Below are 57,671 nucleotides of genomic sequence, written 5' to 3'. Positions count from 1 at the left end.
ACAGCGTAAGATTTCGGCCAACTTGACTCTGTAGAAGGCTGGTTGGGATCACCGGTCGTCACCGTGCCGGAACCACGCCCGGGTGCCGGGCGGGTCCAGGGAGCCCTCGGTGACGCCCGCTTACCCGTAAGTAGCCGTCGATCAGCGGATCCGGCACCAAATCTTGAGCACAAATTCCACACATCCCCCTCTTCATACCGGGCTTGATGGTCTAGATTGACCGTGCTTCAGCTGTTCGGACACGAGGCGACCAATAACGATCTATAGGTCCGGCGCCACGGGATGCAAGCATGAGCATCCCCGGCGCCAGACGTGGGGGATCGCTTCCGGACGTCTTGATGGTTCGGCAGACAGGCAACTCGGCTGCGGCCGGGGCGAGTTGTTCACCTCGCTCTGGAACAGTGGGGTGCCGAAGGCGGGAGGCGGTGCCTCCCGGGGGGATGAACGGCGCGGCGCGGGAGGCGGGGGCCTCCCGGGGGAGGAACAGCGCGGCGCGGCCAGGGGGGCGGGGGTGCCTCCCGGTGCGAGGAACAGTGTTAGGCGAACACGTCGAACCACTGGAACCTGGGGGGTTCTGTGCGGCAAGGGGGACTAGTACGTCCGTTTCCGTCTGCGCGCGAGCGTCTGACGGACGAGGCGATCAACCAGCCTGCGACCGACTGGGAGCAGCGGTACCGCCGCAGGGTGATCACCAGCGACATGGTGGCCACCGCCTTCGTGGTGGCGTCGATAGGCAACTTCTTCGGTGCCCGGGACGCGGCCAACTGGCATGAGAAGTGGGGAATTCTCGCGTTCGGCACCGAACTGCTGGTCCTGGGGGCGCTCGCGGTGAGCCGTTCGTGGGCTCCGGCCGTGCTCGGTCAGGGCGCCGAGGAGTTCCGCCGGCTCGGACGCTCGCTGTTCGCGGCGACCGTGGTCCTGGCGCTCGGCGGGATCGCCCTCACCTCACGCAACATCAAACTCTGGATCTTCGTCGCGATCCCCGCGATCGCGATCGTCACGATGACCGTGCGGTATCTGCTGCGCCTGTGGCTGCACAAGCAGCGCAAGCAGGGAAGATGCCTGCGGCCGGTGCTCGCCGCCGGAAGCCCGGCCACCGTGCGCGACCTGGTCACGCGCACCCGCAAGTTCCCGCACCTCGGCTGGCGCGTGGAGGCGGTGTGCACGACCGACGGTCACGGGCTCGAAGGTGACCAGCTGGACGGTGTGCCGGTGGTCGGCCGGCTGGCGGACGTCGCCGGCCATGTCCACCGCGACGGCTACCGTGTCGTCGCGGTCACACCGGACCCGCACTGGTCACCGGACAAGCTCCAGCGGCTGGCCTGGAACCTCGAGGGCAGCGACGCCGAGATGGTCGTGGCCCCGGTGCTGATGGAGGTGGCCGGCCCGCGGCTGCATGTCGACGCGGTGCTCGGGATCCCGCTGCTGCGGGTCAGCATGCCGACCTTCACCGGAGGCCGGCGCGCGGTGAAGGTGGTCGTCGACCGCCTGGGCGCGACGGTCCTGTTGCTGCTGTTCGCTCCGCTGATGGTGTTCGTCGCGCTGCTCGTGCTGCTGGACAGCCGGGGCGGGGCGTTCTACCAGCAGCGCAGAGTCGGCAAGAACGGCCGCGAGTTCACCATTCTCAAGTTCCGCACCATGGTCTCCGGGGCGCACGGGGCACGGGCCGAGCTGGCCGGCCTCGACGAAGGCGCCGGGCTGTTGTTCAAGGTCCGCAGGGATCCGCGGGTGACCCGGGTGGGAACGGTGCTGCGCCGGTACTCGATCGACGAGCTCCCGCAGCTCTTCAACGTACTGACCGGATCGATGTCGCTCGTCGGTCCGCGGCCGCCGTTACCGGAGGAGTCCGCCGCGTACGGCCCGGACATCCGGCGGCGGCTGCTGGTCAAGCCCGGGCTAACCGGCCTGTGGCAGATCAGCGGACGCAGCGACCTGTCGTGGGAGGAGGCGGTCCGGCTGGACCTGCGGTACGTGGAGGACTGGTCGCTCGCCCTGGACACGGTGATCTTGTGGAAGACGCTGCGTGCGGTGCTCTACGGGCAGGGGGCCTACTGATGCGCGAAGGGCGTCGTCGGGCAGGGGCGCGAACGGCAGGCCGCAAGGGCCTGACCGGGGGGAGGAACGGGTCATGAAGGTCAGCGTTTTCGGGCTCGGCTACGTGGGCTGTGTGTCGGCCGCGTGCCTGGCCAGCATGGGTCACGAGGTCATCGGGGTGGACGTCAACCAGGTCAAGGTCGACCTGGTCAACGACGGCAAGGCCCCGGTGGTCGAGGAGGGGATCGGCGAGCTCGTCGCCGACGTCGTGGGGAGCGGGGCCTTACGCGCCACCGACGACGTCCGTGAGGCGATCATGGGCAGCGAGGTGTCGCTGATCTGCGTGGGTACGCCCTCGGAGCCCAACGGCAGCCTGTGCACCACGTACTTGGAGCGGGTCACCGAGCAGATCGGCGCCGCGCTCGCCGAACGCGGCGGCCGGCACACCGTCGTGTTCCGCAGCACGATGCTTCCGGGCACCTGTCTGAACCTGCTGGTGCCGATCCTGGAGAAGTACGTCGGCGGCACGGCCGGGGTGGACGTCGGGGTCGCGGTCAACCCGGAGTTCCTGCGCGAGGGCACGAGCGTGCGGGACTTCTTCGACCCGCCCAAGACCGTCATCGGCGAGCTCGACCCGGCGAGCGGCGACGTGGTGCTGGCGCTGTACGACGGCGTGCCCGGCGAGGTGTTCCGGGTGCCGATCCCGACGGCCGAGGCCATCAAGTACGCGGACAACGCGTTCCACGGCCTCAAGATCGGCTTCGCGAACGAGCTGGGCGCGGTGTGCCAGGCACTCGGGGTGGACTCGCACCAGGTGATCGACGTGTTCCTGGCCGACCGCAAGCTGAACATCAGCCCCGCCTACCTTCGGCCCGGCTTCGCCTTCGGTGGCTCCTGCCTCCCCAAGGATCTGCGCAGCCTGGTCCACGCGGCACAGCGGGCCGATGTCTCGGTACCCATCCTGTCCCATGTGCTGCCCTCCAACTCCGACCATCTGCAAAGGGCGGTGGAGCTGGTCGAACGCACCGGCAAGCGCAAGGTGGGCCTGTTCGGGCTCTCCTTCAAACCCGGGACCGACGACCTCCGCGAGAGCCCGCTCGTCGAACTGGCGGAGAGGCTCTTCGGCAAGGGCTACGACCTGCGGATCCACGACGCCAACGTGAGCCTCTCCCGGCTGCTCGGCGCGAACCGCGAATACATCGAGAACCGGCTGCCGCACCTCGCGCAGCTGCTCGCCGACTCCGTCGACGAGGTGCTCGAACACGCCGAGGTGTGCCTGGTCGGGACCAAGGATCCGGCCGTTCTGTCGGCGCTGCCCCGCGGCAGCGGCCCGATGATCATCGACCTCGTCCGCCTTCCCGACGCCGACGCGCGCCGGACCGAACCGGGATACATGGGCCTTGCCTGGTAAATCGACCAGCGGTGACCGGCCTGACCGGCGCGCGCTGATCCTCGTGGAGAACCTGTCGGTGCCCTTCGACCGACGGGTGTGGCAGGAGTGCACGACCCTGCGCGACGCGGGCTGGACCGTCCACGTCATCTGTCCGCAGGGCAGCAAGCGGGACACGGAGCCGGAGGCGGTGATCGACGGGGTGCGGATCCACCGCTACCCGTTGCGCGCGGCCACCGGAGGACCGGCCGGCTATCTGCGGGAGTACGGAACGGCGCTGTGGCACACCCTCCGGCTGGCCCGGAAGGTCGGCCCGGTCGACGTGGTCCACGCGTGCAACCCGCCGGACCTGCTGTTCGTGCCCGCGCTGTGGATGAAGCGGCGCGGGGCGCGGTTCGTCTTCGACCAGCACGATCTGGTGCCGGAGCTGTACCTCTCCCGGTTCGACCGCGGCGAGGATCTGCTCTACCGCGCCGTGTGCGCGCTGGAACGGCGGACCTACCGGGCCGCGGACGTCGTGCTCGCCACGAACGAGAGCTACCGGGACGTCGCGGTGAGCCGTGGCGGCAAGCGGCCGGAGGACGTCTTCGTCGTGCGCAGCGCGCCCGACGTCGACCGGTTCCACCCCGTGCCCGCGGAGCCGGAGCTGAAGCGCGGCAAGCCCCATCTGCTGTGCTACCTCGGCGTCATGGGCCCGCAGGACGGTGTCGACTACGCCTTGCGGTCCCTCGCGAAGCTGCGCGACGAGGTCGGGCGGAGCGACTGGCACGCGGTGTTCGTCGGCGGCGGTGACACCTTCGACGCGATGGTGGAGCTGTCCCGGGAACTCGGGCTCTCGGAGCAGGTGCAGTTCACCGGGCGCATACCGGACGCCGATCTGGTGCGGTACCTGTCCACCGCGGACGTGTGCCTCTCCCCCGACCCGCACAATCCGCTCAACGACGTGTCGACCATGAACAAGGTCCTGGAGTACATGGTGATGGGCCGGCCGCTCGTCTCGTTCGAGCTCCGGGAGGCACGCGTCTCCGCCGGTGACGCCGCCGTCTACGCGCCCGCCAACGACGAGTCCGAGTTCGCGAGGCTCATCGCCCTGCTGCTGGACGATCCCGAGAAGCGGGAACTGATGGGCAAGATCGGCCAGGAGCGGATCAGCGGGCCGCTCTCCTGGCGGAACTCGCAGGCGTCGCTGCTCGCCGCCTACGCCGCCGCCTGCCGTACCGACGCCCCGGCGTCGGCGGGCGACCCGGACCGTGCACAGGGCGGAGGCCGCACCGTTGAACGATGACACGATACGCCTGGTCACCATCGGGCGGATTATCCGTCGGCGCTGGCGGCTTCTCACCATCCTCGCCCTGGTGGGTGCGCTCGTCGGGTACGGCACTTCCCTGCTGTTCCCCGCGCAGTACACGACGTCGGCGTCGGTACTGCTGCCTGGAGCATGGGAGGAACGCGAGCTGCTGACCCAGGAGCAGGTCGCCACCAGTTCGGTGGTGGTCGACCAGGCGGCCGACACGCTGCACTGGGCCGGGGTCAGCAAGAGCGAGCTGCGCAGTCGGGTGAGCGCCAAGGCCGCGGACGGGAACATCATAAAGATCTCGGGCACGGCCGAAACTCCGGAGCGCGCGCAACAGCTCTCCGACCAGGTCGCCCAGCAGTTCGTCACGTTCGCCGCGCGCGTGGTGGACGACAACACCGACCCCGAGGCGGCGGCACAGCGCGAGGCGCTTCAGCAGTCGGTGACGCAGACCAGCCGCCGCATCACCCAGCTGGCCGACGCTGCCGATCCGCAGACCGTGGAGGGCGTGCAGGCCCGTACCGAGCTGGAGAAGCTGCGTACGACGCTCCAGGAAGCCATCACCAAGCTGAACCAGTCCGACCCGGCCGCCAAAAAGGCCAACATGGTCGTCATGGGGGCGGCGGCCCGGCCGACCAGCGAGACACCGCCGACGAGGACGCAGTTCATCGCCGCCGGGGCGCTGCTGTTCCTCCTGCTCGGGGTCATCGGCCATCTCACCGCGGCACGGATGAGCCGCCGGCTGCGCACCCAGTCCGAGATCGCGGCGGCACTGGGCTCGACTCTGCTGGGCACCGTCGACGTGGCCGATGAGCGGTCCACGCACCGGCCGGAAGTGCGTGGCCCGCGGGCCGCGGGCCGCCGGCTGCTGGGTGTCGACGTCCGCTGGGACGTACCGGCCCCGCGGACGTACGGCGACGAGAGCGGCAGACAGATCCGCTACCGCCGGGTGTGCAACCGGCTGCCCGCCGCCCGGCGGTTGCTGGTCGTCGTCCCCGACGGCGACGGGATCGCCCTCCGGGCCGCCGGAGAGCTCGTCTCCGTGGCCGGGAACGATCCTTCCCCGAACTCCTCGAACGGGGGCCATCCCGTGCTGCGGACGGTGGGGGTGTCGGTGTCACAGCCCCTGGTCCCGGACCGCGGCGACGAGTCCGGTGCCCTGGTCGTGCTGAGCTCGGGCAACTGGACCGCGGCGGAACTCTCCGGCATCGCCGAGGCGTGTGCGGACGCCGGGCACGAGATCGTCGGCATCGTCCTCGCCGGCATGGTCCGCGCACTTCCGGCGCGGGCCGCCGGCCACCCCCGGGATGCCGCCACACCGGTGCTCGCGGTCGGCCACGACGTGAAGGGAAGTTCAGGGTGACGACGAGTACGAGTCCGGAGTCGTCGGCCGCCGCTCCGCTGGTCGACCTACAGGCACTGGTGGTGGCGGTGCGCAGACGGCGCCGCTTCTGGCTCTCCGCGGGGCTGCTGGGGATGATCGTGGGCGCCGCGCTGGCGATCCTGATGCCGGCGCCGCCGACCGCGGTGACCAAGGTGCTGGTCGCGCACCAGGAGGACCAGCCGAACGACCCGGGAACGCTGATCCGCACCGACGTGGCACTGCTTCAGACCACGCGGATCGCCGACGCGGCGCTGAAGTCCCTCCACGCTCCGGACAGGCCGGAGGACTTCATGAAGGACTACTCGGGTGTCGGCCTGACCAACAACCTGCTTCAGATCACGGTCACCGGTGACAGCGACGCGGACGCGAAGGCCCGCGCCAAGGCGCTGGCCGACGCGTTCGTCACGGACCATGTGAAGCGGATCCAGGATGCGGCGAGCGCCGAGGCCAAGGCGCTGCTCGACCAGCGGGACCGCATGCAGAGCGAGCTCGCCAAGGTCAACAAGGCGATCGGGGACGGATCGGCGCAGAGCGGGCCGACGGCGTCGGCGGATCTGGAGTCGCTCTTCGCCCGCCGGGCCGAACTCACCTCGCGCATCACCGATTTCAGCCAGCGAGCCGCTGACGCGCGCATCGGCACGCCCCAGCTCGTCGCGAGAACGCAGATCGTGGACGCCCCGAACGTGGTGCGCAGTTCCGTGCCCAGGACCGCGGCCACCGACGCCGCGGTCGGGCTCGTCCTCGGCCTCGTCGTCGGCCTCTCGGTGGCCGCGGTCGGCTCGGTGGTGGCGGACCGCCCCGTGCTGCGCCGCGACATCGCGTCGAACCTCGGCGCCTCGGTCATCACGGAGCTGCCCGGCCGCAGGGGCGGGGTGTGGCGGCGCCGCCGGATCCGGGCGGCGCGCGAACGGCTCACCGCGTCCCTGGCCCGCACCGCGCGCGGTGCGGCGGAACCCGTGTCGCTGCTCGAACTCGGCTGTGCGCGCAGCACGAGCGTGATCGCCCTCGACCTGGCCAGGGCGCTGGCGGCGGACGGGCCGGTGGTCGTCGTCGACGGTCTGCCGGGACCGCAGCTGTCCAGGCACCGGCCGAAGCCGGGAGAGCCGGCCGTGGTCAGCGGCGAGCGTGCCGCGGCCGTACCGCAGCAGGAGCGCCGGGTCGGCGTCGGTTCGGTGGCGCCGGGAACGGCGTGGACCGACCTCCAGTACCTCGGCACCCGGACCGTGCTCGTCGTACGTGCCGGGCACGGCAGCGCCGCGTGGCTGCACACCGTGGCGCGGCAGCTCGCCGACCAGCGCATCGCGGTGATCGGTGTGGTGCTGATCGACCCCGATCCGCGTGACCGGAGCGACGGCACGCTGTGGGACGGGCTGAACACCGCGCTGCGCGGCCAGGACGAGCGTGCGGCGCGGCAGAGCGGGCCGGGCCCGCGGCGGACGGAGCGGCTGCCGATGTGGGCGGCGCGAGTCCCGGACAGCGACCAGGAGGCACGGTAGGACATGTGTGGCATCGCGGGTACTTACCGATGGCCGGACGGGAAGGCGGTGGCCGACCGGCTCACCGAGACCCTCGCCCACCGCGGGCCGGACGGGGCGGGGCGGTACAGCCACCCCGTCGGTGACGGCGAGGTGCACCTCGGGCACCGCCGGCTGGCCATCATCGACCTGTCCGAGACCGGCGCCCAGCCGATGGTCTCGGGCGGCCTGGTCCTCACGTACAACGGCGAGTTGTACAACGCGCCCGAGCTGCGTGCCGAGCTGGCGGCCTCCGGGGTGCGCTTTCGCGGTACCTCCGACACCGAGGTACTGCTGGAGGCCTGGCGGCGCTGGGGCACCGACTGTCTGCCCCGGCTGCGCGGCATGTTCGCGTTCGGGATATTCGACGAGCGGACCGGTGAACTGGTCCTCGCCCGGGACCAGTTGGGCATCAAACCGCTGTTCCTGCTGCGGCGCGGCGAGGGCCTGGTGTTCGCCTCCGAGCTCAAGTCGCTGGCCGCCGTGACCGGCGGTTCGCTTCAGGTGGACCACGCGGCGCTGGTCGCGTCGCTGCTGTACTACTGGGTGCCGGACTCGCGGTGCGCGTTCCGCGAGGCGGAGAAGCTGCCGCCGGGGAGCTGGCTCCGGTTGCGGCCCGACGGCGGGGTGGAGCGCGGGCAGTACTGGAACCTCCGGGACGTCGCGGCCGAGGGCCGGGAGCGGGCCCTCAGCGGCGAACTGCCGGACATCGCCGCCGTCGTCGAGGAGTCGACCCGGCGTCACCTGCTCTCCGACGTACCCGTGGCGACCTTCCTCTCCGGCGGTCTCGACTCCAGCTATCTGACCGCGCTGGCGGCCCGCGACCGGCCCGGGATCTCCGCCTACACGATCGGGTTCCGGCCCGAGGACGCCAAGTTCGAGGCGATGCCGGACGATCTGCGCTACGCCCGGCAGGTGGCCGAGAAGTTCGGCGTCGACCTGCACGAGATCGAGATCGCCCCGAACGTGCTCGACCTGCTGCCGCAGATGACGTACCACCTGGACGAGCCGATCGGCGACCCCGCCGCGATCAACACGTTCCTGATCTGCCAGGCCGCCCGGGAGGCGGGGGTCAAGGTGATGCTCTCGGGGATGGGTGCCGACGAACTGTTCGCCGGCTACCGCAAACACCTGGCCAACCTGATCGCGCTGCGCTATCAGCGCGTCCCACGGCCACTGCGGCGCGGCCTGTCCAGGACGGTGGACCGGCTGCCGGTCGCCTCGGCCCGCCGGGGGTACCGGTCGGTGCGGTTCGCGAAGCGGTTCCTGTCCTTCGCCGATCTGCCGGAGGAGACCGCGTTCCGGCGCAGCTACACCATGTACGACCAGGACGAACTGCTCGCCCTGATCGATCCGGACCTGGCCGGGACGGTCGAGGACGTGCTGACCGAGCACGCGGACGTCTACGAGGACAACGACCTCGACGACTTCGTCAACCGCATGTGCCTGGGTGACGCCCGGATGTTCCTGCCGGGCCTGAACCTCGCCTACACGGACCGGTCGAGCATGGCCGCGTCGACCGAGGTGCGGGTCCCGTACGTGGACGTCGAGGTGGTCAAGGCCGCGTTCGCCGTTCCCGGTGACCGCAAGATCGTCGGACGGCAGGGCAAGGCGGTCCTCAAGGAGGCGGCGACCTCGATCCTGCCCCGGGAGATCGTGTACCGGCCCAAGGGCCTGTTCAGCGCCCCGCTGCGGGCCTGGATGAGCCGGGACCTGGCACCGCTGGTGCGCGAGGTGGTGAACGACGGCGAGCTCGTCCGTTCAGGGCTCCTGCGCCGCGACGCCCTGGCGCGCATGGTCGCCGAGGACGCCGCCGGGCAGCGGGACTTCTCCAAGCACCTGTGGCATGTGCTGACCCTCGAGTACTGGTATCGCGGCGCGACCTCCGGAGCCGGCCGGAGCTCGCCGGTGTCGGCGTAGCAGCCAGAACTCTCCCGTGACGGCGTAGAGACAGTAGAGACAAGAGGACTTCGGTGAAACAGGTCGTACAGAACTACAAGAGCGGCGAACTGGCGCTGCTCGACGTGCCGGTGCCGGGGTGCAAGCCCGACGGCGTGCTGGTGCGGACCGCCTACTCGCTGATCTCCACCGGCACCGAGCTCATGAAGGTGTCCGAGGCCGGCATGTCGATGCTGGGCAAGGCCCGCTCCAGGCCGGACCAGGTGGCCAAGGTCGTACAGAGCATGGCCACCAACGGGGTGCCCGCCACCTACCGCAAGGTGATGGGCAAGCTGGACTCCTACACCCCGCTCGGCTACTCGCTGTGCGGGGTGGTCGAGCAGGTCGGCGCCGGGATCGACGATGTGAAGGCCGGCGACCTCGTGGCCTGCGCCGGCAACGAGCACGCGCTGCACGCCGAGCTGAACTGGGTGCCGAAGAACCTCTACGCCCCGGTGCCGGACGGCCTCGCGCCGCGGCACGCGGCCTTCGGCACCGTCGGGTCGATCGCGATGCAGGGCGTCCGCCAGGGCGAGTCACGGCTCGGCGAGGTGGCGCTGGTCATCGGGCTCGGGCTGATCGGGCAGTTGGTGGTGCAGCTGCTGGCAGCCTCGGGAGTCCGCGTCGTCGGGGTCGACCCCGACCCGGCGCGCTGCGAGCTCGCCGAGCGCCTGGGCGCGACGGCCTGCGGCGATCCCGCCTCCGCGGCCGTGGAGGCCTCCGTCGCCGAACTCACCGGCGGTCACGGCGTGGACCAGGTGTACCTGGCCGCGGGCGGCGGCAGCAACCAGCCCGTCGAGCTGGCCGCGCGGCTGAGCCGGGACCGCGGCCGGGTGATCGACATCGGCAAGTGCCGTCTGGACCTGCCGTGGAACGCGTACTACGAGAAGGAACTCGACGTCCGGTTCTCCCGCAGTTACGGCCCCGGGCGCTACGACCCGGCGTACGAGCTCGAGGGCCGGGACTACCCGATCGGCTACGTCCGCTGGACCGAGCGCCGCAATCTGGCGTGCTTCCTCGATCTGGTCGCCCGCGGCCGCGTGGACGTGGAGCCGCTGGTCTCCCACGTCGCCGACTTCGACGACGCCGTCGAGACGTACCAGAGCCTGAAGGACGGCGGACTGAAGGCCGTGGCCGTGCTGTTCAAGTACGCCGACCACGCGGTCGAGGCGGAGGCACAGGCCCCGGAGGTGGCCGTGCCCGCGGTGAAGCGGGGCGGCGGCGAGGTGTCCGCCCCGGCCAGGGCCGCCAGGACCCCGGTGCGGCTGGCGTTCGTCGGTGCGGGGAACTACGCGACGTCGATGCTGCTGCCGCATCTGGCGCGGCGCGAGGGCGTCGAGCTGTCCACGGTCGTCACGACGACGGCGCTGTCCGCGGCCAACGCGCAGCGGAAGTTCGGCTTCGCCGAGGCGACCACCGATCTCGACGCCGTGCTCGGCGACAAGTCGGTCGACGCGGTGTTCGTGGTCACCCGGCACAGCTCGCACGCCGAACTGACCCGCAAGGCGCTGCTGGCCGGCAAGACGGTGTTCGTGGAGAAGCCGTTGGCACTCACCGAGGACGAACTGGCGGGCGTTCTGGCCGCGGTGGAGGAGTCCGGCAACGACCGGCTCCAGGTGGGCTTCAACCGCCGGTTCGCGCCGCTGCTCCAGGAGGCGAAGACGCGGTTCGGCGCCAGAACGGGCCCGGCGAGCCTGCGCTACCTCGTCAACGCGGGGCAGCTGACCCACGGCAGCTGGTACCTCCAGCAGGGCACCGAGGGCTCACGGTTCGCCGGCGAGGGCGGGCACTTCATCGACACGGCGAGCTGGCTGCTCGACGCCGATCCCGTCTCGGTGTACGCGGTCGCCCCGTCCGGCAACGAGGATCTCCAGGTCGTCCTGCGCTACCCGGACGGCTCCACCGCCACCATCAGCTACGTCACCACCGGCGCCCCCGGCTTCCCCAAGGAGACGCTGGACCTGGTCGCGGACGGCAAGGTGCTGCGGCTCGACGACTTCGTCCGCGCCTCGGTCTACGGCCGCAAGCGGTGGGTCAGTTCGCGGCTGCCCAAGGCCCGGGACAAGGGCCAGTCCGCCGAGCTGGCCGCGTTCGTCAAGGCCGTGCGGACCGGCGGTCCGATGCCGGTGCCGCTGGAGTCCCTGGTGGCCACCACGGCTGCCACCCTCGCCGTGCGGGCCGGCCTTTCGGGCGGCGCGCCGGTGACGCTGGCGAGGACGACATGACCATGAGCGCGGGCTGGTACCTGCGGCGGCTGTCCCGGATGGGGCCGCGGGAGGTCGGCGGCCGGGTCGGCGACACGGTGCGCAGGCGGCGGTGGCGGTCGGCGCTGCCCGACTGCCCGGGCGTGAGGGGCGCCCGGTTCACAGCGGTACTGCCCTCGGGAACGATGGACGCGGTGCCCCCGGACGCCGCGAAACGTCTTCTCGCCGAGGCGGACCGGCTGATGGACGGGCACGGCGAGTTCTTCGGGGTGGACCGCGCCGACCTGGCCGACCCGGACTGGTCCTACGACCCGAAGACCGGGCGCCGGGCTCCGGACGGCTACGCCTTCGACGTGCCGTACCGCGACGAGAACGCGGTCGGGGACATCAAGCAGATCTGGGAGCCGTCCCGGCACCAGTACCTCACCGTGCTCGCCGCCGCCTACGCGGTCACCGGGGACGAGCGGTACGCCGAGCGGGTGGCCGAGCAGCTGCGGTCGTGGTGGGCGGCCAACGCGCCGCTGCGCGGCGTGCACTGGACCAGTGGCATCGAGCTGGGGATCCGGCTGCTGTCCTGGGTGTGGATCCGCCGGCTGCTCGACGGCTGGACGGGGGCGGCCGCCCTGTTCGAGGACAACCCGGTGGCGCTGAACCAGATCTGGCACCACCAGCGCTGGCTGGCCGCCTTCCCCAGCCGGGGTTCCTCGGCGAACAACCACGTCATCGCCGAGGCCGCCGGGCAGTTCGCCGCGGCCTGCGCGTTCGGCTGGTTCCCCTCCTCGGCGCGCTGGCGGACCGACGCGATGCGGTCGCTCGACCGGCAGCTGCGCGGCAACACATTCGGCTCCGGGCTCAACCGCGAGCTGGCCACCGAGTACCACGGGCTGGTGCTGGAGCTCGGCCTGGCCGCGGTGGCCGAGGCGGATGCCGCGGACGTGCCGGTCCCGGCGCCGGTGAGGCTGGTGCTGCTGCGGATGACCGACGCGCTCGCGGCCGTCGTGGACAACCGGCTGCGGCCCCCGCGCCAGGGCGACGCGGACGACGGGCACGGTCTGATCGTGGACGGCGCGGGCACCGACCGCTGGGGCTCGCTGCTGGCCACCGGCGACGCCGTGTTCGGCCGGCTCGACTGGTGGCCGGCGGTGACCGGCACCGATGTACGCACCACCCTGCTGGCCGCGCTCCTGCGCCCGTACGGGAAGGACGGGACGGCACCCGCCGTGTCCCGCCCGGCGAGCAGGCCGGCCCATTTCGCCGACGCGGGCATGACCATCCTGCGTGGTCCGGCGGAGATCTGGGCCCGCTGCGACGGCGGTCCGCACGGATTCCTGTCCATCGCCGCCCACGCCCACGCGGACGCGCTGTCGGTGGAGGTCAGGCACGACGGGGTCGACGTGCTCGCCGATCCGGGGACGTACTGCTACCACGGGCAGCCCGAGTGGCGGCGGTACTTCAGGTCGACCCTCGGCCACAACACCCTGGAGCTGGAGGGCGCCGACCAGTCCGTCTCCGGCGGCCCGTTCCTGTGGACCCGGCATGCCCGCAGCCGCGTCCTCGTCGCGGACACGTCCGGGGCCCTGGACGGGGGAACGGCGCGCTGGTGCGCCGAGCACGACGGCTACCAGCGCTCCGTGCACCGCCGTCAGGTGGAACTGGCCTCCGCGAGCCGGGAGTTGACGATTGCCGACGAGGTGAGCGGCCCGCGCGGTACCGCCGTGCGGCTGGCGTTCCACCTCGGTCCGGCGATCACCGCGGAGCTGGCGGGGAACCGGGCCCGGCTCACCTGGGCCCGCGACGGCGAGGAGCGCTCCGCGGAGCTCGACCTGCCCGAAGGGCTGAACTGGCGGGCGCACCGCGGCGAGAGCGATCCGCCGCTGGGCTGGTACTCCGCCGGCTTCGGACGCAAGGAACCCGCCACCACGCTGGTCGGCACCGGCGTCGCCGACGGCACGCAGGGGTTCACCACCGTACTCAGGTTCCACGGCTAGGGGGGAAGGACGCTTGGGGATCAACTGGCGGCACTGGGCGCTGCCTGCGGCACTGCTGGCGCTTGCCCTGCCGACGGCGACCGGCTGCGACAGTTCGCAGGACGCGCAGCTGAAGCCGACCGCCGCACCTGCCGCGTCCGCGGCCCGGGTGTGCGCCAAGCCCGCGGCCGGGCCGGCGAAGGCACCGGCGGGCGCGGTCACGGTCGACCCCGCGGTGGCCGGTGACCTCGCCGCGAAGACCAAGAGCCGTCCCCCGGGCACCACGTTCTGGCTTCGGCCGGGCAGGCACAGGCTCGACCGGGACCGCTACGCCCAGGTCGTGCCCAAGAAGGGGGACGTCTACCTCGGCGCGCCGGGCGCGGTGCTGGACGGCCGCAGGACCAACCAGTACGCGTTCGCCGGCACCGCCTCCGACGTCACCATCCGCTACCTGACCGTGCAGGGCTTCGTCGCCCCGCAGAACGAGGGCGTGGTCAACCACGACTCGGCCGACGGATGGGTGGTCGAGCACGCGACGATCCAGCGCAACTCGGGCGCCGGGCTGATGGCCGGCGCCCGCCAGCAGGTCCGCGCCAGTTGTCTGCGCGACAACGGCCAGTACGGCATGAACGCGTACAAGGGCAGCGGTCCCATCAGCGGCCTGGTGCTCGTGGGCAACGAGATCGCCGGCAACAACACCGACGACTGGGAGCGGAAGCAGCCGGGCTGCGGCTGCACCGGAGGCGTCAAGTTCTGGGCCGTGAACGGCGCCGACGTACGGGGCAACTGGGTGCACGACAACCGCGGAACCGGGTTGTGGGCGGACACCAACAACAACGACTTCCTCATCGAGGACAACGTGCTCGAGGCCAACGACGGCGCCGCGCTGATCTACGAGACCAGCTACAACGCGGTCATCCGGAACAACAAGATCCGGCGGAACAACTGGGTCGAGGGCCGCAAGTACGCCGAACGCGGCGACAACTTCCCGTTCGCGACCGTCTATCTGTCCGAGTCCGGCGGTGAACCACGGGTCCGGGCCCGTACGGACAAGATCGAGATCTACCGGAACGTGCTGGAGAACAACTGGTCCGGGATCACCCTGTGGGAGAACGCCGACCGGTTCTGCAACAGCCCGGCCAACACCTCCTCCGGCGACTGCACGTTGCTGGTGAAGAACATCCACCGCTGCGCACGGCCGGCGATCGCCACCGGACCCCTGTACGCCGACTGCCGGTGGAAGACCCAGCGGGTGGACATCCACAACAACCGCTTCGTGCTGGACAAGTCCGTCGTCGGCTGCACGGTGAAGTGCGACCGCATGGCCGTGCTGGCCAACTACGGCACCTATCCGGACTGGTCGCCGTACCAGGGCGAGCGGGTGGCCGAGGCGATCACCCTCAAGCAGCACAACCGCTGGCACGACAACACCTATGTCGGACCGTGGAGTTTCGTCGCCCACGACCCGAGCCGGGTGCTCGACTCCGTGCAGTGGCAGGGCACGCCCTACCGGCAGGACGCGGGCAGCACCTTCCGCGCCCAGGACGGTGGTTGAGATGCGTACCGACCCCACGCCGAAGATCGTCGGAACCGTCTGGGGGTTGCTGGTCCTCAACACGCTCGGTTCCGCCGGGGCGAAGACCATCGTCCCGCTGCCCCGCTCCCTCATCCAGATGGTCACCATGGGCGCGCTGGTCACCGCCTTCGCGCTGGCTCTCGCGGTCAACGTCCGGCTGCGCGTACGGACCAGCGCCTATCTGTTCCTGCTGACCCTGCTGCTGGTACTGAGCGTGATCTCCAGCGTGCACCTGGAGTCCGGATTCGGGGCGCTGTTCCGCTGCTTCCGGCTGACCCTGTTCGTCGGCACGCTGTGGCTGCTCAGCCGCTGGTGGGACGGCGGCACGACGTTCGTCCGGCACCACATCCGGATGTACCTGGCGGTGCTCGCGACGGTGGCCGCCGGCCTGATCGCCTCACCGGGGGCCGCCCTGCCCGATCTGTACGGCGGGCGGCTGGTCGGCGCGCTGTGGCCGCTCACCCCGCCGCAGATCGGACAGTACGCCGCGGTGATCATCGGGCTGACCGTGCTGCTCCTCATGGGCCGCCGGACCGACAGGACCAGCGCGGCCGTCGTCATCGTGCCGTCGCTCGTCCTGCTGGCCCTGACCCATACCCGGACAGCCACGCTCGGCCTGCTCGTCGGGCTGGCGCTGGCGATCGGCTCGCTCATCCTGACGAGCGCCGCCGCCCGCCGGTTCTTCACCCGGTCGGTGGCGATCGGCGCGGTGGCCGCGGTGGGGTTCGCCTCCGCGCTCCAGACGTGGTTCCTGCGCGGACAGAGTCAGGAGAACTTCTCCAGTCTCACCGGCAGGGCCAAGGTCTGGCACGCCCTGCTGACGGCGCCCCGGACGACCACGGAGTACCTGTTCGGCGCGGGCCTCGGCGACAAGTCGTTCGACGGGCTGCCGATCGACAACAGCTGGCTGGCCGTCTACAACGAGCAGGGCGTGATCGGCGTCGGTCTGGTGGCGGCGTTCATCGTCGTGCTGGGCGCCGTCGCGCTGCTGCGGCCGCCGTCGCTGCCGAGGGCCTGCGCGATCTTCCTGATCAGCTACTGCGCGATCGCCTCGTACACCGAGGCCGGGCTGGGCGACGCCTCGCCGTATCTGCTGCATCTGGCCGTGGCCGCCTCGCTGCTGGCGACACCCGCCCCGGCCACTGACCTGTCGCCGCCCCGAGCCCCCCGCCGGCACGTCCCGCGATGGGCCCAGAGATCGGAGGTGGTCTGAGCATGCACGTCCTCGTGGTGCACAACCGCTACGCCTCGGCGCAGCCGAGCGGTGAGAACAACGTCGTCGACCAGGAGGTGGCGCTGCTGCGCGAGGCCGGCCATCAGGTCGAGCTGTTCGAGCGGCGCAGCGACGACATCGCCTCCCGGTCCCTGCCGGGCAAGGCGGCGTTACCCCTGCTGGTGCCCTGGAACCCGGCGGTCCGCTCGGAGCTCGCCACCAGGCTCCGCACCGCGCGGCCGGACGTGGTGCACGTCCACAACGTCTTCCCGCTGCTGTCGCCCGCGGTGCTGGCCGCCTGCGCCGACGCGGGTGTGCCCACCGTCGCCACGCTGCACAACTACACCCAGATCTGCCCGCCAGGCACGCTTCAGCGGGACGGCCGGCCGTGCACCGAGTGCGTCGGATCGACGCCCCTGCCCGCCGTCCGGCACGGCTGCTACCGGGGCTCCCGGCTGGCGACGGTGCCGCTCGCGGTCAGCCTGTCGGTGAACCGGCGGCGGTGGTGGACCGGCGTGGACCGGTTCTTCTGCATCTCCGCGGCGCAGCGTGACGTCCTGGTGGGCGCCGGCATGCCGGCCGCGCGGCTGGCGGTGAAGCACAACTTCGTGCCCGAACCGGGCGTCGTCCGGGCGGGCCCGGGCGAGCATGTGCTCTATCTCGGCCGGCTCGCGGAGGCCAAGGGCGTACGGCTGCTCATGACCGCGTGGGACGAGCTCGCCGCCGAGGGCGGAGCGGGCGTGCCGCTCGTGGTCGCGGGCGCGGGGCCGCTGGAGCCGGAGGTGACCGCCTGGGCGGCCGGACGGGACGACGTGCGCTACGTCGGCCTGTACGACCAGGCGCAGTGCCGGCGGGCCATCGCGCGGTCGGTCGCCGTGGTGGCTCCCTCCACCTGGCTGGAGGCGTTCGGCCTGGTGGTCGTGGAGGCGATGGCGGCGGGGGTGCCGGCGGTCGCCGCCGGGCACGGCGCCTTCGTGGAACTCGTCGAGGACGGGGTGACCGGACTGCTGCACCGGCCGGGCGAGGCCGCCTCGCTCGCGTCCTGTCTGCGCCGGATCACGGCGGAGCCGGACGGCAACCGGGAGATGGGACGGGCGGCCCGGCACCGCTACGAAAAGGACTTCAGTCCGGCCGTCGGGCTGGAGCGACTGCTGGAGGGGTACCGCACCGCGATCGCGGGACGGTCCGGCGACGGGGACAGCCCGACGCCGGTAGGGGAAAGAACTGGCTCGCCGCGGGTACAGCCGCGCGAGCGGGATGGGGGAAGTTGATGACACGTTGCCGACTCTGCGGCGCGGCGTCACTCGCGAGCGTCGTCGATCTTGGAGCGACCCCGCCGTGCGAGAGTTTTCTCGCCGCGGACCAACTGGACCGGCCGGAGCCGGCCTACCCGCTGCATCTGCGGGTCTGCACCGACTGCTGGCTCGCGCAGATCCCGCCGCTGATCACTCCGGAGGAGACGTTCAGCGAGTACGCGTACTTCTCCTCCTTCTCGACCTCCTGGGTGGAGCACGCGCGCACGTTCGTCGACGGCGCCGTGCGGCGGCTGGATCTGGGCACGGACGCCTTCGTGGTCGAGGTCGCGAGCAACGACGGGTACCTGCTGAAGCACGTGGTGGACCGGGGGATCCGCTGCCTCGGCATCGAGCCGTCGGTGAACGTCGGCGCCACGGCGCGGGACGCGGGTGTGCCCACGCTCACCGAGTTCCTGTCCCCGGACACCGGCTCGGCGGTCCGCGCCGAGCACGGCCCGGCGGACCTGGTCGTGGCCAACAACGTGTACGCGCACATCCCCGACGTGGTCGGGTTCACCCAGGGGCTGCGCGCCCTGGTCGCCGACGACGGCTGGGTCTCCATCGAGGTGCAGCACCTGCTGACCCTGATCGAGGACAACCAGTACGACACGATCTACCACGAGCACTTCCAGTACTACACGGTCGCGTCCGCGATCCGGGCGCTGGCGAGCGGCGGACTCACCCTCGTGGACGTCGAGCTGCTGCCCACGCACGGCGGCTCCATCCGGCTGTGGGCCCGGCCCACCGAGGTGGCCGGCGAGCCGAGTGGGCGAGTGGCCGAGGTCCTCGACCGGGAGAAGGCCGCCGGGCTCCAGGAGCTGTCCGGGTACACCGAGTTCTCGGCCCGGGTGGCCAAGGTGCGCCGGGACCTGCTGCGGTTCCTCATCGAGGCGGCGGAACGCGGCGAGACGGTCGTCGGCTACGGCGCCCCGGGCAAGGGCAACACGCTGCTCAACCACTGCGGCATCCGGCCCGACCTGCTGGCCTACACGGTCGACCGCAACCCCTACAAGCACGGCCGGTTCACCCCGGGCACCCGCATCCCGATCCTGGCGCCCGAGCAGATCGCCGCGGACAAGCCGGACTACGTCCTGGTACTGCCGTGGAACCTGCGGGCCGAGCTGACCGAGCAGCTGTCCTTCGTACACGACTGGGGCGGCCGGCTGGTCTTCCCCATTCCGGAACTGAGCATTGTCGAGGTCAAGGCATGAAGGTCGTACTGTTCTGCGGCGGCTACGGGATGCGTATGCGCAACGGAGCCTCGGACGACGTGCCCAAGCCGATGGCGATGGTCGGCCCGCGCCCGCTGATCTGGCATGTCATGCGCTACTACGCGCACTTCGGGCACACGGAGTTCATCCTGTGCCTCGGGTACGGGGCGGGCCACATCAAGGACTTCTTCCTCAACTACGAGGAGACGACGTCCAACGACTTCGTACTGCGCGGCGGGCGCACCGAGTTGCTGTCCACCGACATCGCCTCGTGGACGATCACGTTCGTGCAGACCGGCATCGAGTCGCCGATCGGCGAGCGGCTGCGCCGGGTGCGTCCCTACCTGGAAGGCGAGGACATGTTCCTCGCCAACTACGCCGACGTGCTCACCGACGCCCCGCTGCCGGAGATGATCGACAAGTTCGCCGGGCGCGACGCCGGCGCGTCGATGATGGTGGTGCCGCCGCAGTCCTCGTTCCACTGCGTGGACCTGGCCGAGGACGGTCTGGTGGGGGGCATCACCGCGGTGAGCGACATGCCGCTGTGGGAGAACGGCGGCTACTTCGTGCTGCGCCAGGAGGTCTTCGACCACATCCCGGAGAACGGGGACCTGGTCGCCGACGGCTGCGCCCAACTGGCCAAGCGGGGACGGCTGGTGGCGCACAAGCACCGCGGCTTCTGGAAGCCGACGGACACCGTGAAGGAGCGGGCGGCGCTCGACGACTCCTACGCCCGGGGCGACCGTCCGTGGGCCGTGTGGGAGCACGGCGGCACGGGGGCGCTCGTGCCCGGCAGCCGGGCCGCCGCCGGGGCGGGGACCGCGTGATACGGCTCGGCGCCGGGCGCCTGGACCGGATCGTCGCGGTGGGCGCGCACTGCGACGACATAGCCATCGGCGCCGGCGGCACGCTGCTGGCGCTGTGCCTCGCGCGGCCGGGCATCCGTGTCGACGCGCTGGTGCTCTCCGGCGGCGGCAGCGAGCGGGAACGGGAGGAGCGGGCCGCGCTCGCCGCCTTCTGCCCGGGCGCCGACCTGCGGCTGACCGTGCACAAGCTGCCGGACGGCCGGCTGCCCGCGCACTGGGACGAGGCCAAGGGCGCGGTCGAGGAACTGCGCGGGCAGACCGATCCGGATCTCGTCCTCGCCCCGCGCGTCGATGACGCGCACCAGGACCACCGCGGCCTGGCGAAACTCATGACCACCGCGTTCCGCGACCACCTGGTGCTCGGCTACGAGATCGTCAAGTGGGACGGCGATCTCGGCCGTCCGGCGGCGTACCAGCCGCTGTCGCCGGAGGTCGCCGAACAGAAGGTGCGGCTGCTCCAGGAGCACTACCCGTCCCAGCAGCACCGGCCCTGGTACGACCGGGAGGCCTTCCTGGGGCTCGCCCGGATCCGCGGTATCGAAAGCAACGCGCGCTACGCCGAGGCGTTCGCCGTCACCAAACTCACTCTCGACCTGGGGGAATGAACCTTGCGCGTACTGCTGACCGGACACCAGGGCTATCTGGGCACCGTCATGGCCCCGGTCCTCGCGGCCGCCGGGCACGAGGTCGTCGGTCTCGACTCCGGCCTGTTCGCCGACTGCGTGCTCGGCCCGACGCCCGCCGACCCGCCGGGGCCCCGGGTCGACCTGCGTGACGTCACCGCCGAGCACGTGGCCGGGGTGGACGCGGTGATCCACCTGGCCGCGCTGTCCAACGACCCGCTGGGATCGCTGGCGCCGGAGCTCACCTACGACATCAACCACCACGCTTCCGTGACGCTGGCCCGGCTGGCCCGCGAGGCCGGGGTACGGCGCTTCCTCTACGCGTCGACGTGCTCGGTCTACGGCGCCGCCGGCGGCGACGAACTGGTGGCCGAGGAGGCGCCGCTGCGCCCGGTGACGCCGTACGCGGAGTCCAAGGTGCGGGTGGAGGACGACCTGCACGAGCTCGCCGACGGCGACTTCAGCCCGGTGTACATGCGCAACGCCACCGCCTTCGGCTTCTCGCCCCGGCTGCGCGCCGACATCGTGCTGAACAACCTGGTGGGCCACGCGCTGCTGTCCGGCGAGGTCCTCGTCCTCTCCGACGGCACGCCCTGGCGCCCGCTGGTGCACGCAGCCGACATCGCGCGGGCCTTCACCGCCGCGCTGACCGCTCCGCGGGAAGCGGTGCACGACCGGGCGTTCAACATCGGCAGCGAGACCAACAACGTCACCGTCGCCGAGATCGCCGACCAGGTCGCCGAGGCGGTGTCCGGCGCGAAGGTGGTGATCACCGGGGAGAACGGCGCCGACCCCCGGTCGTACCGGGTGGACTTCTCCCGGTTCCGCGCGGCGATCCCCGGCTTCGACTGCGAGTGGACGGTCAAGCAGGGCGCCCTCGAACTCGCCGACGCCTACCGCAAGCACGGCCTGACCCGGGAGAACTTCGAGCAGCGCTTCACCCGGCTGGCCGTGCTGCGCGCGGCGTCCGACGCCGGCACCGTCGACGGCACCCTGCGGTGGCGCCGATGAGCGAGCCGGGCGAGGAGATGCACGCGCTGGTGCGGCGGATGTATCCGCTGTGCCGGAGCATCACCGGCGACGGGGTGCGGGCCACCCTGGACATCGTCGGCGAGTACGTCCCGCTCCAGGTGCACGAGGTGCCGACCGGCACCCAGGTGCTCGACTGGACGGTGCCGCAGGAGTGGAACATCAGGGACGCGTACATCGCCGACCCCTCCGGCCGGCGGGTCGTCGACTTCGCCGCGTCCAGCCTGCATGTCCTCGGCTACAGCGTCCCTGTGTCGGCGACCATGCCGCTGGCCGAGCTGCGCGGACACCTGCACACCCTGCCGGACCACCCGTCCTGGGTGCCGTACCGCACCAGTTACTACAAGCCGGAATGGGGGTTCTGCCTGGCCCAGGAGACGCTGGACGCCATGCCGGACGGCGAGTACGAGGTGCGGATCGACTCCACCCTCGCCGACGGCCACCTCACCTACGCCGAGCACGTGGTGCCCGGTCAGGTGGCCGACGAGGTGATCGTCTCCTGCCACACCTGCCACCCGTCGCTGGCCAACGACAACCTGGCCGGCATCGCGGTGGCCACGTTCCTGGCGCGGGCGCTGGCCGAACAGACGCCGTACTACACCTACCGGTTCATCTTCGCGCCCGGCACCGTCGGGGCGATCACCTGGCTGGCCCGCAACCGGGAGCGGGTGGAACAGGTCAAGCACGGGCTGGTGCTGGCCTGCGCGGGCGACCCGGGCCAACTGACGTACAAGCAGAGCAGGCGCGGCGACGCGGAGATCGACCGGGTGCTGCGGCATGTACTGGCCGCCTCCGAACGCCCGCACCAGGTCAAGGAGTTCACTCCGTACGGCTATGACGAGCGGCAGTACTGCTCCCCCGGGTTCGATCTCGGCGTGGGCTCGCTCAGCCGGACCCCGTACGCGGGCTATCCCGAGTACCACACCTCGGCGGACAACCTGGACTTCGTCTCCCCCGAGGCGATGGCGGACACGCTCGCCCTGTGCCGCGAGGCGTTCGGCGTCCTGGACCGCAACCGGCGGTACGTCAACCTCAGCCCCCACGGCGAACCACAGCTGGGCCGGCGCGGGTTGTACGACTCCCTCGGCGGCCGAAGCGACGCCAAGGAGGCCCAGATGGCCATGCTCTGGGTGCTCAGCCTCTCCGACGGCGAGCACACGCTGCTGGACGTCGCCGAGCGTTCGGGGCTGCCGTTCGACACCGTCGCCGTCGCGGCCGGCGCACTGCGCGACGCCGAACTGATCAAGGCCTGAAGCCGATGACCGTCGAGGGGGAGAAGACAGCGGCACCGGCGGCACCGGCCGGTGCCGCCGGGGGCACCGCCAAGCGGGCCATGGTGGGCCGGCTGTCCTGGGGACTGGCCGACCAGGCGGCCTCCAGCATGTCCAACTTCGTGGTGGGGATCTATGTGGCCCGCTCGCTGGGGCCGACCGCCTTCGGTGTGTTCAGCCTGGCCTGGGTGACCTACGGCGTCGTGCTCAACGTCTCGCGCGGGCTGGCCACCGACCCGCTCGTGGTGCGCTTCAGCGCCGTGCCCGAGGCGTCCTGGCGCGGGGCGGTGACCCGCTCGACGGGTACCGCGCTCGGCGTCGGCACCGTCCTCGGCGCGGTCTGCCTGGTGGCCGGGCTGGGCATCGGCGGCAGCGTCGGCCCGGCGTTCGCCGTCCTCGGCGTCGTGCTGCCGGCGCTGCTGCTCCAGGACGCCTGGCGGTACTCCTTCTTCGCCGCGGGCGCGGGGCGGAAGGCGTTCGTCAACGACGTCGTGTGGGGCGTCGCCCTCCTCCCGGCCATGGTGGTGGCGGCCCATGTGGGCAGCGTGGCCGCCTTCGTGTGCGCCTGGGGCGGGTCCGCCGCGGTGGCCGCGGGGTACGGCTGCCTCCAGTCCGGCATCCGGCCCCGGATGAGCGGGGCGCGCGGGTGGATGCGCGAGCAGCGCGACCTCGGCTACCGGTACCTGGTCGAGAACGTCGGCCTCAGCGGCGCCTACCAGCTGCGCGCGTACGGGCTCGGCGTGATCGTCGGGGTCGGCGCGGTGGGCGCGGTCCGGGGCGCCGAGCTGCTGCTCGGCCCGTTCCTCGCCGTGCTGATGGGCCTGTCGCTGGTCACCGTCGCGGAGGCGGCACGGGTGCTGCGGCGGGCCCCGCAGCGGCTCGGCAAGTTCTGCCTCCTCCTCGGCGGCGGACAGGCCGCCGCCGCGGTGCTCTGGGGCGCCTCGCTGCTGCTGGTGCCCGACCGGCTCGGCGAGCTCGTGCTCGGCGGCGTCTGGCACTCCGCCGCTCAGCTCATCGTGCCGGCCACGCTCGGCGTCGCGGGCGCCAGCCTCGGCACCGGCGCGGCGGCCGGACTGCGTGCGCTCGGCGCGGCCCGGCGCAGCCTGCGCTGCCAGATGTTCGCCTCCGTCTGTTACGCCGGCGGCGGGCTCGGCGGGGCGGCCCTGGCCGGCACGGTCGGTTCGTCCTGGGGCGTCGCCGCCGCGACCCTCACCAGCTCGGCCGTCTGGTGGCTCCAGCTGACCTCCGCCCTGCGCGAGCACCGAGGGAGTGTCTGATGCATCTCCGCGGCGTCGCGACGCCCTGCACGTACTCTCGCCGCCCCGGCCGAAAGCCCAAGTACACCCAGTACGAGGGCTTCCGTCCGGCACGCCGAGAGCACGCACCGGACGCCGCTCGTTCCCCACGGAGATCCATCAGACACCCCCTGGACCCGAACCTTGAAGTGAGGACGACATGACCGCCCATCCCCGGCTGAGCATCGGGCTGCCCGTGTACAACGGCGAGGAGTATCTGGCCGAGTCGCTCGACGCCCTCCTCGGCCAGACGTACGAGGACTTCGAGCTGGTCGTCTCCGACAACGCCTCGACCGACGGGACCGAGGACATCTGCCGCCGGTACGCCGCGAAGGACTCGCGCATCCGGTATCTGCGGCTGCCCCGGAACATCGGCGCCACACCGAACCACAACCATGTGCTCGCCGAGTCGCGGGGCGAGCTGTTCAAGTGGGCCTCGCACGACGACCTGTACGCCCGGGACCTGCTGCGGCGCTGTGTGGAGGCGCTGGACGAGCGGCCGGAGATGATCCTCGCCCACTCCGGCCAGGCGGTCATCGACGGCGACGGCCAGGTGAAGGTCCCGTACGAGTACGTGCTCGCCACCGACTCGCCGCACGCGCCGGAGCGCTTCCGCAGTCTGCTGTTCGAGCCCGGCGGCGACGACTTCTACGGGGTGTTCCGGACCGAGCGGCTGCGCCGGGTGAAGGCGATGGACAGCTACCACCACGCGGACCGCACCTACGTCGCCGAGATCACCCTGCACGGGCCCTTCCACCAGGTGCCGGAACTGCTGTACTTCCGCCGCGACCACCCGACCCGCGCCGAGCGGGCGAACCCGAGCAAGCGCTCCCGGTGCGTCAACCTGGACCCGCGCCGGGCGGGCGCGCTGCACCCGACGCCCCGGCTGCTCGCCGAGTACGTCTGGGGCTTCGTCTCGGCGATCCGGCGGGCGCCGCTGTCCCCGGCCGACCGGCGCGAGTGCTACCGCCACCTGGCCGCGTGGATGACCAGCCGGGTCCGGCCGGGCGCCGGCGAGCGGGTCGAGGACCGCGCCCCGGTCGACCCGGACCTGCTCACCGTGTCCGTCGACGCCCTGGTCGCCGGCCGTGAGGGGCGGCGGCCATGACGCCCGCGAACGGGACTCAGGTGCGCGCCGGGGTGTTCGGCCTGCTCGGCTCCGGCAACCTCGGCAACGACGGGTCGCTGGAGGCCGTGCTCGGATATCTGCGGGACAGGCACCCGGAGGTGTCCGTGGACGCGCTGTGCGGCGGCCCCGAGGCGGTGACGGCCCGGTACGGGATCCCCGCGACGCGGCTGCACTGGTACCGCGGGGAGTACCGGACCGCCTCACGCGCGGGCGCGGTCGTGGGAAAGGGGCTTGGCAAGCTCGTCGACGTCTTCCGTACCGCTGCCTGGGTGCGCGGGCACGACGTGGTGATCGTCCCGGGCATGGGTGTCCTGGAGGCCACGCTGCCGATGCGGCCGTGGGGCTTCCCGTACTCGCTGTTCCTGCTCTGCGCGGCCGGCCGGCTGTTCGGCACCCGGGTCGCGCTGGTCGGCGTCGGCGCCGCCCCGATCGGCAATCGGGCGACCCGGACGCTGGTGCGCTGGTCCGGGCGGCTGGCCGCGTACCGGTCGTACCGGGACGCGCCGTCCCGCGACGCGATGAGGGCGATGGGCGTGGACACCGCGCGCGACGAGGTCTACCCGGACGTCGCGTTCTCCCTGCCGGCACCGCAGGCGAGCCCGTCCTTGGACCCGCCGGGCCGCGTCTGCGTCGGCGTCATGGCCTTCCACGGCAGTGACGACGACCGCGCCCGGGCCGAGGAGATCCACCGGCGCTATCTCGACGGGACCACCGGGTTCGTCCGCGCTCTGGTCGAGGACGGCAGGCAGGTCCGGCTGGTCACCGGGGACGACGTCGACGCCTCGGTGGTCGAGGCGATCCTCGGCGCGGTGGACTCGCCGCTGGTCACCGTGGCCGAGGCGGCCTCGCTGGCCGATGTGATGAAGGAGATGGCGGCCGCCGACAGCGTGGTGGCGACCCGGTACCACAACCTCATCTGCGCGCTGAAGGCCGGCACTCCGACGATCGCGCTCAGCTACGCGGCGAAGAGCGACGCGCTCATGGCCCGGATGGGGCTCGCCGCGTACTGCCACCCGGCTCGCGAGGTCGACACCGACCGGCTGCTCGAACAGTTCCGGACGCTGGAGAGGAACGCGGCGGACGTCCGGCTGACCCTCACCGAGCGGAACCAGGACGCCGTCCGGCTCCTCGACCGGCAGTTCACCGCCCTGACAGCGGCCCTGTTCCCGACGGCCGACCATGCCCACGCCCACGCCCCGCGGGAGACTCCATGAAAGCGACCGAGGTCCCGGCGATCGCCGGTGCGTTCCTGTTCGAGCCGACGCCGTACGCCGACGAGCGCGGCTTCTTCTGCCGCACCTTCGACACCGACGTGGTCCGCTCGGTGGGCCTCGACCCGGGCGCGTTCATCCAGGACAGCCTCTCCCGCTCGGCCGGGGGCGTGCTGCGCGGCCTGCACCTGCGCTCCGGCGCGGGCGAGGCCAAGCTCGTGCGCTGCTCGTACGGCAGGATCTTCGACGTCGTCGTGGACCTGCGGCCGGACTCGCCCACGTACCGCAACGTGGCCACCTTCGAGCTGTCCGGCGAGACACAGGTGACCCTGTACATCCCGGCGGGGTGCGCGCACGGCTTCCAGGCGCTGACCGAAACCGCCGACACCTCGTACCGGATCGACCGTCCGCACGATCCGGCCGAGGACGTGACGATCGCCTTCGACGATCCGGAGCTCGCCGTTCCCTGGCCGCTGCCGGTCACATCGATGTCCCAACGGGACCGGGAGGCACCGAGCCTCGCCGAAGTCCTGAAGCACGAAGAGAGTTGAGGTCCGCGTGGACACCGAAGAGCTCAAACTGCCCCGCTCGCGCAGGGCGAACGAGCGACTGCACGCCATGATCCCCGGTGGCGCGCACACGTACGCCAAGGGCGACGACCAGTACCCCGACAACCTGGCCCCGGTCATCAGCCACGGCAGCGGTGCCCACGTGTGGGACGTCGACGGCAACCGCTACATCGAGTACGGCTCCGGTCTGCGGTCGGTCAGCCTCGGTCACGCCCACCCGCGCGTGATCGAGGCGGTACGGCGGGAACTGGACCGCGGCAGCAACTTCGTCCGGCCCTCCATCCTGGAGGTCGAGGCCGCGGAACGCTTCCTGGCCACGGTGCCGACCGCCGACATGGTGAAGTTCGCCAAGAACGGATCCGACGCCACCACCGCCGCGGTGCGTCTCGCCCGCGCCGCCACCGGGCGCCCTCGGGTGGCCCTGTGCGCCGACCATCCGTTCTTCTCCGTCGACGACTGGTTCATCGGCACCACGCCGATGTCCGCCGGCATCCCGGCGGCGACCAACGAACTGACCGTGACGTTCCCCTACGGCGACCTGGCCGCCACCGAGGAGCTGCTCACCCGGTACCCGGACGAGATCGCCTGTCTGATCCTCGAACCCGCCACCCACACCGAGCCGCCGCCCGGCTATCTCGCCGGTCTGCGGGAGCTGGCGGACCGGCACGGCTGCGTCCTGGTCTTCGACGAGATGATCACCGGATTCCGCTGGTCCGAAGCGGGTGCCCAGGGCCTGTACGGCGTCGTGCCCGACCTCTCCACGTTCGGCAAGGCGCTGGGCAACGGGTTCGCCGTCTCCGCGCTGGCCGGGCGCCGCGAGTTCATGGAGCTGGGCGGGCTGCGTCACTCCGGCGACCGGGTGTTCCTGCTGTCCACCACGCACGGTGCGGAGACGCACTCCCTGGCGGCCGCGATGGCCGTGCTCACCACCTATGTCGAGGAGGGTGTCACGGCTCGGCTGCACACCCTCGGCGAGCGGCTGGCCGCCGGTGTGCGCGACGCCGCGGCCACCATGGGCGTCGGCGACCACATCGTCGTCCGGGGCCGGGCCAGCAACCTGGTCTTCGCCACTCTCGACGAGAACGGGCGGCCGTCGCAGGAGTACCGCACCCTGTTCCTGCGCCGGCTTCTCGCGGGCGGGGTACTGGCCCCCTCGTTCGTGGTGAGCAGCGCGCTCGACGAGGCGGACATCGATCAGACCGTCGATGTGGTGGCCCAGGCCTGCGCGGTGTACCGCAAGGCACTGGACGCCGCCGACCCCACGCCCTGGATGGCCGGACGGCCGGTGAAGCCCGTGTTCCGCCGCTCGGCGTGACCTGACAGGACGTGACATCAGCGGTGTTCCCGGCGGCCCGCGTCGGCCATTCGCTCGGCAGTCCGGTCCGACGGCCGGTCCGACGGTCGTTCGACCCGCCGGTCGGCCGTCCGGTCGATCAGCCACGCGGTCGCCGGTGTCACCGCCAGCGCGGTGCACCAGCCGCCGAGGGCGTCGGTCGGGTAGTGCGCGCCCAGGGCGACCTCCGCCCAGCCCATGGCGGCCCCGGCGAGAGCCGCCGCGGCGAGCACGAGTGACAGGCCCGCCGTCCTGCCGAGGCCGGGGCGGCCGGCCGCCGTCAGCGCCGCCACGAGGGCGATCGTGGTGGCGAAGGCGGTGTGCCCGCTCGGGTAGGACAGGTTGTCCGGGCCGTGGATGGTGCGGCCCACCAGGGACTTGAGCAGGGTCGCCGTTCCCACGGCCGCCGCGGGGCCGGCGACGAGAAGCGCCGCCGCGCGAGCACGCCGCAGAAGCAGGCATCCCGTGACGAGGGCCGCGACCAGCGTCACCGAGCCCACCGGCTCCCCCAGGAAGTCCAGGGCCCGGGCGACGTTCCGCCACGGCGGCCCCACACCGTACGCCTCCGTCCCGAGGCGCGCGTCCCATGGGCCGGGCGTGCTGTCACCGGCGTACAGGAACCCGAGCACGAGAACCACCAGCGCGGCGAGGACGGCGACGAGCCCGAGCCACGCGCGCAGCGCCGGGGGTGTCACGGCGGCTTCCGCATGACGCCAACTCCCCACTGACACACCCCCGTTGTGTCCGACTTGGCCCGAGCGCGAGCCTTTGTCACCCTAACCAAGGAAGCCGTCGCGGGACACCGCCCGCGGCCGGTCCGCGGGTCAACACTTCGCGAAATCTCAACTCGACGGCGAGACAGTGACGTTGAGGTGTTTCATCAACGGCTGGTCGCTCTGGAGGCTGTAGTCGCCGATCGCGCAGAGGACGTTCATCTCCGGCATGTAGCCGGCCGCGCAGCCGCGGGGGATGTCGTACGGGACGGCCAGATAGCCGTCGAGTCCGCGGTGGCTGCCGTCCTTGGCCGTGCTGACGATGTCGACCGGGGTGAACTCGCAGATGCCCCGCTCCCGCATGTCGTCCTCGTTCATGAAGACCAGCGTGCGCAGGTTCTTGATGCCCCGGTAGCGGTCGTTGTCCGAGTAGATCGTGGTGTTCCACTGGTCGTGGGAACGCATGGTGCCGAGCGCCAGGGTGCCGGGGGCGGGGACCACGTCGGGCAGGGGGGCCGCGGAGAACTCGGCGAGGCCCGACGGAGTGAGGAAGACCAGTTCACGGGCGGGCTGTTTGATACGGAACCCGAGCGGCAGGCGCACGCGGCGGTTGCAGTCCTCGAAGCCGTCGAGGACCCGGGCCATCGTGTCGCGGATGCGGTCGTAGTCCTCGACGTACCACTCCCACGGGGTGGCGCTGTCCGGGAGGGCGGCGCGCGCGATGCCCGCGATGACGGCGGGCTCGGACAGCAGGTGCTTCGAGGCGGGGCGCTTCATGCCGACGGACAAGTGGACCATGCTCATCGAGTCCTCGACCGAGGTGCTCTGGACGCCGCCGCGCTGATGGTCCTTCTCGGTCCGGCCCAGACACGGGAGGATGAGCGCCCGGCGGCCGTGCACGAGGTGGCTGCGGTTGAGCTTGGTGCTCACCTGGACCGTGAGATCGCAGTTGCGCAGGGCCGCGTAGGTGTACGGGGTGTCGGGCGCGGCGAGGGCGAAGTTGCCGCCCATGCCGACGAACACCTTCACATCGCCGCGGTGCATGGCCCGGATGGTGGCGACGGTGTCCATGCCGTGCTCGCGGGGCGGGTCGATCCCGCAGACCTCGGCGAGCCGGTCGAGGAACACCTCGCCCGGCCGGTGGTCGATGCCGCACGTCCGGTTTCCCTGGACGTTGCTGTGGCCGCGCACCGGCGAGGGACCGGCGCCCTCGCGGCCCAGATTCCCGCGCAGCAGAAGGAGGTTGACGATCTCCCGCACGGTGTCGACGCCGTGTTCGTGCTGGGTGACGCCGAGACACCAGCTGAAGATGGAGCGGTCGGCGTCGCGGTAGACCCGGGCCGCCTCGAGGAGGCCGTCCCGGCCGATCCCGGACTGGAGCTCGATCGCGTCCCAGGAGGTGGCCTCGCACACCGCGCGGTACTTGTCGAAGTACGCCGTATGACGGTCGATGAACTCCTGGTCCAGGGCCTTGGGATCGGTTCTGGACTGCTCCAGGATCGCCTTGGCCATCCCCCGTATCAGCGCCATGTCGCCGCCGATGCGCGGCTGGAGGTTCAGGGTGCTGGTCCGGGTGGACTTCAGGACGGCCATGTCCGTGAAGTCGTGGGGGACGATGGTCCGGGTGGCGGCCGCCTCGACCAGGGGGTTGATGTGCACGATCTGAGCGCCGCGATGGTAGGCCTCGGCCAGTGCGGTGAGCATTCTGGGCGCGTTGGAGGCCGCGTTGACGCCCATGATGAACAGGGCGTCCGTGGTCTCCCAGTCCTTGAGGTCGGCGGTCCCCTTGCCGGTGCCGAGCGATGCCGTCAGGCCCCGGCCGCTGGCCTCGTGGCACATGTTCGAGCAGTCGGGCAGGTTGTTGGTGCCCAGTTCGCGGGCCAGCAACTGGTAGAGGAACGTGGCCTCGTTGCCCAGGCGGCCCGAGGTGTAGAAGGAGGCCCGGCCGGGATCGTCGAGTTCGCGCAGGGTGCGTCCGGCGAGTTCGAAGGCGTCGCGCCAGCTGATCGGCACGTAGTGGTCCGACTCCCGGTCGTAGACCATCGGTTCGGTCAGCCGGCCCTGGTCCTCCAGGTCGTAGTCGCTCCAGCCGGACAGCTCGGTCACCGAGTGCGCGGCGAAGAACTCGCGGCCGACCCGCTTGCCCGTCATCTCCCAGGTGACGTGCTTGATGCCGTTCTCGCAGATGTCCAGGTGCAGGCCCTTGGTGTCGTCCGGCCAGGCGCATCCCGGGCAGTCGAAGCCCGTGTTCTCGTGGTTCATGCGCATGATCGCGCGCGGGCCGTCCACGAGGGCGCGTTCGCGGACCAGGAACCGGCTCACGCTCTTGGCCGCACCCCAGCCGGCGGCCGGGTGGTGGTAGGGGCGGAATTCGGGTTCGCCCCGCGGGTCGGGGCCCACATGGGGTTCCCGCCCGTCCCGGCCGTCCTGGGATGCGTTCAAGAGTCTCACCGAGCCGTTGGCTGTCGCGGCGCTAGCACTGGGGTCGTCGTCCGTGGTTCGCGGCGTGCTTGCGGCGGCCCTTCTTCTTCCGGCGTCGCTTCGAGGACATGGGGACCTCCCTCACTGGGGGGACGGCACGAGGCGTCCCGCACTCCGGTCCTCCACGATTCCACAGATCACATATCACCGCGATAGGGCACATCAACGTATGAAAGATCGTAGATATGCCGATACTGATCCGATTCGGCTCTCAACACTCAACTCTCGTACACCGAGGAGCAGGCATGTCCAGCGAACCGGCACCGATCAGCGAGGCTGCCCGGCAGGCACTGGAGCAAGGTTCGAGGACGGCACGACGGACACCGTTCAGATCGGCGGGGGCGCCGCGGTGCTGGACCGGACGCTCGTCACGGCCGACAGCCCGCTCGGGCGCGCTCTCCTCGGCCGCCGCTCAGGAGACACCGTGAGCTTCCAGGCACCCGAAGGACCCCGGAGCGCGGTAGTGGTCTCCCTGTGCCACTAGGACCTCTCCGCTCCCCGGAGTCCCACGGGGGCGTTTCCCGGGGTGAGTTCAGTCCCCGTAGCTGGAGGGCGGGTAGGGGGCTCGGGTCCGCCGGGTGAAGTCGCCCGTCGGGATCCGGCCGGACCTCACCTCCAGGTCGATATCCACGCGTTCCCGCCGGTAGGCGGCTTCGGGATCGTCCATGGGCCCCACGGCCAGACCGGCTTCCCGCCGCTCGCGGACCGTACGTGCCTGGAGTTCGTCGTCGTCGCACCGCAGGGGCATTCCCCTGTTGTGGGCGTGCTCCGGATCGCCTTCGACAGCCCGGTTGGACTTGTGGTGCGTCATGCGCAGCCTCCTCAAACGACTACCCGGCGTCTCGCGCGCCCGGGCAGGTCCTCGGTGTCAGGAGTCCTCCGTCCCGTCCTTCGTCGTGCGCCGATACTCGTTACGTGTGTCGTCGGCGGACGCTCAGCCCGCCCGCACCGCCTCCGCGTCGTGGCCCGAGGCGCCCTCGCCCGAAGTGTCCTCGCCCGAGGCGCTGTCGGCGGGGGCACTGCCGGCCGGAGCACCCTTGCGCACGGTGCACCGCACCGAGCCGTCCCGGTCGTCGGCGACGATCGTGTCGCCCGGTTCGGCCTCGCCGCCGAGCAGGAGCTCGGCGATGCCGTTGTCGAGTTCCCTCTGGATCGTGCGCCTCAACGGGCGGGCGCCGAACTCGGGTTGATGACCGTGGGCGAGCAGCAGCTTCTTGGCCGCCCCGGTCACCTCCAGCCTCATGCCCTGCGCGTGCACCCGGCGTTCGCTCCGGCCGAGGAGGTGCTCGACGATCTGCGCGAGATCGTCCTCCTTCAGTCCGTGGAAGATGATGATGTCGTCGATGCGGTTGAGGAACTCGGGCAGGAACCGGGTCCGCAGCTCTTCCATCAACACGTCCTTGAGCTCGGACGCATCGCCCTTGTGGTCCAGGATCCGGTGCGCGCCGATGTTGGAGGTCATGATCACGACGCAGTGCCGGAAGTCGACCGTGCGGCCCTGCCCGTCCGTCAGGCGGCCGTCGTCCAGGATCTGGAGCAGCGTGTTGAAGACATCGGGGTGCGCCTTCTCCACCTCGTCGAACAGGACGACGCTGTACGGCTGCCGGCGGACCTTCTCGGTCAACTGCCCCGCCTCGTCGTACCCGACGTATCCGGGAGGCGCGCCGACGAGACGGGCGACCGTGTGCTTCTCCTGGAACTCGCTCATGTCGAAGCGGATCATGCGCTTCTCGTCGCCGAACAGCTGCTCGGCGAGGGTCTTGGCCAGCTCCGTCTTTCCCACACCGGTGGGGCCGAGGAAGAGGAAGGAACCCACGGGACGGTTCGGGTCGCCCATGCCCGCCCTGTTCCGGCGTACGGCCTGCGAGACGGCGGTGACCGCCTCGTCCTGGCCGACGATCCGGGAGTGCATCTCGTCCTCCAGCTTCAGGAGCTTCTCCTTCTCGCCGGCGGTGAGTTGGGACACCGGGATGCCGGTGCGCCGGGAGACGACGTCCGCGATGTCACGGGCGGTCACCGAGACGACACCGGCGCGCCGCTCCTCGATGCCCGCGAGCTCGCCCTCCGCCTCGGCGATGCGTCCCTTCAGCTGTCCCGCCCGCTCGAAGTCCTCGGCGGCCACGGCCTGATCGCGTTCACGGCGCAGTTTCGCGATGCGGTCCTCGCGTTCGGCGACCTCGGTCGAGCGGCTCGCGCCGCGCAGGCGTACCCGGGCACCCGCCTGGTCCATCACGTCGATCGCCTTGTCGGGCAGGAACCGGTCGCTGATGTAGCGGTCGGACAGTTCCGCCGCCGCGGCCAGGGCGCCGTCGGCGAAGCGGACCTGGTGGTGCGCCTCGTACGCGTCCCGCAGACCCTCCAGGATCTGTACGGTCTCCTCGACCGTCGGCTCCGGGACCAGCACCGGCTGGAAGCGCCGTTCGAGCGCGGCGTCCTTCTCGACGTACTTGCGGTACTCGTCGATGGTCGTCGCACCCACGACGTGAAGTTCTCCGCGGGCCAGAGCGGGTTTGAGCATGTTGCCCGCGTCCATCGAGCCCTCGCCCGTCGCGCCCGCGCCGACGACCGTGTGCAGTTCGTCGATGAAGAGGACGATCTCTCCGTCCGACGCCTGGACGTCCTCGATGACCTTCTTCAGCCGCTCCTCGAACTGTCCTCGGTACTGGGCGCCCGCCACCATGCCGGACAGATCGAGCGAGACGACACGCTTGCCCTTGAGCGTGTCCGGGACGTCACCGGAGACGATGCGCTGCGCGAGTCCTTCGACGATCGCGGTCTTGCCGACACCCGGCTCGCCGATGAGCACGGGGTTGTTCTTGGAGCGTCGCGAGAGGATCTCGATGGTCTGCTCGATCTGCTCGGCACGTCCGACGACCGGGTCGAGCCTGCCGGCCTTCGCCTCCTCCGTCAGGTCCCGCCCGAACTCGTCGAGGGTCGTGGCGGGCTTGTCGGGCTCGGCGGAACGGCTTTCGGGACGGGCCGTCCGTTCCGTGAGACCCGCCAGCTTCTGCGCGTCCTGCCCGTCGGCGCGCAGGAGCCGGGCGGCGCCGGTGTCGGCGTCGCCCAGCAGGGCGGCGAGGATGTGCTCGGGACCGATGTAGGACACACCGGCCGCCCGGGAGCGGGCGTACGCGGCGGCGAGGGTCCGCTTGGCCGCCGGGGTCAGGCCCGGCTCCGAGGACGGTTCGCTGCTCTCCCGGGGGAGGACCTCGGCCAGCTGGGCGGCGAGGGCGTCGGGGTCCAGCTCCGCGCGGGCCAGCAGCGAGCGCGAGGGCTCCACCTTCGTGGCGGCCCACAAGAGGTGCTCCGTGTCGAGGTCCGACGTCCCGTCCTGCTGGGCCCGCCGCGCGGCCAGGTTCAGCAGTTCCTGCGAGGACTCCGTCAGCAGCCGGCCGATGGGCACCCGCTGCACCGCCGGCGGAGAGGAGGCGGGTGACATCCCGAAGAAGCGGTTCAGCAGTTCACCGAAGGGGTCGGACGAGCCGAAACCGTAGGACGACATCGACATGGACAGCTCCCGGTGCGGCGATGAGTCCTTTCCACCATTTCGCGGCGCCTATTGCTCCGCAACCGGAGCGGGCTCCCGCGCCCCGAAGGCCCTGGCCTGCGATTTCCCCGCGGCGAAGACGGAACTCACCGAAGGGAAGGGCGCGTTGACGGACACCGGAAAACGGGGACGGCCCGGAAAACAGGTACGGCCCGGGACACGGACCCGCCGGAAGCGCCGCCCTGCCCGGGGAAGGCCCGCGCACCGGGCGGGTCGGACCGTGCCACCGTCCGAGTCCCTGTCCGTCCGCCGTCCGAGCCCCTGTCCGTCCGTCGTTCCAGCCCCTGTCCGTCCGCCGTCGGTGCCCCTGTCCGTCCGCCGACCTGCCGCCTGCTGCGGCACCGGTCCCCCGTTGGTCCCGACCGGTCCCGACCGGTCCCGACCGGTCCCAGCTAGTCCCCGCTCGATTCGGTCCACGGGTCGAGTGCCACCACGGCCTCGTCCGTGTGGACGAGGAACGTCAGGGTCTGGCGGAAGTACAGGTCGATGCCGGTGGCGTCATGGGACGTGTAGCCGATGGCGAGATCCTCGCCGAGGCGCAGTTCGTAGTCACCGCCCCGGGTGGTGAGCAGGAAGGCCCCCTCCACGGCGGGCGCCCAGATCAGCCGGCCGTCGAGCAGCCGGCCGAGGTGGGCGGCGACGGGATAGCCGTGGTCGGAGGTCTCGCTGACCGCCGTGTACGCCTCCGCGCCCAGCAGCAGCGCGTACGGGCCCTGCACACCTGCCAGCCGCAGGGTGCCTCAGGGCATGGCTGACGGCGTCGGGGAAGTCGCGCGGCTCCGCGGGAAGACGGAGCACGGGATTGGAGGTACGGGCGCGGAGACCGTCGACACGGGCCGCCGTGTATCCGTTGAAGACGGTCTGGTCCTCGGCGAACGCCATGGTGCGGGCGGCGTCCTTGACCGGCTGCCAGTCGGAGTCCTTGGCGCCCCGGTCCACGTCGTCGACGGCGTCACGGCTCACCCGGAACGGCACGGTCAGTTCGACCAGGGGCTGGACCTGGCGCAGCCGGGCCGCGACACCGGGTGACGGCCCGTCGATGCCGGACAGATGGCCGGTGCCCACGGCGGCGAGCGCGGGGCCGTCGGGGCCCGAGACGTCCACGACCCGGCGGCCGGCGAGATTGCGCCGGAACGTGCGGCGGGCCTCGTCCTCGATCTCGTTCCACGCGGCGGGCGTGACGGGTGCGAGTTCGCGGTGCAGGTTGCCGGTCCCGGCGGTGGTGGCGTCGGGTGCGGTCGTCATGTTCGGACTCCTTTGAGGCTGCCGATCCCCAGTGAGCCGTCCGCCGCCGGGCGGTCGGCGGCCACGGCGCCGGGGTCCGTCGCGGGCTCGTCCGCCTCCCGCTCGCCGGGGGCTGCGGGGAGGTCGTCGAGGAAGCCAGCGGGCGGCACGTGGAAGAGGCATCCGGTGATCGCGGTCGAGAAGTCGAGGATGCGGTCGTGCGAGGCCCGGTCGTCTCCGAGGAACATGTTGCGCAGCATCTGCTCGGTCACCTCGGGGCTGCGGGCGTAGCCGATGAAGAAGGTGCCGAACTCGCCGGCGCCCAGGGTGCCGAAGGGCATGTTCTCGCGCACGATCTTGCGTTCGTCGCCGTCCTCGTCGATGACTGTGTTCAGGGCGACGTGGGAGTCGGCCGGTTTGACGTCGTCGGGGAGTTCGGTGTTGGCGAGCTTCGTGCGCCCGATGACCCGCTCCTGCTCGTCCGACGGCAGCGCGTTCCAGGTCCGCAGGTCGTGCAGATACTTCTGGACGATCACGTAGCTGCCGCCCGCGAAGGCGGGGTCCTCGTCGCCGATGAGCACGGCGTCGGCGGCCGCGGGGCCTTCGGGGTTCTCGCTCCCGTCGACGAAGCCGAGCAGGTCGCGGTCGTCGAAGTACTTGAACCCATGGACCTCGTCGACGACCGTGACGGCGCCGTCCAGCCGTTCCATGATCAGCCGGGCGAGTTCGAAGCAGAGGTCCTTCCTGCGGGCCCGGAGGTGGAACAGGAGGTCTCCCGGCGTGGACGGGGCGCGGTGGCGCCTTCCCGCCAACTCCACGAAAGGGTGCAGTTCCTGGGGCCGGGGGCCGCTGAACATCCGGTCCCAGGCCGCCGATCCGATGCCGACGACACAGCCGAGGTCGTCGTCGGGCGCCCGGAAGGAGACGGAGCGCCGCAGTCCGGAAACGTCCTCCAGCAGACCGCGGACCGTGTCCTCGTGCCCCGGCGAAACGGAGACCACGAGGAACACGGTGGCCGTGGCCGGTCGGGAGAGCACAGCCTGTGGCTCGGCCAAGGGTCGGCCTCCTCGTGGGGCGCGGAGGTGTCCGTCACGCACGGACCGGTCGTTTCCTCTCCCCATCCTGCTGCGTGCCGGGGCAAACCGCACCAGAACGGCTCGCGTCCGCGGCAGCGTCAGCCGCTCACGAGTCGGACGACGACGTTGATGGCCGTGGCGAGAATGCTGGTGCCGAACACGTACGACAGGAGGCAGTGCCGCAGCACGATCGAGCGGATCCTCGAATCCGACACGCCCGTGTCGGAGACCTGGTAGGTCATCCCGAGGTTGTAGCTGAAGTAGAAGAAGTCGCGGTACGCGGGCGGGTCGTCCGTGTTGAAGTCGATGCCGCCGTTCGTGTCGTAGTACACGTAGGCGTAGCGGGTGGCGTACATCAGGTGCAGGGCGGCCCAGGCCAGGAACACCCCGCACAGGGCGGTGACCGCCGCCGCGTGGCCGTGGTCGGACCGGCCGCCGCGCAGGAGCAGCAGCACGATGGCGCACAGCCCGCACAGGGCGACCGCGACCACCACGAGTTCGTCGGTCAGGGGACGGAAGTCCTCACGCCGCGCGTTGTCGCGGGTGGCCACGGCCGTCATCGGCCACAGCACCACCCAGCCGGCCAGGACGAAGAACAGTTCGGTCGCGGCGATCCCGGACAACAGGCCGAGGAAGACATCGTTGGAGAGTCCGACGGCCAGACCGACCAGGGCGCCGAAGCTCAGCGCGACGATCAGGCGCGGCACGGCGTCCAGGGGCAGACTCGGCAGGCTGATCCTCATGGGCCGCAACGCTATCCCCGGGGCCGCCGCGCGGCCCGGTGCAACCCGCGGCCCGGTTCAGACGGAGAACAGCAGGCAGCTGCTGGTGGTGTGGGCGAGCAGCCGGTCGCGGGCGTCGAAGAGCTCCGCCTGCGCGAGAGCCGTACGGCGGCCGCTGTTGAGGACGGTGCCGACCGCGCGGATCCTGCCGGTGTCCACGGTGACCGGCCGCAGGAACTTCACGTTCAGGTCGAGCGAGGTGTACCCGGTGCCCCGGGGCAGCACGGACTGCACGGCGCAGCCCGCGGCGGAGTCCAGCAGGGTGGCGTAGATGCCGCCGTGGACGCTTCCGATGGGGTTGTAGTGCTCCTCCCCCGGCACCAGCGTGAAGACCACCCGGCCGTGCTCGACCTCGTCGAGCGTCATGCCGACGGTCGCGGAGATGGGCGGCGCGGGGAGCCGTCCGGCCTGCATCTCACGGAGGAATTCGAGGCCGCTGTACCGGGCGACGGCGGTCGCGGAGACGGCCGGGTCCTCCCAGTCGTACGTACGAGACCTGCCCATGACTCTTCCACTCTCCCTGCTCGACTTCTGACTCTGTTTTTCGAAGTTAGCCAGCCAGGCCCCTGGCTGTCAATCTCACAGTCAGCCTACGATGGCACCCATGACGTGGCTCGACACGAGTACCGAGAACTGCACGGTCCAGCGGACGCTCGACCTGATCGGCGAGAAGTGGTCGATGCTGGTCCTGCGGGACGCGATGAACGGCGTACGGCGCTTCGACGACTTCCGGCGCCATGTCGGGCTCTCCGACAGCGTGCTGGCGGACCGGCTGCGGAAGCTGGTCGCGGCCGGGATCCTGGACTCCGTGCCGTACAGCGAGCCCGGCAGCCGTACCCGTCACGAGTACCGGCTCACCCGCAAGGGCTGGGAGCTGTGGCCCGTCATGATCGCCCTCAAGCAGTGGGGCGACCGCTACACCGCGGATCCCGAGGGGCCGCCGCTGGAGGTCGTGCACGCTGACTGCGGCGAGCCGGTGCGCGCGGCGGTCGTGTGCGGGGCCGGACACGGCGCGCTGATCCCGCCGGAGGCACGCACCCGCCCCGGCCCTTCGGCACGGCGGGCGGATCCCGCCGGTCGGCCCGACTCCGGACGGTGAATCCGCCCGGCTCCTGGCGGTGAGGCGGCCGGAGTCTCGGCGGTGAGGCGTGGGGGTGCAGGGCGGTGAACCGGCCGGCCGGTTGACCCTCGGGCGGCCAGGCGGAGGCGGTACCGGGCTGAGGCGGAGGGGACCGGGGCAGGAATCGGGCTGAGCCGAAGGGGGCCGGGGCAGGTACCGGGCTGAGGCGGAGGGGTGCCGGGGCAGGAATCGGGCCGTGACACAGGCCGCCTCGTGGTGCCGGAGCCCCGCTCGTGACAGCGTGACCCCATAAGGGATGTCCCGTCACAAAAAGGCTGTCCTGGCGCGTCGGACATGGACGCCCGCCGTACGGGCATCCGGTTCGCGTGACCAGCACGGCGGCGCCCCTCTCACGGCGGGCGTCGGTGCTCGACGGACCGACCGGTGGAGGAGCGATGAGCGCGCAGACGGGGCCGCCGGCCCGCGAACGGTGGGCGGCGAGGGCCGCGCTGGTATCGGCGGCGCTCGCCGTGGCACTGCCCCTCGTCTTCGGCGGCGTACGCGGCTTCCTGCTCCTGCTGGCCGCCCTCGCCACCATGGCCGTCGCGGCGGCGGCCCTGTGGTGGACGCTGACCCGGCGGGGCCCGGTGCGCTGGATCGCGGGCGCGCTCGCGATCGTCCTCCCCCTCGCCGTCATCGTGGTCCTCGCGGTCACGCTGCTGTGGACCCTGCTGCTGTCCCCCGTGCTGTGGATCACCGCCGTGTGGTGCGGCCGGTACGCCCTGCGCAGCGCGCGCGGCCGTGTCCGGCCGATGAAGGAGCACCGCACCCCGCCGCCGCGGCGGCCGTTCATCCTCATGAACCCCCGGTCGGGCGGCGGCAAGGTGGAGCGGTTCGGTCTCGTGGCGAAGGCCGAACGGCTCGGCGCCCGTGTCGTGCTGCTCGACCCGGAGCAGCACCAGGACGTCACCGAGCTGGCCCGGCGGGCGGTGGCGGACGGAGCGGATCTGCTGGGCGTGGCGGGCGGGGACGGGACACAGGCGCTCGTCGCGGCCGTCGCCGCCGAACACGGGCTGCCCTTCCTCGTCGTCTCGGCCGGCACCCGGAACCACTTCGCCCTGGACCTCGGCCTCGACCGCGACGACCCCGCCACCTGCCTCGACGCGCTGACGAACGGGGTCGAACTGCGGGTGGACCTCGGCTTCGCCGGGGAGCACCCGTTCGTCAACAACGCCTCGTTCGGCGCGTACGCGGCGGTCGTCCAGGATCCCGCCTACCGGGACGACAAGATCGGCACGATCATGGAGCTCCTTCCGGATCTGCTCACCCGTCGGCGCGGGCCCGAGCTGACCGCCCACGCGGCCGGCACGACGCTCGACGCGCCCCAGGCGGTGCTGGTGAGCAACAACCCCTACCGCACGAACGATCCGGCGGGCCTGGGCAGGCGCGAGCGGCTGGACTCGGGGCTGCTCGGTGTCCTCGGCGTCAAGGTGGACAGCGCGGTCGAGGCCGCCGCCCTGTTGCTCTCCCCGGCGCCGCACGGCCTGTCGGTCCTCACCGCGCGCGAGGTGGTCGTGACCGCCGACGGCGGCGAACTGGAAGTGGGCATCGACGGCGAGGCCATGCTCCTGCCCACACCCGTCCGCTGCCGTGTCGAACCGGGCGTGCTGCGCGTACGGGTGCCGAAGAAGCGTCCGGGCGTCCCCTCGGTCCAGCCCGCCCTGGACTGGCGCCGGCTGCTGGCCATGGCCCTGCTGGTCGGCCGCACGGCGGGCGTCCACCGCCCCGGCCACGGACCGGGCCGAGGGCCGGAGGAGGGGAAGCACGCGAAGGACGCGGCCGGATCGTGACGTGAGGGACGACCGCCCTACGCCGGGTCCGGCGGGCCGGTCGTCGACCGCCGCACGCCGGGTCGCGGGGTCACTGAATCGCTGGGTCGCCGGGTCGGCGGGTCGGCGGGTCGCCGGGTCGCCGGGTCGGCGGGTCGGCGGGTCGGCGGGTCAGCCATTCCGCTTCCGCGGCCTTCCGGCGCCTACGATCATGACGTGGTCCTCTTCGTCCTCGAACGCGTGTCCCGGTACTCCGTCGCCGAGAGCTGGGGGCGCCTGACCGACTGGCCCCGGCACGCGGACGTCGTCCCGCTGACCCGGGTCACCGTGCGCACCCCGGCGCCGACTCGGGAGGGCACGTTGTTCGTGGCGCGGTCGGGCCTCGGACCGCTCGCGTTCGACGACCCGATGGAGGTCGTCGTCTGGCACCCGCCGGGCGACGGAGGACCGGGAACGTGCCGGCTGGTCAAGCGCGGCACGTTCGTCACGGGCTGGGCAGAGTTCGAGGTTCACCACGCGGCCGGCGGCGGTTCACGGGTGGTCTGGCGGGAGGATCTGAGCGTGCGCGGCCTGCCCGGCCTCGCCGACCGCCCGCTGGGGTGGTCGGCGAGGTGGATGTTCGGGCGGGCGGTGGACGGGTTGCTGGAGCGGTAGGCAGGTCAGCGCCCCGGGAGAAGCGGCGGTTCGGCCAACCGGGCCAGTTCCAGGGCCTGTTGCGGGAACCAGTCCCCCGCCTTCGGGTCGACCGTGCCGCGCTCGGAATCCTCGGGACCCGCCGTGCCGCGCAGGCAGAGCCCGTCCGACTCACCGGGCGTCTTGATCCACAGCCGGGCGTCCTGGAGCGGGTCGCCGGTGCGCAGCGTGGGGCGGGCGCCGAGACCCCGGTCCGGCGGGTTGCACCAGTCCTGCGCGTCCGTGTACTTGCCCGCCGGCGGGGTCCAGGTGCCCCGGCCGTTGCGGCTGGAGTCCGTGACGAAGTGCTTCATCCGGGATGGCGGGGTCGACACGTGCGCGTCGAGCCAGGTCTGCGCGTCGGCGCGCGGCCACCACTGGTTGGGGCACTCGGCGACGTCACCGCCGCCGCCGGCGTAGGCCAGACAGGACGAGATCAGCTTGCCGTACCAGGAGTTGGCGTCGTCGGTGTTGTAGTTCGAGGCGTTGGTGTAGAAGCCGGAGGCCCGGGACACCCCGCCCTTGATCAGGCGCGGCACGATGTCGTTGACCGCGTGCCAGCCCGGGTGTCCCGTGTCGAGATAGACCCGCGTCCGGGCCAACGGCTCCAGGGCGTCGACCGCGTAGTCGACCTCGGTGTACCGCGCGGCGGTCTTCGTGCCTTGCGCGTCGTCCTGGCCGCAGTCGGAGGGCAGCAGGGCGAGGGCGTCGGGTTCGAGGATCACGATCGCGTCGCCGCGCCCGATCCCGCGCGCCACGGCGTCGATCCACGCCTGGTACTGGGCCGTGTCCGCGGCCCCGCCCGCCGAGTAGTTGGAGCAGTCCCGGCCGGGGATGTCGTACAGCGCCAGCGCGGGAATCGCGCCGTCGCGGCCGGCGTCGCGCACCACCGCGTGGACCTTCTTCTCCACCTCCGCGGGCGTCTCGTCGCCGAACCACACGGCCTGCGGGGTGTTCACCATCGCCACGACGGCCGCCGCGTCATGGAGGCGGCCGGCCCGGGCGAGGCCCAAGGCCTGCCGATACGCCGCGGGGTTGGGCTCGGGGACATACAGGGACGGTCCGCGGCCGGTGGCCTCGGCCGCGTGCGCCGGCGGTACGGCGAAGAGGGCGGCCAGTCCGAGGGACAGAGCGGCGAGCCAGGTGGGCGTGCGTCGTCTCATACGGGTTGACTCCGGGGTCGCAATGGTCACGAGGGACTTGCGGGAGCGCTCCCACAGGAGATTCCCCGAGAGCCGCGCGTGCGTCAATACGGGGTACGGAAGAAGGTCCCCGAAATCAGCGGAACGCCCCGAACCCGACCCGGGAGACGAAGAACGGAACGACCCCGAACCCGGCCCCGGAGACGAAGCGCGGAACGCCCCGGAACCCGACCCGGGAGACGAAGCCACGAAGGACGGCCCCGCGCCTGCCCCCGGCCCTACCCGGTCGCGCCGACGCCGGTCTCAGGCCACCGACCCGATCCGCCGTGCCCGGGCCGAGGGTGTGTCGTGATGGATGGGGGTGTGCGCCCCGGTGAGGGAGACGCCGCTTCCTCCGCGCCGGTCGGCCACGATCTCCGCGGCGATCGACAAGGCCGTCTCCTCGGGGCTCCGCGCCCCCAGGTCCAGGCCGATCGGCGACCTGAGACGGGCCAGCTCGATCTCGGTGACGCCGACCTCGCGCAGCCGTTCGTTGCGGTCCAGGTGGGTGCGGCGCGAACCCATGGCGCCGACGTACGCCACCGGCAGCCGCAGCGCGAGCCGCAGCAGCGGGACGTCGAACTTGGCGTCGTGGGTGAGCACGCACAGGACCGTGCGGGAGTCGACCTCCGTGCGCTCCAGATAGCGGTGGGGCCACTCCACGACGATGTCGTCCGCCTCCGGGAAGCGGGCCGCCGTCGCGAAGACCGGGCGGGCGTCGCAGACCGTGACCCGGTAGCCGAGGAACTTGCCCACGCGCACCAGCGCCGAGGCGAAGTCGACGGCACCGAAGACGATCATGCGCGGGGGCGGCACCGAGGACTCCACCAGAACCGTGAGCGGTGCTCCACAACGAGAGCCCTGCTCTCCGATCTCCACGGTGGTGGTACGGCCGGCGTCCAGCTGGGCCGCCGCCTCACCGGCCACCGTACGGTCGAGTCCGGGGTGGGCGCCGAAGCCGCCCTCGTGGGAGCCGTCGGACCGCACGAGGAGGGCCCGGCCCATCAGCTCGGCGGGCCCGGTCACGACGCGGGCGAGCGCCGCCGCCTCGCCGCCCGCCGCGGCGGCCAGCGCCGCCGCGAACACCGTGCGGCGGGCGGTGTCCCGCGCGCGGACCGGGGTGACGAGGATGTCGATGACACCACCGCAGGTCAGACCTACCGCGAAGGCGTCGTCGTCGCTGTAGCCGAAGCGTTCGAGGACGGTCTCGCCGTCCTCCAGTGCCTGCGTGCACAGGTCGTAGACCGCCCCTTCCACGCAACCGCCCGAGACCGAGCCGATCGCCGTGCCGTCGGAGTCGACGGCGAGCGCGGCGCCGGGCCGGCGGGGCGCGCTGCCGCCGACCGCCACCACGGTGGCGACGGCGAAGTCGCGGCCCTGCTCGACCCACCGGTGCAGTTCTTCGGCGATGTCCAGCATGTCTCGGTCTCCTTGACGACGGTTGCGTGGAAGGGGCTCGGGCGTCAGCGGACGCCCAGCCAGCCCTCGATCGGATGAAGCGCGAAGTAGACGAAGAAGACCGCCGTCAGACCCCACATGAAGGCCCCGATCTCCCGGGCCCTGCCCTGGGCGATCTTGATGGCGACGTAACTGATCACACCGGCCGCCACGCCCGCGGTGATCGAATAGGTGAACGGCATGATCACGACCATCAGGAAGACCGGGACGGCGGTGGCGCGGTCGGCCCAGTCGACGTGGCGCGCGTTCGTCATCATCATGGCGCCGATGACCACCAGGGCCGCCGCCGCGATCTCGCCCGGGACGATCGCCGTGAGCGGGGTGAAGAACAGGCAGGCCGCGAAGAAGAGGCCGGTGACGACGGAGGAGAGGCCCGTACGGGCGCCCTCGCCGACGCCGGTCGCGGACTCGACGAAGACCGTCTGGCCGGAGGCTCCTGCCACTCCGCCGACCGCGCCGCCCGCGCCGTCGATGAACAGCGCCTTCGACAGGCCCGGCATCCGGCCCTTGTCGTCGGCCAGTCCGGCCTCGGTGCCGACGCCGATGATCGTGGCCATCGCGTCGAAGAACCCGGCCAACACCAGAGTGAAGACGATCATGCCGACCGTCATGGCGCCGACATGGCTCCAGCCGCCGAACCCGACCTTGCCGAAGAGCGAGAAGTCGGGCATCGAGACGGCGCTGCCGTGCAGTTCGGGGGCACCGCCGGCCCACTGTCCCGGGTCGATGACACCGGTGGCGTCGAGGACGACCGAGACAACCGTGCCGGAGACGATGCCGATGAGGATCGCTCCGGGGACACCGCGCGCCTGGAGCGCGAAGATCAGCAGCAGGGTCGCCGCGAAGAGCAGCACCGGCCAGCCGGCGAGTTCACCGGTGGACCCGAGGGTGAGGGGGGTCGCCTTGCCCTGGTGCACGAAACCGGCCTTGACCAGGCCGATCAGCGCGATGAACAGGCCGATCCCCATGGTGATGGCGTGCTTGAGCGCCAGCGGGATCGCGTTCATGATCATCTCTCGCAGCCCGGTGACGACCAGGAGCATGATGACCACGCCGTACATCACGCACATCCCCATGGCCTGCGGCCAGGTCATCTGCGGGACGACCTGCGAGGAGAGCACACCGGACACCGAGAGTCCGGCGGCGAGGGCGAGCGGCACCTTGCCGACGAAGCCCATGAGCAGGGTGGTGAAGGCCGCCGCGAACGCGGTCGCGGTGATCAGGGCCTTCTGGCCGAGCGCGTCCCCCGCCACGTCCTTGCCGGACAGGATGAGGGGGTTGAGCAGCAGGATGTACGCCATCGCCATGAAGGTGGTGATGCCGCCGCGCACCTCACGCGCGATCGAACTCTCCCGCTGGGATATGTGGAAGTACCGGTCGAGCCAAGACCGTCCCGCCGGAACGCGGCTGCCCGCGCCCGCGTCCTGCGCGGTGGTCTTCGGCTCCAGTGACTGCTGGGTCATGTGGGCCTGCTCCCAAGGTTCAAAGGGGCACCCGTACAGCCGTCCTGACGGCTGGTCAGTCGCGTTCGCGACTGCGGGATTTGGGATGGTGCTTCGGCCGCACGACCCGGGGGACGGCCCGGGACGAACGCGAAGAACGCTGATGCGGTTGGTGGTTGTCGCTTGCTGTTCTCTGTGTGACTTCCGTCTGCCGACAGCCGATTGCCGACTGCCTGCCGGCGGCTGCTTGCTGCCCGGTTCCGTGAGCGGTGCGGTTACCGGGTGTTCCGGGCGGCGCGACGAGGTGTCCCACGCGCCGCCCGGGGACAACTGCCCGGCGCCTACGCCGTCCCCGTGAGGTGTTCGGGGCGTACCGGCGTCCGGTCGAGCTCCAGACCCGTCGCGTTCCGGATCGCCGCGAGGACGGCCGGGGTGGACGACAGGGTCGGGGCCTCGCCGACGCCACGAAGCCCGTACGGGGCGTGGTCGTCGGCGAGTTCGAGCACGTCGACGGGGATGGTCGGCGTGTCGAGGATGGTGGGGATCAGGTAGTCCGTGAAGGAGGGGTTGCGCACCTTCGCGGTCTTCGGGTCGACGATGATCTCCTCCATGACCGCGATGCCCAGGCCCTGGGTGGTGCCACCCTGGATCTGGCCGATGACGGACAGCGGGTTGAGTGCCTTGCCGACGTCCTGGGCGCAGGCCAGTTCGATGACCTTGACCAGTCCGAGTTCGGTGTCCACCTCGACGACGGCGCGGTGAGCGGCGAAGCTGTACTGGACGTGGCCGTCGCCCTGCCCGGTGCGCAGGTCGAAGGGTTCCGTCGGGCGGTGCCGCCACTCGGCCTCGACCTCGACGCTCTCTCCTTCGAGCACGTCGGCGAGATCGGCGAGGACCTCGCCGCCGTCGGTGACGACCTTGCCGCCCTCCAGGAGGAGTTCGGCGGTGGCCCAGGCGGGGTGGTACGTACCGAACTTGCGGCGGCCGATCTCCAGGACCTTCTCGCGGACCAGCTCGCAGGAGTTCTTGACGGCGCCGCCGGTGACGTACGTCTGACGTGAGGCGGACGTCGAACCGGCGCTGCCCACCCGGGTGTCGGCCGGCTGGATGGTCACCTGCGCGACGCCCAGCTCGGTACGGGCGATCTGCGCGTGGACGGTGACGCCGCCCTGGCCGACCTCCGCCATCGCGGTGTGCACGGTGGCGACTGGCACACCGCCGGCGACCTCCATGCGGACCCTGGCGGTCGAGTAGTCGTCGAAGCCCTCGGAGAAGCCGACGTTCTTGAGACCGACGGCGTACCCGATCCCGCGGACGACGCTCTCGCCGTGCGTGGTGTTGGACAGACCGCCGGGCAGCTGCCGTACGTCGGGCTCCTCCCCCGCGGAGAGCCACTGCCGCTCGGGCGGAAGCGGCATCGCCTTGACGCGGCGCAGGAGTTCGGCGACCGGGGCCGGTGAGTCGACGCGCTGGCCGGTGGGCAGGAGCGAGCCCTGTTCCATCGCGTTGAGCTGCCGGAACGCGACCCGGTCCATGCCCACCTCGTCGGCGAGCTTGTCCATCTGTGCCTCGTACGCGAAGCACGCCTGGACCGCTCCGAAGCCGCGCATGGCGCCGCAGGGCGGGTTGTTGGTGTAGAGCGCGATCGCCTCGATGTCGACGTCGTCGACGACGTACGGGCCGACGCCGAGCGAGGAGGCGTTGCCGACGACCGCCGGGGAGGCCGACGCGTACGCGCCGCCGTCGAGGACGATCCGTGCCTTGACGTGGGTCAACTTGCCGTCCTTGGTCGCCCCGTGCTCGTAGGTGAGCTTGGCGGGGTGGCGGTGGACGTGCCCGAAGAAGGACTCGAAGCGGTTGTAGACGATCTTGACGGGCTTGCCGGTGCGCAGGGCCAGCAGACAGGCGTGGATCTGCATCGACAGGTCCTCGCGGCCGCCGAACGCGCCGCCGACCCCGGAGAGGGTCATCCGGACCTTGTCCTCGGGCAGGCCGAGGACCGGGGCGATCTGGCGCAGGTCGGAGTGCAGCCACTGGGTGGCGATGTACAGCTCGACGCCGCCGTCCTCGGAGGGCACGGCGAGGCCGGACTCGGGGCCGAGGAAGGCCTGGTCCTGCATGCCGAAGGTGTACTCGCCCCGGACGACGAAGTCGGCCTTCCTCGCAGCCTGTTCGGCGTCGCCGCGGACGATCGGCTGGCGGTGCACGATGTTCGGGTGCGGGACGTGGCCGATGTGGTGGTCGTCGCGGCCCTCGTGGACGAGAACCGCGTCGGGCGCGGTCGCGGACGCCTCGTCGGTGATGACCGGCAGCTCGCGGTACTCCACCTTGATCTTGGCGGCGGCGCGGCGTGCGGTCTCCGGGTGGTCGGCGGCGACGATGGCGACGGGCTCGCCGTGGTGACGTACCTTGCCGTGCGCGAGGACCGGGGTGTCCTGGATCTCCAGGCCGTAGTTGCGCACGTCGGTGGGCAGGTCGTCGTACGTCATGACGGCGTACACACCGGGCTGCGCGAGGGCCTCGGAGGTGTCGATGGACACGATCTCGGCGTGCGCGACCGTGGAGCGCAGGATCTGCCCCCACAGCATGTCCTCGTGCCACATGTCGGAGGAGTACGCGAACTCGCCGGTGACCTTGAGGGTGCCGTCCGGGCGGAGCGTGGACTCGCCGATGCCGCCCTTGGTCCCGGAGCCCTGTGTGATGTTCGTGGGTGTGCCGGTCGTTGCCATGGTCAGACCGCCTCGGACTGCCGGGCGGCCGCGAGGCGGACCGCGTCCATGATCTTCTCGTAGCCGGTGCAGCGGCACAGGTTGCCCGAGAGCGCCTCGCGGATGTCCGCGTCGGACGGGTTCGGGGTGCGCTCCAGCATCTCGTCCGCCGCGATCAGCAGACCCGGGGTGCAGAAGCCGCACTGGACGGCTCCGGCGTCGATGAACGCCTGCTGCACGGGGGAGAGTTCGGTGCCCTCACCGGTCTGCGAATCATGGCCCTTGGCGGCCCAGCGCTGGGCCGCGTCGAGCGAAATGCCGCTCGCCTCGGCGGCGTTGCACGTGCCTGTCGCGCAACCGGCTTGCTCCGCACGCTGCTTGGCGAAGTCGGCGAGCCCCTCGACGGTGACGACCTCGTGGCCCTCGACCTGACCCGCGGCGACCAGACAGGAACAGACGGGCACGCCGTCCAGGCGGACGGTGCAGGAGCCGCACTCGCCCTGCTCGCAGGCGTTCTTGGAGCCGGGCAGACCGAGCCGCTCGCGCAGGACGTACAGGAGGCTCTCGCCCTCCCAGACGTCGTCGGCCTCCTGCCTGCGGCCGTTGACGGTGAAATTGACACGCATTACGCGACTCCCTCCGTACGGGCGGCGGTGCCGCGGTAGGACTCCCAGGTCCACATCAGCGTGCGACGGGCCATGACACCGACCGCGTGGCGGCGGTAGCTCGCCGTACCGCGGACGTCGTCGATCGGGTTGCAGGCGGCGGAGCACAGCGCGGCGAACTGCTTCGCCACCGAGGGGGTGATGATCTTTCCGTTGTCCCAGAAGCCGCCCTCGTCGAGCGCCGCGTTCAGGAACTCCTCGGCGGTCTTCGCGCGGACCGGGGTGGGCGCGGCCGAGCCGATGCCGGTGCGGACCGTACGGGTCTCGGGGTGCAGGGCCAGTCCGAAGGCGCACACCGCGATGACCATCGCGTTGCGGGTGCCGACCTTGGAGTACTGCTGGGGTCCGTCGGCGTTCTTGACGTGGACGGCGCGGATCAGCTCGTCGGGCGCGAGCGCGTTGCGCTTCACGCCGGTGTAGAAGTCGTCGATCGGGATCAGCCGCGAACCGCGCACCGACTCGGCCTCGACCTCTGCGCCGGCCGCGAGGAGGGCGGGGTGGGCGTCGCCGGCCGGGGAGGCGGTGCCGAGGTTGCCGCCGACACCGCCGCGGTTGCGGATCTGCGGCGAGGCCACCGTGTGGGAGGCGAGGGCCAGCCCGGGAAGCTCACGGCGCAGGCTCTCCATGATCCGGGTGTACGGGACGGAGGCGCCCAGGCGCACGCTCTGCTCGCCGGCCTCCCACTCGCTCAGCTCTCCGATGCGGTTCAGGTCGAGGAGGTACTCGGGCCTGCGGTGATCGAAGTTGATCTCGACCATCACATCGGTGCCGCCCGCAATCGGCACAGCGGTGGGGTGCTCGGCCTTGGCGGCGAGCGCCTCCTCCCAACTGGCGGGGCGAAGGAAGTCCATGAGTGGCTCTCTTCATTCGTGTCGTGGGGCGTTCTGATCAAGCCAGATCGGGTGCGGCGTCCTCGGCTCGTTCATGAGGTCTCAACAGCGGAGTGGGGCCAGTACACAGTGACGTCCGGCACCAGGGTCAGTCACCGAAACCATGAAGGAGTTCGCTGGCCAGCGCGCGCATCTTGTAGATTCGTATGAACCGAGGTCATCAGCAACCTCTTCGTCTTCCTCCGGAAACGAAGATCCGGTCCTCTGGGAACAGAGGTACGGCCCTGCCGAACAGGGACACGGCCCTTGGGAGAAGGCCCGGGAGCCGGTCCCGCCGGTTCCCGGCACCCGCGGACAGCTCCGCGGAGCCCCGGGACGCCGACGGGCCTCACCACTGATCCATCGTAGATTTCGAGACAAAGAACGGCGGCGACGAAATGCGGCTGCGCGCACTGCTCGACACGGACGCGCTGGGCCTGCGGCTGCTCGGCGGCGAGGACGAGCTCGACCGCACCGTACGCGGTGTGATGACCACCGACCTCAAGGACCCGAGCCGCTACCTCTCGGGCGGCGAACTGGTCCTCACCGGACTCGCCTGGCGGCACGACGCCGAGGACTCCGAGCCGTTCGTCCGCATCCTCGCGAGCACCGGGGTCGCGGCCCTGGCCGCGGGCGAGGCGGAGCTCGGCGACATCCCCGACGACCTGGTCGTGGCCTGCGCCCGGCACCGCATGCCGCTGTTCGCCGTGAACGAGTCGGTCGCCTTCGCCACGATCACCGAGCACGTCGTGCGCCAGGTCTCCGGCGAGCGCGCCGGGGATCTGGCCGCCGTGGTCGAGCGGCACCGGCGCATGATGACCTCGGGCCCGGCGGGCGGCGGCCCCGACGTGGTCCTCGATCTTCTCGGCACCGACCTCGACCTGCGCGCCTGGGTCCTCTCGCCCGCCGGACGGCCCATCGCGGGCTCGAAGCTCGCGGGCGGCGCGCTGCCGGCCGGCACCCGCGCCGAGCTCGCCGCCGCCCATCTGGCGGCGGTCCGCACCGGGCGCCGGGGACCGCACCGGGTCACGGTGGGCCCGGCGATGTACTCGCTCTTCCCGGTCCGCTCCTCCGGGCGGGCCGCGGGCGCCTTCCGGGACGTCCGCGAGACGGTGCTCTCCGACTGGCTGCTCGCGGTCGAGGCGGACGCCGGGGACTGGCCCGAGGAGCGGCTCGACCTGCTCCAGGGCGTCACCCAGCTGATCGCGGTGGAGCGGGACCGGCGCGACGCGGCGCGCACGGTGCGCAGACGGCTCGCGCAGGAGGTCCTGGAGCTGGTCCAGACGGGGGCCGCGCCCGGCGAGATCGCGGCCCGGCTGCGGGTCGCGGCGCCGGTGCTGCTGCCGGGCCTGGGCGCGGCCCCGCACTGGCAGGTCGTGGTGGCGCGGGTCGAGTGGGACGGCGGCGAGATCGAGGGCGGCCCGGTCGCCCAAGCGCTGCTGGAGGAGATCCTCGTCGACCCGCTGTCGCCGGGACCCGAGACCTCCGACCGGATCGCCGTCGCCCACACCGGGGGCGAGGCGGTCGCGCTCGTCCCCCTTCCGGCGGTCCCCTCCGACGAGGACGGCTCCGAGCCCGGCCTGCACGCCGACGCCCTGCTGGCGGCCGTACGGGAGCCGCTGTCCGCCGGCCTGAACGACGACGGCCGGCTCACCATCGGCGTCAGCGCGGCCGTCCACTCGGCCGAGGGGCTGCGCGGCGCCCTGGAGGAGGCCCGGCACGCCCGCCGGGTCGCCGCGGCACGCCCCGGACGCGTCTGCGCGGCCGGGCACCAGGAGCTGGCCTCGCACGTCCTGCTGCTGCCGTTCGTCCCGGACGACGTGCGCCGCGCCTTCACCGCCCGGCTGCTGGACCCGCTGCGCGAGTACGACAGCAGGCACCGCGCGGAGCTGATTACGACCCTGGAGGCGTTCCTCGACTGCGACGGCTCCTGGACGCGCTGTGCGGCCCGTCTGCACCTCCACGTCAACACGCTGCGCTACCGCGTCGGGCGAATCGAGCAGTTGACGAGTCGTGATCTCTCCCGCCTGGAAGACAAGTTGGACTTCTTCCTGGCACTGCGGATGAGCTGACCCCAGGAGCCCCTGGCGGCACGGCACAGGATCAATGACTTTGTGAAATCCTTCACCTACCCTCTTGGCCGGGCCCGGTGATCCGTGCTGAGATGCCACCACTCAACAGCTCAATGGTGTGCTCGGGGAGGGCAACGTGGCGCATACCGCCATGTCTGGTACCGGAACGACTGCAGGGGACGATCCACTCCAGACCGCGGTATGGCGGCTGCGCTCGCGCGCCTGCTGGGCCGACGCGGCGGCGCTGATCCAGCCGTTGACGGCGGGGCCCGCTCTACAGAGAGCGTCGCTCCTGGTCGAGCGCTGTCTCTACACCGAACAGGGCTGGGCCGAGGCGGAGGACGCGCTGCGCACCGCCGAGGCGCTGGCCCAGAGCGACGAGGAGCGGGGCGCGGCCGCCTGCGAGCGGGGTCAACTCGCCTACGCCGCAACCCTGCTGAGGGTGCGCGACCGGGCCGACGAGGCGCGTGCGGCGCTAGGACGGGCCGCGGCACTGCTCGCGCCGGGTGTGCCGGGCAGGGCCCTGCTGGACTTCCGGCGCGGACTGCTCGCCGAGAACCTCGCCCACGCGCCGCAGGCGGCCCGCGCCGCGTACCGGAGGGCGCACGCGGGCGCGACCGCCCAGAACGACTCCCTGCTGCTGTCCTTCACCTGGCGGCATCTCGCCGGAATCGCCCTGCGCGAGGGGGAGTTGGCGGAGGCGCGGCACGGCTTCGCCGAATCCCTGCGGATCCGGGAGGAGTTGGGGTACCTCGTCGGTACGGCCCCGGCGCTGGCGTCCCTCGCCGACGCCGAGTCCGAGCCGGAGGCCTCGCGGCTGCGGGCGGAGGCGGGACGGCTGTTCCGGCTGCTGGGGGGCGTCCCCCTGTGGCTGGCGGACCAGTTGTCCCCGCCCGCGGCGACGGCCTGACCACGTACGGGCGGGCGGGCACTTCGCCCGCCCGCGGCGGTGGCACGGGGACCGGGGTTCTCAGGGCGCGCCGGTGAAGTGCTCCCGTACCAGCGCCTGGACGACCACCAGGTCCTCGGCGATCAACGCGTCCAGCAGCGCGGTGTGTTCGGCGGCGTCGGCCACCAGGTCGGCGCGCCCTCGGGAGACGGGGCCGCCGACGAGGGGCCACTGGGCCCGGCGGTGCAGATCGTCGGCGATGCGCACCAACTGCTCGTTGCCCGCGAGGGCGAGCACCGCACGGTGGAAGGACCGGTCGGACTCCGCGTAGGTCGCGCGGCAGCCCGAGGAGGCGGCCCGCACGGTGGCCTCGGCGAGCGGGCGCAGCTCGGCCCAGCGGGCGGCGGGCACGGTGCGCGCGAGCCGGAGCATCACCGGGACCTCGATCAGGCCCCGGATCTCGGCGAGTTCGGCCACTTCCCGGGTGCCTCGCTCGATGACGCGGAAGCCGCGGTTGGGGACGACCTGGACGGCGCCCTCGAGGGCGAGTTGCTGCATCGCCTCCCGGACGGGCGTGGCCGACACCCCGAAGCGCTCGCCTAGCGCGGGCGCCGAGTACACCTCACCGGGGGCGAGTTCACCGGCGACGAGCGCGGTGCGCAGGGCGTCGAGAATCTGCCCCCGCACGGAGGCGCGCTGCACGACGGGGCGGGCGGCCTCCGCGCGGACAGCGGGGCGGCCCTCGTCGATGGGCCCTGGCCGGACGCTCCCGGGGCGTACACGCGGACGCGCCTCCTCGGCCCGCACGGGCCGGGCACTCTCCGGACGCGCCTCGTCGGCGTGTACGGGCCTGACGTTCCCGGGGTTCCCGGCGGGGCGGGTGCCGTCCGTACGTACGGCGGGACGGGTGTCCTCGGTGCGCGGGTGCGGGATCGGCACCTCGCTGTGCGTGTGCTCGCCACGGGCCGAGGCCAGGATCAGGGGGGTGCCGATGCCCGGCTCGGAACCCGGGCCGGCGCCGAAACCGTCGCCCACGACGCTCGCGCGCGCTCCCCCGACCCGTCCCGCGTCCACGGGTCCCGGCTGCTGCGGAACCCGGAAGGTGCCCGCGAGGGCGTCCGGGGCCCACGACCCGGAGCCGTGCGCGCTGCGCGGACCGGTCTGCTCCACGGTTCCTCCTCCGGGTCGGTGGTACGGGGGATTCCCCTGGGGTGAAGGCGGCGGTTGTTACCCGTCCGTCAAGCACGATAGGCGCACACGGGCTCAGTTCAAACACCCGGGAGGCGGGGTAAGGTAAGGCTTACCTGCTAACGATCGTGAAGCGATGGTTCCGCATGTCGACTCCCACCCTGTCCGCCGAAGACGTCGCGGCCGCCGGAGCCGCCGCAGCCGCGACGGCCGCGACGCCGACCACGGACGGCCCGTCCGGTCCGGACGCGCCGTCCGCCGCCGTGTCGCCCGTCGCGGACGCCTACGCGCGGCTCGGCGAGGTCTTCCCCGGCCTGGGTGTCACCGAGCTGGGAGCGGGAGATGCGGCCCCGCGGGGCGCGGGCTGGGCCGCCGCCGCCCGGCTCGCCGAGGGCGGGCCGGACCTCGACGCCCTTCTCGCCTGGGACGAGGCCCAGGTGGTCCGGGACTACGGCGCGCGGGCACGGCCCGACGTCGTGGCCGGCTTCGGACTGCACCGGTACGCCTGGCCGGCCTGCCTGCTGATCACCGTGCCGTGGTTCCTTCGGCGCCGGGTGCCGCACCTCCCTGTGGAGGACGTCACATTCCATCGCGAGCTCGGCAGGATGGCCGTCCGGATCACCACGTTCGCCTGTCTGCCGGACGACCCGGCTGCCGCTCTGCCCGGCGCGCGGGTCGTACCGGACGAGGAGGCGCTGCGCGCGGAGGTGCGGGCGGCGGTGGCCGGGCACCTGGAGCCCGTCCTCGGCGGATTCGGGCCGCGGATGCGACGGCGCGGCCGGGCCCTGTGGGGCATGGCGACGGACGAGGTGGTCGAGGGCCTCTGGTACGTCGCCCATCTGTTCGGCGAGGAGGAGCGCGCGCTGCGCGAGCTCGAACTGCTGCTGCCGGGCTCGACCCGGCCGTACGCCGGTTCGGCGGCCTTCCGCGAACTGACCGGTCCCGACGGGGAGTCCCTGCCCACCCGCGACCGGGTGAGCTGCTGCCTCTTCTACACCCTGCGCCCAGCCGACACCTGCGTCACCTGCCCGCGCACCTGCGACGCGGCCCGCGTCACCAAGTTGACTGCCGCCGCCGCGAGTTGAGACGCCTGGGGCGCGCGCACGGCCGCACACGCCCCAGGGCGTGTGCGGCCGCACACGCGCGCCCCTGAACCGGAACCGGCCGCGACCCCTCGAAGCACTCACGAAGGCTCACGGGGCACCCCTTGAGCGCCGGGGGGCCCGCCCATGAGCCGTCCACGGAACCATCCACAGATCACAGGTGCTTCACGAATTCCTCACTTGTCACGGGAACTCTCCGCGGAACCATCCGTATGGGTAGTCTTATTCGTACTCAACTCCCGTCCCTCGTGCGGCAGTTCGAGCAGAATGCCGCCCTGTGCAGTTCCTTGCACCACCTTGGCGGCCTCTTGCCCCGAAACCCCCTGAGGGCCGACGTGATTGGTCCACTATGGCGGGCATTACGCCCTATCCCAATGCAAGGGACCCCAGATGAGACTGACCGACATATCGCTGAACTGGCTGCTTCCAGGCGCCGTTCTGCTCCTGGGCCTGCTGGCGGCGGTGGCGGTGCTCGCACGCGGCAAGCGGTCCGGGGACAGCACGAGCAGCGACGACTCGTGGGAGCGCACCGAGGAGCGCCGCAGGCGTAAGGAGGCCGTCTACGGCACGGCGTCCTATGTCCTGCTGTTCTGCTGTGCCGCCGTCGCGGCGGCACTCTCCTTCCACGGCCTGGTCGGCTTCGGCCAGCAGAACCTCGGCCTCTCCGGCGGCTGGGAGTACCTGGTCCCGTTCGGTCTGGACGGCGCGGCGATGTTCTGCTCCGTCCTCGCGGTGCGCGAGGCCAGCCACGGTGACGCGGCGCTCGGCTCCCGCATACTCGTGTGGACCTTCGCGGGTGCCGCCGCCTGGTTCAACTGGGTGCACGCGCCCCGGGGCGTGGCCCACGCCGGCGCTCCGCAGTTCTTCGCGGGCATGTCCCTGTCGGCCGCCGTCCTGTTCGACCGGGCCCTGAAGCAGACCCGCCGGGCCGCCCTGCGTGAGCAGGGTCTGGTGCCGCGTCCGCTGCCGCAGATCCGTATCGTCCGCTGGCTGCGCGCGCCCCGTGAGACGTACAGCGCCTGGTCGCTGATGCTCCTGGAGAACGTCCGGTCCCTGGACGAGGCCGTGGACGAGGTGCGCGAGGACCGGCGTCAGAAGGAGCAGACCCGGCTGCGCCGCCGCAACGAGGAGCGGGTCGAGCGAGCGCATCTGAAGGCGCTCAGCCGTGGTCACCGCGGCTTCCCCGGACGCGGCGCCGCCGGGGAACTGGAGACCACGACCGTGGAGCGCGCCCCGGCCGGGGCCTCCACGGAGCCTGCCATATCCACCGCGGAGCAGCTGCCCGTACGATCGCGGCCCTCCCTCACCCCCGTCCGCAAGAGCACCGAGCCGATCACCGTCGACCTCACCACGGAGGACGAAACGATGGCCCTGCCCCGGCTCGACTCGCTGGAGCGCAAGCTGAAGGACCTTGAGCGGCAGTTCGGCTGAGCCACACGCGGCCTGCCGCGGGCGCGGCGCCGGCCCGTCCGCGGCTGCGGACGGGCCCGGACACGACAGCGGCGGCGCGGTGTTCCTACACCGCGTCGCCGTTCAGTTCGAACCAGACCGCCTTGCCCACCCCGTGGGACCGTACGCCCCACGCGTCGGCCAGGGACTGGACGAGGACGAGGCCCCTGCCGTGCGTACCGTCGTCGGCGTTCGGTACGCGCAGTCTGGGCCTGCGCCCTACGAAGTCCCGGACCTCCACGCGCAGTCCGCCCGGTCCGATGGTCGCCGTCAGGACGGCGTCGTCATCCGTGTGGATGAGCGCGTTGGTGACGAGCTCACTGGTCAAGAGCTCCGCCGTCTCGGCCCTGCCCGGTTTCCCCCAGTGCCGTAAGTGCTCCCTCAGCGCCTTGCGCGCCTCGGGCACCGCCCTCAGATCCGCCTTGCCCAGCCGGCGCCGGAGCTGCGCGCCGGCCGGTCGGTCCGTCGCCCCCTCGGACGCTTCCTCCACTGGATCGGTGGAGAAGGCCCCCTTGGTCATGGGACCACCTCCTGGTGCGTGCCGTTTCATGACCCCCGCCTGCGTGCCGATGTCGGGTCCCCTCTGCTCGAACACGTTCACGGGATCCATGCCCTCTTCGGGAACGTGACAGTCATGTCGAATCATCAACCGCCTGCCGTACGGTCACGGGTGCGCGACGGCCGCACGGGGAAGTGAAGGGTTCGACAGAGCCGTCCCAGCACAGAGGAGCCGCCGTGCACGACGACCGTTCGCTGGTGGAGGCCCGGCTGGAGCGCGCGCTGCGGCAGTTCCTGCGCCCCGCGCAGTACGGGGAGCGGGTGCCGCTCACTCTCTCCGTGTGGCACGTGCCGGGCGAGCCGGTGCCCGTCGGGCAGGCTCTCCAGGCCTCCTACGAGCCCTTCACGACGGGCACGGT

General features: G+C 71.7%; 45 protein-coding genes and 1 pseudogene (1 of these 46 only partly in view). 30 read left to right on the top strand and 16 right to left on the bottom strand.

The genetic code is table 11. From position 1 onward, the window contains the following. The first annotated feature begins 576 nt into the window (after window positions 1-576). The 21 genes from ABZV42_RS20025 to ABZV42_RS19925 all read left to right on the top strand — a co-directional run bounded on the left by ABZV42_RS20025 (window position 577) and on the right by ABZV42_RS19925 (window position 28,328). Window positions 577-2,055, top strand: coding sequence for a sugar transferase (locus ABZV42_RS20025; RefSeq protein WP_355979088.1), 1,479 nt, complete (start codon window positions 577-579; stop codon window positions 2,053-2,055). Window positions 2,056-2,128: 73 nt separating this feature from the next. Continuing rightward, a complete protein-coding gene (locus tag ABZV42_RS20020) occupies window positions 2,129-3,445 on the top strand; it encodes a nucleotide sugar dehydrogenase (RefSeq protein ID WP_355979091.1) in 1,317 nt (438 codons plus the stop codon). After that, window positions 3,435-4,709 (top strand): glycosyltransferase family 4 protein, encoded by a 1,275-nt coding sequence (locus ABZV42_RS20015; RefSeq protein WP_356052967.1) that lies wholly within the window; start codon window positions 3,435-3,437, stop codon window positions 4,707-4,709. The genes ABZV42_RS20020 and ABZV42_RS20015 overlap by 11 nt, the downstream gene beginning before the upstream one ends. Next, window positions 4,699-6,081 (top strand): Wzz/FepE/Etk N-terminal domain-containing protein, encoded by a 1,383-nt coding sequence (locus ABZV42_RS20010; protein ID WP_355979095.1) that lies wholly within the window; start codon window positions 4,699-4,701, stop codon window positions 6,079-6,081. The genes ABZV42_RS20015 and ABZV42_RS20010 overlap by 11 nt, the downstream gene beginning before the upstream one ends. Beyond that, a complete protein-coding gene (locus ABZV42_RS20005) occupies window positions 6,078-7,598 on the top strand; it encodes a Wzz/FepE/Etk N-terminal domain-containing protein (protein WP_356052965.1) in 1,521 nt (506 codons plus the stop codon). Before ABZV42_RS20010 ends, ABZV42_RS20005 begins: the two co-directional genes overlap by 4 nt. Window positions 7,599-7,601: 3 nt before the next feature. Next, complete coding sequence (gene asnB / locus ABZV42_RS20000) at window positions 7,602-9,536, top strand: asparagine synthase (glutamine-hydrolyzing) (protein WP_355979099.1); 1,935 nt, start codon at window positions 7,602-7,604, stop codon at window positions 9,534-9,536. Between the two features lie 53 nt (window positions 9,537-9,589). Beyond that, the gene (locus ABZV42_RS19995; protein WP_355979101.1) at window positions 9,590-11,779 is read left to right on the top strand and encodes a bi-domain-containing oxidoreductase; all 2,190 of its coding nucleotides are present in this window, start codon (window positions 9,590-9,592) and stop codon (window positions 11,777-11,779) included. Then, window positions 11,776-13,746 (top strand): alginate lyase family protein, encoded by a 1,971-nt coding sequence (locus ABZV42_RS19990; RefSeq protein WP_356052963.1) that lies wholly within the window; start codon window positions 11,776-11,778, stop codon window positions 13,744-13,746. The genes ABZV42_RS19995 and ABZV42_RS19990 overlap by 4 nt, the downstream gene beginning before the upstream one ends. Before the next feature lie 13 nt (window positions 13,747-13,759). Next, a complete protein-coding gene (locus tag ABZV42_RS19985) occupies window positions 13,760-15,280 on the top strand; it encodes a right-handed parallel beta-helix repeat-containing protein (RefSeq protein ID WP_356052961.1) in 1,521 nt (506 codons plus the stop codon). A 1-nt stretch (window position 15,281) separates the two neighbouring features. Next, the gene (locus tag ABZV42_RS19980; protein WP_356052958.1) at window positions 15,282-16,514 is read left to right on the top strand and encodes an O-antigen ligase domain-containing protein; all 1,233 of its coding nucleotides are present in this window, start codon (window positions 15,282-15,284) and stop codon (window positions 16,512-16,514) included. A 2-nt stretch (window positions 16,515-16,516) separates the two neighbouring features. Further along, window positions 16,517-17,785, top strand: a complete 1,269-nt coding sequence (locus tag ABZV42_RS19975; protein ID WP_356052957.1) for a glycosyltransferase — start codon at window positions 16,517-16,519, stop codon at window positions 17,783-17,785. Next, window positions 17,785-19,020 carry a class I SAM-dependent methyltransferase gene (locus tag ABZV42_RS19970; RefSeq protein ID WP_355979111.1) on the top strand — a complete coding sequence of 412 codons (1,236 nt, stop codon included), beginning with the start codon at window positions 17,785-17,787 and terminating at the stop codon, window positions 19,018-19,020. Before ABZV42_RS19975 ends, ABZV42_RS19970 begins: the two co-directional genes overlap by 1 nt. Then, complete coding sequence (locus tag ABZV42_RS19965; RefSeq protein WP_356052955.1) at window positions 19,017-19,847, top strand: glucose-1-phosphate cytidylyltransferase; 831 nt, start codon at window positions 19,017-19,019, stop codon at window positions 19,845-19,847. Before ABZV42_RS19970 ends, ABZV42_RS19965 begins: the two co-directional genes overlap by 4 nt. Then, the gene (locus tag ABZV42_RS19960) at window positions 19,844-20,491 is read left to right on the top strand and encodes a PIG-L deacetylase family protein (protein ID WP_355979115.1); all 648 of its coding nucleotides are present in this window, start codon (window positions 19,844-19,846) and stop codon (window positions 20,489-20,491) included. Before ABZV42_RS19965 ends, ABZV42_RS19960 begins: the two co-directional genes overlap by 4 nt. A 3-nt stretch (window positions 20,492-20,494) precedes the next feature. Further along, entirely contained in the window at window positions 20,495-21,520 is a 1,026-nt protein-coding gene (locus tag ABZV42_RS19955) for an SDR family oxidoreductase (RefSeq protein WP_356052953.1), read from the top strand. Beyond that, window positions 21,508-22,791 carry a DUF4910 domain-containing protein gene (locus ABZV42_RS19950; RefSeq protein WP_356052951.1) on the top strand — a complete coding sequence of 428 codons (1,284 nt, stop codon included), beginning with the start codon at window positions 21,508-21,510 and terminating at the stop codon, window positions 22,789-22,791. Before ABZV42_RS19955 ends, ABZV42_RS19950 begins: the two co-directional genes overlap by 13 nt. 5 nt (window positions 22,792-22,796) lie before the next feature. Then, complete coding sequence (locus ABZV42_RS19945; RefSeq protein ID WP_356052949.1) at window positions 22,797-24,086, top strand: hypothetical protein; 1,290 nt, start codon at window positions 22,797-22,799, stop codon at window positions 24,084-24,086. A gap of 178 nt (window positions 24,087-24,264) precedes the next feature. Continuing rightward, the gene (locus tag ABZV42_RS19940; protein WP_355979124.1) at window positions 24,265-25,212 is read left to right on the top strand and encodes a glycosyltransferase family 2 protein; all 948 of its coding nucleotides are present in this window, start codon (window positions 24,265-24,267) and stop codon (window positions 25,210-25,212) included. Beyond that, a complete protein-coding gene (locus ABZV42_RS19935; protein ID WP_356052947.1) occupies window positions 25,209-26,447 on the top strand; it encodes a polysaccharide pyruvyl transferase family protein in 1,239 nt (412 codons plus the stop codon). Before ABZV42_RS19940 ends, ABZV42_RS19935 begins: the two co-directional genes overlap by 4 nt. Then, a complete protein-coding gene (rfbC, locus tag ABZV42_RS19930) occupies window positions 26,444-26,995 on the top strand; it encodes a dTDP-4-dehydrorhamnose 3,5-epimerase (protein ID WP_355979129.1) in 552 nt (183 codons plus the stop codon). The genes ABZV42_RS19935 and rfbC overlap by 4 nt, the downstream gene beginning before the upstream one ends. 7 nt (window positions 26,996-27,002) lie before the next feature. Further along, complete coding sequence (locus ABZV42_RS19925; protein WP_355979132.1) at window positions 27,003-28,328, top strand: glutamate-1-semialdehyde 2,1-aminomutase; 1,326 nt, start codon at window positions 27,003-27,005, stop codon at window positions 28,326-28,328. 17 nt (window positions 28,329-28,345) lie between these two features. On the opposite strand, the gene ABZV42_RS19920 is transcribed toward ABZV42_RS19925, so the two are convergent. Together ABZV42_RS19920 and ABZV42_RS19915 are read right to left on the bottom strand one after the other, a co-directional pair. Beyond that, window positions 28,346-29,041 (bottom strand): phosphatase PAP2 family protein, encoded by a 696-nt coding sequence (locus ABZV42_RS19920; protein WP_355979135.1) that lies wholly within the window; start codon window positions 29,039-29,041, stop codon window positions 28,346-28,348. 147 nt (window positions 29,042-29,188) lie between these two features. Then, window positions 29,189-31,501 (bottom strand): FdhF/YdeP family oxidoreductase, encoded by a 2,313-nt coding sequence (locus ABZV42_RS19915; RefSeq protein ID WP_356052946.1) that lies wholly within the window; start codon window positions 31,499-31,501, stop codon window positions 29,189-29,191. Between the two features lie 208 nt (window positions 31,502-31,709). Here ABZV42_RS19915 and ABZV42_RS19910 point away from each other — a divergent pair, with 208 nt between their 5' ends. Then, complete coding sequence (locus ABZV42_RS19910) at window positions 31,710-32,024, top strand: GreA/GreB family elongation factor (RefSeq protein ID WP_356052944.1); 315 nt, start codon at window positions 31,710-31,712, stop codon at window positions 32,022-32,024. Between the two features lie 48 nt (window positions 32,025-32,072). Here the strand turns inward: ABZV42_RS19910 and ABZV42_RS19905 are convergent, their stop codons facing one another. The 6 genes and pseudogenes from ABZV42_RS19905 to ABZV42_RS19880 all read right to left on the bottom strand — a co-directional run bounded on the left by ABZV42_RS19905 (window position 32,073) and on the right by ABZV42_RS19880 (window position 38,673). Then, entirely contained in the window at window positions 32,073-32,351 is a 279-nt protein-coding gene (locus tag ABZV42_RS19905) for a hypothetical protein (RefSeq protein ID WP_355979143.1), read from the bottom strand. Window positions 32,352-32,474: 123 nt separating this feature from the next. Next, the gene (locus ABZV42_RS19900) at window positions 32,475-35,048 is read right to left on the bottom strand and encodes an ATP-dependent Clp protease ATP-binding subunit (protein WP_355979144.1); all 2,574 of its coding nucleotides are present in this window, start codon (window positions 35,046-35,048) and stop codon (window positions 32,475-32,477) included. Window positions 35,049-35,479: 431 nt separating this feature from the next. After that, window positions 35,480-36,332, bottom strand: a pseudogene (locus tag ABZV42_RS19895) (family 1 encapsulin nanocompartment shell protein). Beyond that, window positions 36,329-37,366 carry a Dyp-type peroxidase gene (locus tag ABZV42_RS19890; RefSeq protein WP_355979150.1) on the bottom strand — a complete coding sequence of 346 codons (1,038 nt, stop codon included), beginning with the start codon at window positions 37,364-37,366 and terminating at the stop codon, window positions 36,329-36,331. Before ABZV42_RS19890 ends, ABZV42_RS19895 begins: the two are co-directional and overlap by 4 nt. A 119-nt stretch (window positions 37,367-37,485) precedes the next feature. After that, the gene (locus tag ABZV42_RS19885; RefSeq protein ID WP_355979153.1) at window positions 37,486-38,130 is read right to left on the bottom strand and encodes a DUF1345 domain-containing protein; all 645 of its coding nucleotides are present in this window, start codon (window positions 38,128-38,130) and stop codon (window positions 37,486-37,488) included. Between the two features lie 57 nt (window positions 38,131-38,187). Beyond that, entirely contained in the window at window positions 38,188-38,673 is a 486-nt protein-coding gene (locus tag ABZV42_RS19880) for a PaaI family thioesterase (protein WP_355979156.1), read from the bottom strand. Window positions 38,674-38,773: 100 nt separating this feature from the next. Here ABZV42_RS19880 and ABZV42_RS19875 point away from each other — a divergent pair, with 100 nt between their 5' ends. From ABZV42_RS19875 to ABZV42_RS19865, 3 genes are all read left to right on the top strand, one after another. Further along, window positions 38,774-39,268: a helix-turn-helix domain-containing protein gene (locus ABZV42_RS19875; RefSeq protein WP_355979158.1), complete on the top strand. Its 495-nt coding sequence runs from the start codon at window positions 38,774-38,776 to the stop codon at window positions 39,266-39,268. A 416-nt stretch (window positions 39,269-39,684) separates the two neighbouring features. Further along, a complete protein-coding gene (locus ABZV42_RS19870; RefSeq protein WP_355979161.1) occupies window positions 39,685-41,079 on the top strand; it encodes a diacylglycerol kinase family protein in 1,395 nt (464 codons plus the stop codon). Window positions 41,080-41,274: 195 nt separating this feature from the next. After that, window positions 41,275-41,712 carry an SRPBCC family protein gene (locus tag ABZV42_RS19865; protein WP_355979164.1) on the top strand — a complete coding sequence of 146 codons (438 nt, stop codon included), beginning with the start codon at window positions 41,275-41,277 and terminating at the stop codon, window positions 41,710-41,712. 5 nt (window positions 41,713-41,717) lie between these two features. On the opposite strand, the gene ABZV42_RS19860 is transcribed toward ABZV42_RS19865, so the two are convergent. The 6 genes from ABZV42_RS19860 to ABZV42_RS19835 all read right to left on the bottom strand — a co-directional run bounded on the left by ABZV42_RS19860 (window position 41,718) and on the right by ABZV42_RS19835 (window position 50,035). Then, window positions 41,718-42,893 carry a glycoside hydrolase family 6 protein gene (locus tag ABZV42_RS19860; RefSeq protein WP_356052942.1) on the bottom strand — a complete coding sequence of 392 codons (1,176 nt, stop codon included), beginning with the start codon at window positions 42,891-42,893 and terminating at the stop codon, window positions 41,718-41,720. 282 nt (window positions 42,894-43,175) lie between these two features. Next, a complete protein-coding gene (locus ABZV42_RS19855; protein WP_355979170.1) occupies window positions 43,176-44,330 on the bottom strand; it encodes an XdhC/CoxI family protein in 1,155 nt (384 codons plus the stop codon). Between the two features lie 44 nt (window positions 44,331-44,374). After that, complete coding sequence (locus tag ABZV42_RS19850) at window positions 44,375-45,832, bottom strand: NCS2 family permease (protein ID WP_356052940.1); 1,458 nt, start codon at window positions 45,830-45,832, stop codon at window positions 44,375-44,377. 320 nt (window positions 45,833-46,152) lie between these two features. After that, window positions 46,153-48,540: a molybdopterin cofactor-binding domain-containing protein gene (locus ABZV42_RS19845; RefSeq protein WP_355979175.1), complete on the bottom strand. Its 2,388-nt coding sequence runs from the start codon at window positions 48,538-48,540 to the stop codon at window positions 46,153-46,155. A gap of 2 nt (window positions 48,541-48,542) precedes the next feature. Next, a complete protein-coding gene (locus ABZV42_RS19840; RefSeq protein WP_355979178.1) occupies window positions 48,543-49,145 on the bottom strand; it encodes a (2Fe-2S)-binding protein in 603 nt (200 codons plus the stop codon). Beyond that, window positions 49,145-50,035: a xanthine dehydrogenase family protein subunit M gene (locus ABZV42_RS19835; RefSeq protein WP_355979180.1), complete on the bottom strand. Its 891-nt coding sequence runs from the start codon at window positions 50,033-50,035 to the stop codon at window positions 49,145-49,147. Before ABZV42_RS19835 ends, ABZV42_RS19840 begins: the two co-directional genes overlap by 1 nt. Window positions 50,036-50,451: 416 nt before the next feature. Here ABZV42_RS19835 and ABZV42_RS19830 point away from each other — a divergent pair, with 416 nt between their 5' ends. Together ABZV42_RS19830 and ABZV42_RS19825 are read left to right on the top strand one after the other, a co-directional pair. Then, the gene (locus tag ABZV42_RS19830; protein ID WP_356052938.1) at window positions 50,452-52,125 is read left to right on the top strand and encodes a PucR family transcriptional regulator ligand-binding domain-containing protein; all 1,674 of its coding nucleotides are present in this window, start codon (window positions 50,452-50,454) and stop codon (window positions 52,123-52,125) included. Between the two features lie 136 nt (window positions 52,126-52,261). After that, window positions 52,262-53,035 carry a hypothetical protein gene (locus ABZV42_RS19825; protein ID WP_355979185.1) on the top strand — a complete coding sequence of 258 codons (774 nt, stop codon included), beginning with the start codon at window positions 52,262-52,264 and terminating at the stop codon, window positions 53,033-53,035. 60 nt (window positions 53,036-53,095) lie between these two features. Here ABZV42_RS19825 and ABZV42_RS19820 read toward each other — a convergent pair whose 3' ends face one another. Next, window positions 53,096-53,821: a GntR family transcriptional regulator gene (locus ABZV42_RS19820; RefSeq protein ID WP_355979394.1), complete on the bottom strand. Its 726-nt coding sequence runs from the start codon at window positions 53,819-53,821 to the stop codon at window positions 53,096-53,098. A 527-nt stretch (window positions 53,822-54,348) separates the two neighbouring features. On the opposite strand from ABZV42_RS19820, the gene ABZV42_RS19815 reads away from it, so the two are divergent. Further along, the gene (locus ABZV42_RS19815) at window positions 54,349-55,287 is read left to right on the top strand and encodes a (2Fe-2S)-binding protein (protein ID WP_356052936.1); all 939 of its coding nucleotides are present in this window, start codon (window positions 54,349-54,351) and stop codon (window positions 55,285-55,287) included. Between the two features lie 408 nt (window positions 55,288-55,695). Continuing rightward, window positions 55,696-56,736: a DUF2637 domain-containing protein gene (locus tag ABZV42_RS19810; RefSeq protein WP_355979190.1), complete on the top strand. Its 1,041-nt coding sequence runs from the start codon at window positions 55,696-55,698 to the stop codon at window positions 56,734-56,736. Between the two features lie 85 nt (window positions 56,737-56,821). Here ABZV42_RS19810 and ABZV42_RS19805 read toward each other — a convergent pair whose 3' ends face one another. Further along, the gene (locus ABZV42_RS19805) at window positions 56,822-57,274 is read right to left on the bottom strand and encodes an ATP-binding protein (protein ID WP_355979193.1); all 453 of its coding nucleotides are present in this window, start codon (window positions 57,272-57,274) and stop codon (window positions 56,822-56,824) included. Between the two features lie 215 nt (window positions 57,275-57,489). Here ABZV42_RS19805 and ABZV42_RS19800 point away from each other — a divergent pair, with 215 nt between their 5' ends. After that, window positions 57,490-57,671 carry the start of a glycoside hydrolase family 38 C-terminal domain-containing protein gene (locus ABZV42_RS19800; protein ID WP_356052934.1) on the top strand. Its footprint extends 2,845 nt past the window's final position, so 182 of the gene's 3,027 nt are visible here — the first part of the coding sequence; the start codon lies at window positions 57,490-57,492; its stop codon lies off the right edge, out of view.

The sequence above is a fragment of the Streptomyces sp. NPDC005281 genome (genome assembly GCF_040607495.1).
GTDB lineage: Bacteria > Actinomycetota > Actinomycetes > Streptomycetales > Streptomycetaceae > Streptomyces.
Note: the sequence above shows the minus strand (reverse complement) of the source record. Positions and strands in the feature narration are given on the sequence as shown.

Bases quoted from the DNA above. Each gene is read 5' to 3' on its own strand.
- ABZV42_RS20020 (WP_355979091.1), top strand. From the start codon at position 2,129: ATGAAGGTCAGCGTTTTCGGGCTCGGCTACGTGGGCTGTGTGTCGGCC.
- asnB (WP_355979099.1), top strand. From the start codon at position 7,602: ATGTGTGGCATCGCGGGTACTTACCGATGGCCGGACGGGAAGGCGGTG.
- ABZV42_RS19990 (WP_356052963.1), top strand. From the start codon at position 11,776: ATGACCATGAGCGCGGGCTGGTACCTGCGGCGGCTGTCCCGGATGGGG.
- ABZV42_RS19980 (WP_356052958.1), top strand. From the start codon at position 15,282: ATGCGTACCGACCCCACGCCGAAGATCGTCGGAACCGTCTGGGGGTTG.
- ABZV42_RS19975 (WP_356052957.1), top strand. From the start codon at position 16,517: ATGCACGTCCTCGTGGTGCACAACCGCTACGCCTCGGCGCAGCCGAGC.
- ABZV42_RS19970 (WP_355979111.1), top strand. From the start codon at position 17,785: ATGACACGTTGCCGACTCTGCGGCGCGGCGTCACTCGCGAGCGTCGTC.
- ABZV42_RS19965 (WP_356052955.1), top strand. From the start codon at position 19,017: ATGAAGGTCGTACTGTTCTGCGGCGGCTACGGGATGCGTATGCGCAAC.
- ABZV42_RS19945 (WP_356052949.1), top strand. From the start codon at position 22,797: ATGACCGTCGAGGGGGAGAAGACAGCGGCACCGGCGGCACCGGCCGGT.
- ABZV42_RS19940 (WP_355979124.1), top strand. From the start codon at position 24,265: ATGACCGCCCATCCCCGGCTGAGCATCGGGCTGCCCGTGTACAACGGC.
- ABZV42_RS19935 (WP_356052947.1), top strand. From the start codon at position 25,209: ATGACGCCCGCGAACGGGACTCAGGTGCGCGCCGGGGTGTTCGGCCTG.
- rfbC (WP_355979129.1), top strand. From the start codon at position 26,444: ATGAAAGCGACCGAGGTCCCGGCGATCGCCGGTGCGTTCCTGTTCGAG.
- ABZV42_RS19910 (WP_356052944.1), top strand. From the start codon at position 31,710: ATGAAAGATCGTAGATATGCCGATACTGATCCGATTCGGCTCTCAACA.
- ABZV42_RS19905 (WP_355979143.1), bottom strand. From the start codon at position 32,351: ATGACGCACCACAAGTCCAACCGGGCTGTCGAAGGCGATCCGGAGCAC.
- ABZV42_RS19900 (WP_355979144.1), bottom strand. From the start codon at position 35,048: ATGTCGATGTCGTCCTACGGTTTCGGCTCGTCCGACCCCTTCGGTGAA.
- ABZV42_RS19885 (WP_355979153.1), bottom strand. From the start codon at position 38,130: ATGAGGATCAGCCTGCCGAGTCTGCCCCTGGACGCCGTGCCGCGCCTG.
- ABZV42_RS19880 (WP_355979156.1), bottom strand. From the start codon at position 38,673: ATGGGCAGGTCTCGTACGTACGACTGGGAGGACCCGGCCGTCTCCGCG.
- ABZV42_RS19875 (WP_355979158.1), top strand. From the start codon at position 38,774: ATGACGTGGCTCGACACGAGTACCGAGAACTGCACGGTCCAGCGGACG.
- ABZV42_RS19870 (WP_355979161.1), top strand. From the start codon at position 39,685: ATGAGCGCGCAGACGGGGCCGCCGGCCCGCGAACGGTGGGCGGCGAGG.
- ABZV42_RS19860 (WP_356052942.1), bottom strand. From the start codon at position 42,893: ATGAGACGACGCACGCCCACCTGGCTCGCCGCTCTGTCCCTCGGACTG.
- ABZV42_RS19855 (WP_355979170.1), bottom strand. From the start codon at position 44,330: ATGCTGGACATCGCCGAAGAACTGCACCGGTGGGTCGAGCAGGGCCGC.
- ABZV42_RS19850 (WP_356052940.1), bottom strand. From the start codon at position 45,832: ATGACCCAGCAGTCACTGGAGCCGAAGACCACCGCGCAGGACGCGGGC.
- ABZV42_RS19845 (WP_355979175.1), bottom strand. From the start codon at position 48,540: ATGGCAACGACCGGCACACCCACGAACATCACACAGGGCTCCGGGACC.
- ABZV42_RS19840 (WP_355979178.1), bottom strand. From the start codon at position 49,145: ATGCGTGTCAATTTCACCGTCAACGGCCGCAGGCAGGAGGCCGACGAC.
- ABZV42_RS19835 (WP_355979180.1), bottom strand. From the start codon at position 50,035: ATGGACTTCCTTCGCCCCGCCAGTTGGGAGGAGGCGCTCGCCGCCAAG.
- ABZV42_RS19830 (WP_356052938.1), top strand. From the start codon at position 50,452: ATGCGGCTGCGCGCACTGCTCGACACGGACGCGCTGGGCCTGCGGCTG.
- ABZV42_RS19815 (WP_356052936.1), top strand. From the start codon at position 54,349: ATGTCGACTCCCACCCTGTCCGCCGAAGACGTCGCGGCCGCCGGAGCC.
- ABZV42_RS19810 (WP_355979190.1), top strand. From the start codon at position 55,696: ATGAGACTGACCGACATATCGCTGAACTGGCTGCTTCCAGGCGCCGTT.
- ABZV42_RS19805 (WP_355979193.1), bottom strand. From the start codon at position 57,274: ATGACCAAGGGGGCCTTCTCCACCGATCCAGTGGAGGAAGCGTCCGAG.